Source organism: Chondromyces apiculatus DSM 436, assembly GCF_000601485.1.
In the GTDB taxonomy this organism is placed as follows: Bacteria; Myxococcota_A; Polyangia; order Polyangiales; family Polyangiaceae; genus Chondromyces; species Chondromyces apiculatus.
Genome location: NZ_ASRX01000002.1, coordinates 288,357 through 345,731, shown reverse-complemented (window position 1 = coordinate 345,731; position 57,375 = coordinate 288,357). Strand labels below are relative to the sequence as shown.

The 57,375-nt window shown below is 70.8% G+C and carries 48 protein-coding genes and 1 pseudogene (2 of these 49 running past the window's edge); 26 read left to right on the top strand and 23 right to left on the bottom strand.

Features of this window, described 5'->3' with window-relative positions; translation table 11 throughout:
- Together CAP_RS43485 and CAP_RS01685 are read right to left on the bottom strand one after the other, a co-directional pair.
- On the bottom strand, positions 1-1,084 hold the 5' portion of the coding sequence (locus CAP_RS43485; RefSeq protein ID WP_052373945.1) for a DUF2169 family type VI secretion system accessory protein. It extends 692 nt beyond the left edge of the window; 1,084 of the gene's 1,776 nt are visible here — the first part of the coding sequence; it begins with the start codon at positions 1,082-1,084; the stop codon falls past the left edge of the window.
- Positions 1,085-1,217: 133 nt separating this feature from the next.
- Positions 1,218-1,880, bottom strand: coding sequence for a matrixin family metalloprotease (locus CAP_RS01685; protein WP_197040947.1), 663 nt, complete (start codon positions 1,878-1,880; stop codon positions 1,218-1,220).
- Positions 1,881-1,917: 37 nt separating this feature from the next.
- On the opposite strand from CAP_RS01685, the gene CAP_RS01680 reads away from it, so the two are divergent.
- The 5 genes from CAP_RS01680 to CAP_RS01660 all read left to right on the top strand — a co-directional run bounded on the left by CAP_RS01680 (position 1,918) and on the right by CAP_RS01660 (position 5,875).
- Positions 1,918-2,985 (top strand): nucleotidyltransferase domain-containing protein, encoded by a 1,068-nt coding sequence (locus CAP_RS01680; RefSeq protein WP_044235163.1) that lies wholly within the window; start codon positions 1,918-1,920, stop codon positions 2,983-2,985.
- Complete coding sequence (locus CAP_RS01675) at positions 2,985-3,677, top strand: apurinic/apyrimidinic endonuclease family protein (RefSeq protein WP_044235160.1); 693 nt, start codon at positions 2,985-2,987, stop codon at positions 3,675-3,677. The genes CAP_RS01680 and CAP_RS01675 overlap by 1 nt, the downstream gene beginning before the upstream one ends.
- Positions 3,678-3,764: 87 nt before the next feature.
- Positions 3,765-4,712: a tetratricopeptide repeat protein gene (locus CAP_RS01670; RefSeq protein ID WP_081864446.1), complete on the top strand. Its 948-nt coding sequence runs from the start codon at positions 3,765-3,767 to the stop codon at positions 4,710-4,712.
- Positions 4,713-4,867: 155 nt separating this feature from the next.
- Entirely contained in the window at positions 4,868-5,098 is a 231-nt protein-coding gene (locus CAP_RS01665; RefSeq protein ID WP_044235156.1) for a hypothetical protein, read from the top strand.
- A 3-nt stretch (positions 5,099-5,101) separates the two neighbouring features.
- Positions 5,102-5,875 carry an SAM-dependent methyltransferase gene (locus CAP_RS01660; protein ID WP_044235154.1) on the top strand — a complete coding sequence of 258 codons (774 nt, stop codon included), beginning with the start codon at positions 5,102-5,104 and terminating at the stop codon, positions 5,873-5,875.
- Positions 5,876-6,008: 133 nt separating this feature from the next.
- On the opposite strand, the gene CAP_RS01655 is transcribed toward CAP_RS01660, so the two are convergent.
- Positions 6,009-9,455, bottom strand: coding sequence for a protein kinase domain-containing protein (locus CAP_RS01655; RefSeq protein WP_156040392.1), 3,447 nt, complete (start codon positions 9,453-9,455; stop codon positions 6,009-6,011).
- A 323-nt stretch (positions 9,456-9,778) separates the two neighbouring features.
- Between CAP_RS01655 and CAP_RS01650 the strand changes: the two genes are divergently transcribed.
- From CAP_RS01650 to CAP_RS01635, 4 genes are all read left to right on the top strand, one after another.
- Positions 9,779-10,309, top strand: coding sequence for a response regulator (locus tag CAP_RS01650; RefSeq protein WP_052373944.1), 531 nt, complete (start codon positions 9,779-9,781; stop codon positions 10,307-10,309).
- Between the two features lie 19 nt (positions 10,310-10,328).
- Positions 10,329-11,921 (top strand): FAD-binding oxidoreductase, encoded by a 1,593-nt coding sequence (locus CAP_RS01645; protein ID WP_044235150.1) that lies wholly within the window; start codon positions 10,329-10,331, stop codon positions 11,919-11,921.
- 436 nt (positions 11,922-12,357) lie between these two features.
- Complete coding sequence (locus CAP_RS01640) at positions 12,358-17,127, top strand: copper oxidase (protein WP_052373943.1); 4,770 nt, start codon at positions 12,358-12,360, stop codon at positions 17,125-17,127.
- Positions 17,124-19,466, top strand: coding sequence for a hypothetical protein (locus tag CAP_RS01635; RefSeq protein WP_081864444.1), 2,343 nt, complete (start codon positions 17,124-17,126; stop codon positions 19,464-19,466). Before CAP_RS01640 ends, CAP_RS01635 begins: the two co-directional genes overlap by 4 nt.
- An 8-nt stretch (positions 19,467-19,474) precedes the next feature.
- Here the strand turns inward: CAP_RS01635 and CAP_RS01630 are convergent, their stop codons facing one another.
- Entirely contained in the window at positions 19,475-20,215 is a 741-nt protein-coding gene (locus tag CAP_RS01630; protein ID WP_044235148.1) for a hypothetical protein, read from the bottom strand.
- Positions 20,216-20,415: 200 nt separating this feature from the next.
- Here CAP_RS01630 and CAP_RS01625 point away from each other — a divergent pair, with 200 nt between their 5' ends.
- Positions 20,416-21,591, top strand: coding sequence for a hypothetical protein (locus CAP_RS01625; RefSeq protein WP_052373942.1), 1,176 nt, complete (start codon positions 20,416-20,418; stop codon positions 21,589-21,591).
- Here the strand turns inward: CAP_RS01625 and CAP_RS49660 are convergent.
- Together CAP_RS49660 and CAP_RS01620 are read right to left on the bottom strand one after the other, a co-directional pair.
- The gene (locus CAP_RS49660; RefSeq protein WP_156040391.1) at positions 21,588-21,758 is read right to left on the bottom strand and encodes a hypothetical protein; all 171 of its coding nucleotides are present in this window, start codon (positions 21,756-21,758) and stop codon (positions 21,588-21,590) included. The two genes, CAP_RS01625 and CAP_RS49660, sit on opposite strands and share 4 nt — an antisense overlap.
- Positions 21,759-21,812: 54 nt before the next feature.
- Positions 21,813-22,883 carry a hypothetical protein gene (locus CAP_RS01620; RefSeq protein WP_156040390.1) on the bottom strand — a complete coding sequence of 357 codons (1,071 nt, stop codon included), beginning with the start codon at positions 22,881-22,883 and terminating at the stop codon, positions 21,813-21,815.
- Between the two features lie 232 nt (positions 22,884-23,115).
- Between CAP_RS01620 and CAP_RS01615 the strand changes: the two genes are divergently transcribed.
- A complete protein-coding gene (locus tag CAP_RS01615; RefSeq protein WP_044235144.1) occupies positions 23,116-24,177 on the top strand; it encodes a glycoside hydrolase family protein in 1,062 nt (353 codons plus the stop codon).
- A gap of 13 nt (positions 24,178-24,190) precedes the next feature.
- Here CAP_RS01615 and CAP_RS01610 read toward each other — a convergent pair whose 3' ends face one another.
- Positions 24,191-24,916, bottom strand: coding sequence for a putative DNA-mimic protein (locus CAP_RS01610; RefSeq protein ID WP_044235142.1), 726 nt, complete (start codon positions 24,914-24,916; stop codon positions 24,191-24,193).
- Between the two features lie 83 nt (positions 24,917-24,999).
- On the opposite strand from CAP_RS01610, the gene CAP_RS01605 reads away from it, so the two are divergent.
- Positions 25,000-25,209: a hypothetical protein gene (locus CAP_RS01605; RefSeq protein ID WP_044235140.1), complete on the top strand. Its 210-nt coding sequence runs from the start codon at positions 25,000-25,002 to the stop codon at positions 25,207-25,209.
- A 333-nt stretch (positions 25,210-25,542) separates the two neighbouring features.
- On the opposite strand, the pseudogene CAP_RS56025 reads toward CAP_RS01605, so the two are convergent.
- Positions 25,543-25,776 (bottom strand): annotated as a pseudogene (locus CAP_RS56025) (IS1 family transposase); the annotation flags it as partial.
- A gap of 184 nt (positions 25,777-25,960) precedes the next feature.
- Between CAP_RS56025 and CAP_RS01595 the strand changes: the two are divergent.
- Entirely contained in the window at positions 25,961-26,509 is a 549-nt protein-coding gene (locus tag CAP_RS01595) for a dihydrofolate reductase family protein (RefSeq protein WP_044235136.1), read from the top strand.
- A 220-nt stretch (positions 26,510-26,729) separates the two neighbouring features.
- Positions 26,730-27,128: a hypothetical protein gene (locus CAP_RS01590; RefSeq protein ID WP_052373941.1), complete on the top strand. Its 399-nt coding sequence runs from the start codon at positions 26,730-26,732 to the stop codon at positions 27,126-27,128.
- A gap of 176 nt (positions 27,129-27,304) precedes the next feature.
- On the opposite strand, the gene CAP_RS01585 is transcribed toward CAP_RS01590, so the two are convergent.
- On the bottom strand, positions 27,305-27,970 hold the full coding sequence (locus tag CAP_RS01585) for a hypothetical protein (protein ID WP_197040946.1): 666 nt from the start codon (positions 27,968-27,970) through the stop codon (positions 27,305-27,307).
- A gap of 84 nt (positions 27,971-28,054) precedes the next feature.
- On the opposite strand from CAP_RS01585, the gene CAP_RS51820 reads away from it, so the two are divergent.
- The 4 genes from CAP_RS51820 (at position 28,055) to CAP_RS01570 (ending at position 32,503) form a co-directional block, all read left to right on the top strand.
- Positions 28,055-28,249: a hypothetical protein gene (locus CAP_RS51820; RefSeq protein ID WP_197040945.1), complete on the top strand. Its 195-nt coding sequence runs from the start codon at positions 28,055-28,057 to the stop codon at positions 28,247-28,249.
- A gap of 168 nt (positions 28,250-28,417) precedes the next feature.
- On the top strand, positions 28,418-30,289 hold the full coding sequence (locus CAP_RS43480; protein ID WP_197040944.1) for a DUF2169 family type VI secretion system accessory protein: 1,872 nt from the start codon (positions 28,418-28,420) through the stop codon (positions 30,287-30,289).
- Between the two features lie 74 nt (positions 30,290-30,363).
- Complete coding sequence (locus CAP_RS01575; RefSeq protein WP_044235133.1) at positions 30,364-31,815, top strand: type VI secretion system Vgr family protein; 1,452 nt, start codon at positions 30,364-30,366, stop codon at positions 31,813-31,815.
- A gap of 19 nt (positions 31,816-31,834) precedes the next feature.
- Positions 31,835-32,503, top strand: coding sequence for a COMM domain-containing protein (locus tag CAP_RS01570; RefSeq protein ID WP_044235131.1), 669 nt, complete (start codon positions 31,835-31,837; stop codon positions 32,501-32,503).
- Here CAP_RS01570 and CAP_RS01565 read toward each other — a convergent pair.
- The 7 genes from CAP_RS01565 to CAP_RS01535 all read right to left on the bottom strand — a co-directional run bounded on the left by CAP_RS01565 (position 32,498) and on the right by CAP_RS01535 (position 43,373).
- Entirely contained in the window at positions 32,498-33,634 is a 1,137-nt protein-coding gene (locus tag CAP_RS01565; RefSeq protein WP_081864443.1) for a S41 family peptidase, read from the bottom strand. The genes CAP_RS01570 and CAP_RS01565 overlap by 6 nt on opposite strands.
- Positions 33,635-33,645: 11 nt before the next feature.
- Positions 33,646-34,194 (bottom strand): DUF3540 domain-containing protein, encoded by a 549-nt coding sequence (locus CAP_RS01560; RefSeq protein WP_044235126.1) that lies wholly within the window; start codon positions 34,192-34,194, stop codon positions 33,646-33,648.
- 17 nt (positions 34,195-34,211) lie between these two features.
- The gene (locus CAP_RS01555; protein WP_044235124.1) at positions 34,212-36,017 is read right to left on the bottom strand and encodes a pentapeptide repeat-containing protein; all 1,806 of its coding nucleotides are present in this window, start codon (positions 36,015-36,017) and stop codon (positions 34,212-34,214) included.
- Positions 36,014-38,410, bottom strand: a complete 2,397-nt coding sequence (locus tag CAP_RS01550; RefSeq protein WP_044235122.1) for a DUF2169 family type VI secretion system accessory protein — start codon at positions 38,408-38,410, stop codon at positions 36,014-36,016. The genes CAP_RS01555 and CAP_RS01550 overlap by 4 nt, the downstream gene beginning before the upstream one ends.
- 82 nt (positions 38,411-38,492) lie before the next feature.
- Entirely contained in the window at positions 38,493-40,112 is a 1,620-nt protein-coding gene (locus CAP_RS01545; protein WP_044235120.1) for a hypothetical protein, read from the bottom strand.
- A gap of 208 nt (positions 40,113-40,320) precedes the next feature.
- Complete coding sequence (locus tag CAP_RS01540; protein WP_081864442.1) at positions 40,321-41,691, bottom strand: MBL fold metallo-hydrolase; 1,371 nt, start codon at positions 41,689-41,691, stop codon at positions 40,321-40,323.
- A gap of 215 nt (positions 41,692-41,906) precedes the next feature.
- Positions 41,907-43,373 (bottom strand): serine/threonine-protein kinase, encoded by a 1,467-nt coding sequence (locus CAP_RS01535; RefSeq protein ID WP_052373939.1) that lies wholly within the window; start codon positions 43,371-43,373, stop codon positions 41,907-41,909.
- 344 nt (positions 43,374-43,717) lie between these two features.
- Here CAP_RS01535 and amaB point away from each other — a divergent pair, with 344 nt between their 5' ends.
- Positions 43,718-45,244: an L-piperidine-6-carboxylate dehydrogenase gene (amaB, locus tag CAP_RS01530; RefSeq protein WP_044235118.1), complete on the top strand. Its 1,527-nt coding sequence runs from the start codon at positions 43,718-43,720 to the stop codon at positions 45,242-45,244.
- Between the two features lie 27 nt (positions 45,245-45,271).
- On the opposite strand, the gene CAP_RS01525 is transcribed toward amaB, so the two are convergent.
- Positions 45,272-46,108: an OmpA/MotB family protein gene (locus CAP_RS01525; RefSeq protein WP_231511023.1), complete on the bottom strand. Its 837-nt coding sequence runs from the start codon at positions 46,106-46,108 to the stop codon at positions 45,272-45,274.
- A 67-nt stretch (positions 46,109-46,175) separates the two neighbouring features.
- On the opposite strand from CAP_RS01525, the gene CAP_RS01520 reads away from it, so the two are divergent.
- Genes CAP_RS01520 through CAP_RS01510 form a run of 3 tightly spaced genes read left to right on the top strand, consistent with a single transcriptional unit; the run spans position 46,176 to position 48,782 of the window.
- A complete protein-coding gene (locus CAP_RS01520) occupies positions 46,176-46,994 on the top strand; it encodes a hypothetical protein (RefSeq protein ID WP_044235114.1) in 819 nt (272 codons plus the stop codon).
- A 28-nt stretch (positions 46,995-47,022) separates the two neighbouring features.
- Positions 47,023-48,285, top strand: coding sequence for an MFS transporter (locus tag CAP_RS01515; protein WP_044235112.1), 1,263 nt, complete (start codon positions 47,023-47,025; stop codon positions 48,283-48,285).
- A 32-nt stretch (positions 48,286-48,317) separates the two neighbouring features.
- Positions 48,318-48,782: a PaaI family thioesterase gene (locus CAP_RS01510; RefSeq protein WP_044235317.1), complete on the top strand. Its 465-nt coding sequence runs from the start codon at positions 48,318-48,320 to the stop codon at positions 48,780-48,782.
- Here CAP_RS01510 and CAP_RS01505 read toward each other — a convergent pair.
- From CAP_RS01505 to CAP_RS43475, 5 genes are all read right to left on the bottom strand, one after another.
- Complete coding sequence (locus tag CAP_RS01505) at positions 48,766-49,428, bottom strand: hypothetical protein (RefSeq protein WP_052373938.1); 663 nt, start codon at positions 49,426-49,428, stop codon at positions 48,766-48,768. The genes CAP_RS01510 and CAP_RS01505 overlap by 17 nt on opposite strands.
- A 14-nt stretch (positions 49,429-49,442) precedes the next feature.
- Positions 49,443-50,366 (bottom strand): branched-chain amino acid transaminase, encoded by a 924-nt coding sequence (locus tag CAP_RS01500; RefSeq protein ID WP_044235110.1) that lies wholly within the window; start codon positions 50,364-50,366, stop codon positions 49,443-49,445.
- A 155-nt stretch (positions 50,367-50,521) separates the two neighbouring features.
- A complete protein-coding gene (locus CAP_RS01495; RefSeq protein ID WP_197040943.1) occupies positions 50,522-51,349 on the bottom strand; it encodes a Smr/MutS family protein in 828 nt (275 codons plus the stop codon).
- Positions 51,350-51,451: 102 nt separating this feature from the next.
- A complete protein-coding gene (locus CAP_RS01490) occupies positions 51,452-51,937 on the bottom strand; it encodes an NUDIX hydrolase (protein WP_231511021.1) in 486 nt (161 codons plus the stop codon).
- A 172-nt stretch (positions 51,938-52,109) separates the two neighbouring features.
- On the bottom strand, positions 52,110-53,321 hold the full coding sequence (locus CAP_RS43475; protein ID WP_052373936.1) for a YcbK family protein: 1,212 nt from the start codon (positions 53,319-53,321) through the stop codon (positions 52,110-52,112).
- Positions 53,322-53,813: 492 nt separating this feature from the next.
- On the opposite strand from CAP_RS43475, the gene CAP_RS01480 reads away from it, so the two are divergent.
- The 4 genes from CAP_RS01480 to CAP_RS01465 are packed head-to-tail and all read left to right on the top strand — an operon-like array spanning position 53,814 to position 56,379.
- A complete protein-coding gene (locus CAP_RS01480) occupies positions 53,814-54,518 on the top strand; it encodes a hypothetical protein (protein ID WP_197040942.1) in 705 nt (234 codons plus the stop codon).
- Positions 54,515-54,931, top strand: a complete 417-nt coding sequence (locus CAP_RS01475) for a hypothetical protein (protein WP_044235107.1) — start codon at positions 54,515-54,517, stop codon at positions 54,929-54,931. Before CAP_RS01480 ends, CAP_RS01475 begins: the two co-directional genes overlap by 4 nt.
- Positions 54,931-55,380 (top strand): D-aminoacyl-tRNA deacylase, encoded by a 450-nt coding sequence (gene dtd / locus CAP_RS01470; protein ID WP_044235104.1) that lies wholly within the window; start codon positions 54,931-54,933, stop codon positions 55,378-55,380. The genes CAP_RS01475 and dtd overlap by 1 nt, the downstream gene beginning before the upstream one ends.
- Positions 55,381-55,425: 45 nt before the next feature.
- Positions 55,426-56,379 (top strand): ketopantoate reductase family protein, encoded by a 954-nt coding sequence (locus tag CAP_RS01465; RefSeq protein ID WP_044235102.1) that lies wholly within the window; start codon positions 55,426-55,428, stop codon positions 56,377-56,379.
- A gap of 18 nt (positions 56,380-56,397) precedes the next feature.
- On the opposite strand, the gene pdxA is transcribed toward CAP_RS01465, so the two are convergent.
- Positions 56,398-57,375, bottom strand: partial view of a 4-hydroxythreonine-4-phosphate dehydrogenase PdxA gene (gene pdxA / locus CAP_RS01460; protein WP_044235100.1) — the 3' portion only. It continues 33 nt past the right edge of the window; the window shows 978 of its 1,011 coding nt (coding positions 34-1,011); the start codon falls outside the window, past its right edge; it ends in the stop codon at positions 56,398-56,400.

The following is a 57,375-nucleotide window of genomic DNA, read 5'->3' as shown; positions in this document are numbered from 1 at the left end:
CGACCACCGACATCCCCTCCGCGGGGGGCGGGACGGAGAAGCCAGCCTCGGAGGGAGCATTGAAGGAGCGGGGTCCCCCGCCGGCTTCACCCGGGAACACGATGGGATGCCCGACGAGCTCCACACCGACCCGGATCCGCGCCGTCTTCAGGGCGCCCTCGTCGCTCACGGCGAAGTTTCCCCGCCACACCAGCGAGCAGGTCTGGCGGTCGGTGTCGATGTGCAGCGTATCGGCCCAGAGAGGCAGCCGCTCACCCTCTCGATCCCGATCGGGGTAGACACAGGCAAGGGCCCGGAGCCCAGGCAGACGGCTACGCACCATCGGCAGCGTGGGATGCATTCCCCCGAGCAAGATGCCCTCGGTTCCCTGGAGGAAGTCGAGGCGCTGGTCGGCAGGAGCGACCTGGTAGTACTCCCACGCGAAGCCCTCGGGGAACTCCAGCCGTGCGCCCTCGAACTGCCTCGGCTCCATGGAACCGAGCAGGCGCCGACGCACGGGCCAGTGGCGCGCCACGGGACCGAAGCACGCTGGCACCGAGGGATCCGTGACGTGGAGCAGGTTGGGAGCCCCCTGGCGTGGATCGACGCCGATGGGGTTCAGCTCCGGATGTCGCATCGCCCGCTCGTAGATCAGCGGGATGCGCTGGAAGGGCGCCGGCTCGGAGGGACGGCCGTCCCGATCCAGCGAGCGATCTCCATGCACGGAGATCGTCTTCGACAGCAGGACCTGCCCGTCCCGGTGCACGACCACCCGCGCTCCCGCGACGGAGGTGTGCATCCCGGGGGGAGCGTAGGCGTGCCCTGTGACGAGCAGCTCGGCTTGCCCGAGGTAGGGTGCCAGGTCGCTCCCCGCGCGCAGGCTGCAGTGCGAGTCCGCGTGGTAGTGCACCTCCTGCGACGCGAGGCCATCCGCGTCTCGCGGGGTCATCTCTCCCTCGGGGACGATGGCCAACGTGGCCTTGACGATCACCGACACGCGGATCTCGTCCGCACCGCGCACCCGCCAGACCACCGTCGCGTGCGACGTGGCGACATCCCCCACCTCGCCGATGCGCACTGGCCAGGAATCGCCACCGCCGATCATGGCGGCCGGATTACCACGCGCGCTCGGCTGCATCCAGTCTCCAGCACCGGTCGCGGACCGCCAATGTCAGATCGCGCAGTCGCGCAGTCGCTCGGGCGTGCTGCGGCGGGCATCTCCCCCGGAGCCCTGCACCTCACGCCGGATCGGCTGGGGGCGGCGTGTCCGGCACGGGCGCCAGCAGCTTCGTGGAGACGTAGAGGCGCGCCATGGACAGGATCCTGGCTTCCTGGGCTCCGTCGAGGAACACCTGCCCTGCCGTCCGTGAGTAGCTCATCAGGTTGTTCACCACGTCGCTGTGCCCGAGGCCGAAGTAGTGGCCCAGCTCGTGCGCGAGGACGCTCGGCATCGCGCTCGCCGCGACGATGACGTAGTGCCTGGAGGGCGTCTTCCGGTTCCGCCAGTGCACGCCCATCCGGTGCAGGCTCGGGTCGTCCACGTCACGCAGCGAGGCCACGATCATGACGTTGATCTGCTTCGGCGTGAGCGCGGCCACGAGCGCGTCCCGATCGCTCCGCGTCTCGAGACGCGCGTGGCCAGGCGCGAGGGTCCGGGTCGACACCGTGCGCAGGCGGATCCCGAGCGGCTCGAAGAGACGCTTGGCCTCGGCCATCTGGGCCTCGATCCAGGCCGTGTCCTGTACCGGTCGGCCCTGATCTTCCGCGACGGCGATGGATACCGGGAGCGGCGGGATGACTGCCGGCGCCGGGGATGGCTTGGCGGCGAGACCGCGTCGCGGTGACAGAATAAGTCCGGAAGCCAGCGCCAGAGCGCTGAGAAAGGTGCGGCGAGCGTTCATTGAAACCTCACCCATGCTACGCTCAGCAGCCTCCCCGATGCGAGAAGCGAGCTCCACCCTCGAACAGCTTCAGACGAAAACCGGCCGGGAATGGCCTCATCTCGCCCGGGCGCGCGAGCGCTCCCTGGAGACCCGCCGCAAGCTCGCGGAGCTGCTGCGCGCCCAGGATCCGAGCGACACCAGCATCGTGGTCTTCGGATCGCTGGCGCGGGGCGAGTACACCTCGGGCAGCGATCTCGACTGGACGCTCCTGATCGATGGTCAGGCCGACGAGGCCCACCACACCCAGGTTCGGGAGATCTCGCGGATCCTGAGCGCCGAGAAGTACCAGGAGCCAGGACCCACGGGCGTGTTCGGCAACTTCGCCTTCAGCCACCCCATCCTCCACCAGATCGGCGGACAGGACGACTCCAACAAGAACACGACCCAGAGGATCCTGCTCCTCCTCGAATCGATGGCCATCGGCAAGCAGGACGCGCACGAGCGGGTGCTCCGGCTGGTGCTCTCCCGTTATATCGAGGACGACCGCGGCATCCGGTTCTCCCGGAACAAGCCATTCCTCGTCCCCCAGGTGCTGCTCAACGATATCGTCCGGTACTGGCGGACCGTCACCGTCGATTTCGTCTCCAAGCAGCGTGAAGGCCGGGATGGGTGGGCGCTCCGCAACGCGAAGCTCCGCATGTCGCGCAAGCTCATCTTCGTGAGCGGGCTCCTCACCTGTTTCAGCTTCGTCCTCTTCGGCCAGCACGTGCAGCTCACGGACACCACCGGCAAGCCGCTGCTGCCGGCGCTGATGCGCGTGCTCCGCGAGCGGCTGGAGCGAACTCCGCTCGAGAACCTGGCCGAGGCGCTGCTCCGGCCCGCGGTGACGCCCGAGACCGGGCGGATCCTCTTCGACGCCTACGATGCCTTCCTCGGCGTCCTCGAAGACAAGGAGAAACGCAGCCAGTTGAAGGAGCTGCCCCTCAACGACGACATGGGCAAGAACCCTGTCTTCCGCGAGGTGATGGCCCTCGGGCGTGACTTCCAGAAAGGCCTCGATCGGCTCTTCTTCGGCGAGGACGACATCCTCTTCCAGCTCATCAAAACGCACGGGGTCTTCTGATGCGCGCGAGCGGCTTCTCCACCGGCGCCCTGGCCAAGGGGGACGTCCCCCACGCCCTGTCGCTCCTCGCGGACAGCGCGACCCGGGTCGTCGAGCTCTCCGCGCTCCGCCTCCACGAGGTCGCGTCGCTCCGCGCCGCCGCGCCCACGCTGGACCTCGGCCCTTACGATTACGTCTCGGTGCACGCCCCGAGCCGCTACGAGCGCAAGGACGAGCCCCTCGTCGTCGACGCGATGCTCGACCTCTCCCGGCGAGGCTGGCCGATCATCCTCCACCCGGACACCATTCACGACTTCGCCCCCTGGCGGCAGCTCGGCTCCCTGCTCGTCATCGAGAACATGGACAAGCGAAAGCCCATCGGGCGGACCGTCGACGAGCTTCATGCGGTGTTCGAGAAGCTCCCCGAGGCCTCCTTCTGCTTCGATCTGGGCCACGCCCGGCAGGTCGACTGCACCATGACCGAGGCCTACGCGCTCGCCTGCGCGTTCCGCCCCCGCCTCCGCCAGCTCCACGTCAGCGAAGTCAGCACCCAGAGCCGGCACGACCTGCTGAGCTGGGGCTCGGTGCGCGCCTTCCAGAAGGTCGCACCCTGGATCCCCAAGGAGACGCCGATGATCCTGGAAACCCCGGCAGTAGCGTCACAAATCCAGGCCCAGATCCGGATGGCTGCTGAAGCGTTGCCCTGCATTTGATCTTGCCAAGGTCAGGAGCCTCCCTATTCTCGTAAGCCATCAGGGTACGCGCACGCAGGACGGTGCGTCGCTCCTGACGAGGGAGAGGTGGCTATCGTGGAGTTCGGCGGTCTGGGCCCCCGCGACGTTCGCTATGCCGCATCACGCGCCTTGCGCGCGCTCTGGCGGCCAGCGCTGGCATTGACGCTCGCAGTCACTTCGGCGGCGTGCGCCTCCCGCGCAGTCGACCCTGCGACCACGGCCGAAGCAGAAGCCGCCTACCGCGACACGCTCGCGCGGTCGGCACGCCTCTGGAAGCGCGCCGAGACCCTTCGTGCCCAGGACCAGGCTGCGGCCATCCAGCTCTACGTGCTCGACGAGGCCGAGGCCACCGGCTCCCCTCCCCCTCTCCTCAAGAAGCGCCGCCGCGCCCTTCAGGTGGAGGCCGCCGCCCGCCGCGCGGAAGCCATCGTCGCCTACCGCGCGCTCGTCGACGCGCCGGACCTCCGGAGCGCCCCCGAGCGATCCCGCGCGCTGTTCGCGCTCGCGCTCTCGCTGCAGGATGCCGGCAAGGCCGAGGAGGCCAAGAAGCGCTACCGCCAGCTCCTCGAAGAGCACCCCGAGGCGCCGGCCACGCCCGAGGCCTACCTCGCCCTCGCGAACCTCGCCTTCGCCGACGGCGATCTCGACGAGGCCGTGTGGCGCTGCGACGGCAGCCTGCGCCGCAGCTCCGGCGCGGGGCTGCGCAAGAGGGCCCTCTACCTCAAGGCGTGGAGCCTGCGCGGCCTCGGGCGAAGCCACAACCGCGCTGCCATGGAGGCCCTGCGCGACATCGTGCGGATGCGCCGCTCCGATCCCCGCTCGCTGGAGGCGCAGATCGAGGACGCCGCCGCGCAGGAGCTCGTCAACCTGTACACGGACCACGGCGACCCCGACCAGGCCGAGGCCTTCTTCGCTGCCGCTGGCCCTCGCGGGGCCAAGCTCCTCGCCCTGGCGCGCTCGCGCGGCCTCGGGACGGGCCGCCGCCTCGAGCGGCTCGATCGCAAGATCTACTGAACACGGCGCCTCGCGCTTGCGGGTCGGGAAGCGACACCGCTACCGTACCGGCGGCGATCGGGCCTTCCCGGCCTGCTCGCTGGCCGCTCTTCGCTTCCGGCTCCCTGCTGGCGGCGCCGCGGCCCTCCTGACCGGATTGCACCCGAGGAAACGCCATGGCCACTCATCCCAAGCTCGTCGACTTCTTCCTGTCGCTCGGTGACAACGACCGCCTGAAGAAATTCCAGGCCGACCCCGACGCGGCCATGGACGAAGCAGGCCTGTCGGACGAGGAGAAGAGCCTCGTGCTCAGCGGCGACGAGGACCGGATCCGCAAGCTCATCGGCGACACGCCCCGCACGGCGGGCCTGCGCTTCGTCATGTCGGCCATGCCCAAGAAGCGCTGAGCGATGCCGTCGGGTGCGCTCACGGTGGTGGGGACCGGCATCCGCCTGATCACCCAGATCACCCTGGAGGCGCGCGCGGCCATCCAGGACGCCGAGAAGGTCTTCTACACCGCCGACGGCCCGGTGCAGCGGCGGTGGCTGGAGCAGCTCAACCCCACCGCGGAGAGCCTCGAGCACCTCTACCAGCTCGGCCGCGATCGGCTGAGCACCTACGACGAGATGGTCGAGCGCGCGCTCTCCGAGGCGCGGAGCGGCGTGCGGGTCTGCCTCGTGATGTACGGCCACCCCGGCGTGCTCGTGACCCCGGCCCACGAAGCGATCCGCAGAGCGCGGGCCGAGGGCATCCGCGCCACCATGCTCCCTGGCGTCTCCGCCGAGGACTGTCTCTTCGCCGACCTCGGGCTCGACCCGGGCGCCCGCGGTTGCCAGACCTTCGAGGCCACCGACTTCCTCGTCCAGCGTCGCCGCTTCGATCCCCGCAGCGCCCTCGTGCTCTACCAGATCGCCGCCATCGGCATCCGCGCCCACACCCTCGCGCTCCCCAACATCCACGGCCTCCGGGCCCTCACCGCTGCCCTGGTCGCCCACTACCCGTCCGAGCACGAGGCCATCGTCTACACCGCCGCCGAGTACCCCGGCTGCCCTCCGCTCCTCACCCCCACCACGCTCGATGCGCTCCCGGAGGCGACCGTCCTCCCCACGTCCACCCTCTACGTCCCGCCTCTCGACGAAGCTCCCGCCGATCCTGACGCCTACCTCGCGCTCGTCTCCCCCTAGAGGGTACGCAGTACCAGTACTCCGTTTCCCAAGTTCGTGTCGGGTCCTCGACTCGGCGTTCGAGCGAAGTCACGAGGGTAGCGACCAGCGGGAGCGTAGGGACCGAAGGTCCCTGATCCAGGGTACGCAGTACCTAGGTGGCCAGGTAGGCCATGGCTGCGCGCATCCCCGCTTCCAGCGGGACCGAGAGCCCTTCCTCGTAGAGGCCCTCGCCCTCCTTGCCGAGGGAAGCACGCAGCGCCTCCAGGATGCGCTCGAACCTGAGCCGCGAGGCCGGGTGGAGACCGATGGAGTAGGCCCGCTCCAGCGCCTGCTCCACGCCGAAAAAGCGCATCGCATCGGTCGACCGCCCCTCGCGCCAGGACAGCTCGGCGAGCCCCAGCAGCCCCCACGCGAGCTGCTCTTTTCGCGCGATCCCTTCCCAGCGCGCCAGACCCTCGCGCAGATCCATCCGCGCCGCGGCGAGATCCCCTTGCAGCAGCGCGTTGTCCGCCAGGTTCAACCACGCGCGCGCCGCCAGCTCCTCGTTGCCGAGCGCGCGCGCGAGGCTCAGCGTCTCCTCGTAGCAAGCCGCCGCCTGCGCGTGACGGCCCAGGAACTGCAGCGCGCCCCCCAGCGTGCTCAGCGTCTCTGCGACGCTCACCTGGGAGCCCAGCATCCGCTGCAACGACAGACCTTCCTGCAGGAGCCCCGCGGCCGCCTCGTACTCTCCCTGGAAGCACCAGGTCAGCCCCAGCGCGTGCAGCAGGACCCCGATCAGCCACCGGTCCCCGGTGCGTCGCGCCAGCGTCAGCCCTTCCCGCAGCGGCGTCACCGCCTGCTCGAACTCCAGCCGCGACCGGTGGTAGCGCCCCCGCTCGCTGCAGAGACGCGCCTGGATCCAGGGCTCCCCCGCCGCCCGGGCGCACGCGCTCCCCTCGTCGATCGCGGCGAGGGCTGCCGCGTGGTTCCCGCGCAGCAATTCCTGCTCTGCCACACCGGCCAGCGCGAAGGCGAGCCACCAGGGTTCCCCGCCGGCGCGGCAGGCCTCCAGCGCTCCCCCCGGTGAGAGCCAGTCCTTCTCGGGCCATGGCAGCAGCGCCGTCAACACCACCACGGCGCGCGCCCGCAGCGCAGGAGGGGTCGACGGCACCCGCGCGAGCAAGCGCGCCATCCTCGCGCTCCCCTCCGCCTGGTGACCGCGCAGGAACCAGTATCGCCCGAGCGCCGTCGCGAGCCGCAGGGCGAGCGTGGGATCGAGCAACCCCTCCCCTTCCCGCTCCGTCGCCGCTCGTCCTTCAGGTACGTCCGAAGGCGCGTCCGCAGGCCCGTCCACCGCGGTGTCTGCGAGCTCTTCCTCGGTCACGTCCACCACGGCGTCCAGCGCGGCCCGCACGTTGTCGTGCTCCGCGTCGAGGCGCCGGAGCTGGTCGAGCTGCGCCTCCTTCAGCAGCGAAGGCTCCAGCGCCTCGGCGAGCTTCAGGAAGTACGAAAGGTGCCGCGCGCGCGTCGCCAGCGCTTCGCCTGACTCGTCGAGCTTCTCCTTCGCGTAGTGCCGGATCGTCTCCAGCATCCGGTACCGGCCAGCGCCGGCGCGGTTCACCGCCACCACCAGCGACTTGCCCACGAGCTGCGCGACGATCTCGGTCACCGCGCCTGGCCGCAGGTCGAGCGGATCGCCCTCGAACGCGCACACCGCCTCGGCGGCCTCGGGCACCCACCCGCCCTGGAACACTGCGAGCCGGCGCAGCACGGCCCGCTCCGGCTCCGTGAGCAGCTCGTAGCTCCAGTCGATCAGCGAGCGCAGCGTGCGCTGGCGCCGCGACGCCGTGCGCCTCACGCTGTCGAGCAGCCCGAAACGGTCCTCGATGCGCGAGGCGATCTGCACCGCCGTCATCCCCCGCAGCCGCGCCGCCGCCAGCTCGATCGCGAGCGGGATCCCGTCGAGCGTCCGGCAGATGTGCACCACCGACGCGGCCACGTCGGAGGTCAGCGCGAAGTCGGCCTGCGCGGCGCGGCCTCGCTCCACGAAGAGCTGCACTGCCTCGCTCTTCTCCGCCCCCCCGATCTCCTCGTCTGCGGCGGGCACCGGCAGCGGCGACAGCTCCAGGATCGCCTCTCCCTCGATCGACAGCGCTTCCCGGCTCGTGGCGAGGACCCGCAGGCCTGGACAGCCGACGAGCATCGCCTCGGTCAGCTCTGCACAGGCGCCCACCAGGTGCTCGCAGTTGTCCAGCACGAGGAGCATCCGCCGCGGCCGGAGCTGGCGCAGCAGCGTCGACGAAAGGCTCTGCCCTGGCTCCTCCCGCACCCCCACCGCCCCGGCGATGGCCGCCGGGATCGAGGCCGCGTCGGGGACCGACGAGAGATCCACGAACGCCGCCCCGTCCTCGAAGGCGCCGACAAGCTCCCCCGCCACCCGGATGGCCAGCCGCGTCTTGCCGGTCCCCCCGGGGCCGAGCACGCTGAGGAGCCTTCCTTGCTGGAGCACCCGCCGCGCCTCGGCGATCTCGGCCTCGCGCCCGATGAAGCTCGTGAGCGGCGCCGGCAGCCCGAAGCTCACCGCGCCCGGCGCCTGCGACGTTTGCGGCGCCTGCGACTGCGCGCGCACCTCCAGCGTCGACCCATCGGACCTCGGCACCTCGCCGTCCACCTGCGAGGCCACGAGCACCGTCGGCGCGGCGGGGTGCGCGCGCGAGCTGGTCGCGCTCCCGTCCATGGACACCAGCATCGACCGGTGAATGGACGGGTCGTCCGGCAGCAGCGACAGGAGCGCCGCCAGCATCTCCTCCGCACGCTGGAACCGCGCCGCAGGGTTGATCTCCAGGGCCCGGCTCACCACTGCCGAGACGCCTGGCGGCACCCACGGCGCCACCTGCTCCAGCGCAGGCGCCGGGTCCGTGCAGATCGACACCACGGTCTCCCCCACCGCGTCTCGCTGGTGCGGCGCCTTGCCGGCGAGCGCCTCGTAGAGCACCACCCCGAGCGACCACAGGTCCGTCCGCTGGTCCAGCGTCTGCTGCCCCTTCACCTGCTCCGGTGACATGTACAGCGGCGTCCCCAGCATGCTCCCCGGCCTGGTCAGTGTCGCGGCGTCCTTCGAGGCCCACGGCGCGGCCCTCAGCTTCGCGATCCCGAAGTCCAGGATCTTCAGCGACAGCTCGCCGTCGTCCCGCTCGGCGAGGAACAGGTTCGCCGGCTTGATGTCCCGGTGCACCACGCCGGCCGCGTGGGCCCGCGCGAGCCCGCGGCAGGCCTGGACGGCGATGCGCAGGCAGACCATCGGCGGCAGCGACCCCAGCCTGCACAGGATCAGCGACAGGTCCTCGCCGACGAGCAGCTCCATGGCGATGTATGCCGCCCTGGCCGCCTCGTCGATCCCCACGTCGAGCACCTGAGCGATGTGCTGCGACTCGATCGCCCCCGCTGCCCGGGCCTCGATCTCCAGCCGCCCCACCGCGCTCGTGTCGGTCGTGGAGATGACCTTCACCGCCACCCGACGGCCGGTGCCGATGTGTCGCGCCTCGTACACGCGGCCCATCCCGCCCTGACCGATCTGGCGGACCAGTTGATAACGCCCGCCCAGACTCGTGCCGATCACGTGACCGCGGATCGTAGGCGAGCGCCCGGGCCGTCGGCAAGCAGCCCGATGGTCTCGACGTACTTCGCCACCTTTCGCCTGCTGGCAGGACGCGCCAGCGCCACGGCCGAGCCGGCCCCCACGTATCTGCCACGTTCACACGCATCTCGCGTGCCGACCTGCCCACGCATCGCGCGTGCCGGAAGTTTTTGTTATGCCCGCGGCACGGCGCCCACGTCGGCCCCCCTACGCCTCGGTCCACGTCGACGATCCGGGATCCCCTTGCTACCTTGAAGGATCGCTTTCGGGCGATGCAACGTCTGCTCGGGGGATGGAGGAAGCTGATGCGCGCGCCCTTCCCTGCCAGCAACTCGACCTCTCGTGCTGCACGGCGTGAGATCCAGCCTGGATCCATCCACCTGCCGCTCGTCCCGGCCGGGAGCGAGCGCGCCCTCACGCACGACGAAGGGTCGCGCCCTGCGCCAGATGCTCCCTTGACGGGCCACCGCATCCTCGTCGTCGACGACGATGTCGACGCCGCCGACAGCCTCGGCATGCTCCTCGAGCTGCTGGGCAACCAGACCCACATCGCCTACGACGGCATGAGCGCCATCGACGCCACCCGCACGTTCAGGCCCGAAGTGATCCTCCTCGACATCGGCATGCCGGGCATGGACGGCCACGACACCTGCCGCCACATCCGTCAGTCTCCCTGGGGGCAGGACGTCACCATCATCGCCCTCACCGGGTGGAGCCAGGAGCAGGCCCGCCGTCAGAGCCGCGAGGCCGGCTTCGACCTGCACTTCGTGAAACCCGTGGACCCGGACCACATCCTGGAGATCCTCGCGAAGCGAGGGATGCCGACAGCCCCTTGAGCCCACGTATGCTGCCCTCATGTCAGAGCAGCGTGCGCACAACTTCTGGGGATGGGGCTACGCCGATCGCTTCCCGGACCTCGACACCCGCCGCGGCCTCGGCGAGCAGGTAGGCGCCCTGCTCGGCGCCGGTCCTCTCGTGCCTCGCGACCCCCCCGCGCGCGACGCCATCACCCTCCCTGCTCCCCGCATCGCGCCCCCCTCCCCCCTCGCGCATCTCGGCTCTGCCGCTCCGCACGACCGGATCACCCACACCCACGGCCGCGGCTACCGCGACATCCTCCGCGGCTTCCGCGGCGACTTCGCCAGCGCACCCGACTGGGTCGCCTACCCCGCCACCGAACAGGACATCGAAGCGCTCCTCGCCTGGTGCAGCCAGGCCCGCATCACCGTCGTCCCCTTCGGCGGCGGCACCAGCGTCGTCGGCGGCGTGGAGCCCCGGCGCGGCCCTTCCTCCGAGGGCGTCATCTCCCTCGACCTCCGCCGCCTCGACCGCGTCCTCGACGTCGACCCCCTCTCCCGCGCCGCGCGCATCCAGGCGGGCGCCCGCGGACCTGCCATCGAGGCCCAGCTCGCGCCGCACGGCCTCACCCTCCGCCACTACCCCCAGAGCTTCGAGTTCTCCACGCTGGGCGGCTGGATCGCCACCCGCGCTGGCGGCCACTTCGCCACCCTGCACACCCACATCGACGACTTCGTGTCCTCGATCCGCATGCTCACGCCCGCCGGCGTCTACGCCACCCCCAGGCTCCCTGCCTCGGGCGCCGGACCGAGCCCCGACCGCCTCGCCCTCGGCTCCGAGGGCATCCTCGGCGTCATCACCGAGGCCTGGCTCCGCGTCCAGGCGAGGCCTCGCTACCGCGCCTCCGCGAGCGTCTCCTTCCCTGCCTTCGCCGAGGGGGCCGCCGCCGCGCGCGCCATCGCCCAGGCGGGCCTCTATCCCGCCAACTGCCGCCTCATCGACCGCACCGAGATGCTCCTCAACGGCGTCCCCTCCGACGGCGACGCCGTACTCCTCCTCGGCTTCGAGTCTTCCGACCACCCCCTCGGCCCCTGGATCGATCGTGCCCTCGCCCTCGCCGCGGAGCATGGCGGCCGCTGCCCCGAGGGTCCCCGGCTCCGTGACGACGGCGCCCGCGGTGCTGCCGCCGCCGCGTCCACCTACCGCGAGTCCTTCTTCCAGGCCCCTTACCTCCAGACCGCGCTGGTCAGCCTCGGCGTCATCGCCGACACCTTCGAGACAGCCTGCACCTGGGATCGCTTCGAGGCCCTCCACGCCGCTGTCCAGGCGGCAGCCCGCGAGGCCGGCGCGGGCGCCCTCGCCTGCCGCTTCACCCACGTCTACCCCGACGGTCCCGCCCCCTATTACACCTTCCTCGCCGCCGCCCCTCCCGGCGAGGAGATCGAGCGCTGGACTGCCATCCGCAACGCCGCCACGGACGCCCTCGCCGCCGCGGGCGGCACCATCACCCACCACCACGCCGTCGGCCGCCTCCACCGCCCCTGGTACGATCGCGAGCGCCCCGATCCCTTCGCCCTCGCCCTGCGCGCCGCCAAGCGCGCCCTCGACCCCCAGGGCATTCTCAACCCCGGCGTCCTCATCGATGTTTGAGTCTCCACGACGGGACCCGCGTCCCCTCGCCCCGCCGGGAGTGAATCCTGACGGGGCCCCACTCCCCCCGATCCACCTGAGGATTCCATCGCGCACTGCCGCTTCGGGCCTGACGCCCGTCGCCTCGGGAAGCGGACGATGTCCCCGGCCGCATGGGTGAGCCGGGAGCCTGACCCGACCCCTCGGCGCCTGCGCTCCCGACACACCCGCGCCGCCCGCGCGCGACGGAGCCGACGATTGCGTCTGCAAAGCACGCCTTGCAATCGTCTGCGGCCATTCTTGATCGATTGACAACCCGACCCCCGGGGTTAGAAACCAAGCCACGCTCCCCGCCTGCTTGCTGGCTGCCCACAATGCAGCCGCCCGCGGTGGCGCGTCGATGCCTGGGACATGCACGGCGTCCCGAGGCGGTGCACCACACCATTGCGGAGATCACGTGCTCAACGCCAGACTGTTCGGGCTGTTCCAGGTCTTCGGCCTCGTGGCATGGTCGGGCTGCAGCGCACCGCTGCAAGGAGAAGACGCAGAGGGAACCGCGGAGGAAATCGCCAAGGAAATCGCGGAGAAAACTGCGGAGAAAACTGCGGAGAAGACCGCCGCCCTCGCGGGCACGCCCCCGGACACACAGGCGGACGTCGTCGCCCAGGTGGTCGCCATCGACCAGGTCATCGTCTTCAATCGCTTCGGGGCCTTCAACCCCTCGGGGATGCTCTATGCCCTGAAGCGCGACGTCGTCGCCGCGGATCCCTCCTTACCCATCGGCCCTGGCAATGCCACGCTCCGTGACGGAAAGCGCCCCCGGCCCCTCGTCCTGCGCGTCAACGTCGGCGAGACCCTCCGCATCTCCTTCACCAACTGGCTCACCCCCGCGACCGAACCCCTCCCCACCGGCTCCTCCGCCACGCGGCGCGCCTCGTTGCGCGTGGACGGCCTCCAGGTCCACGACATCCAGTCCCTCGGCGTCAACGCCGGCGACGACCCGAACGCGCTCGCCGCGCCCGGAGAGACCCGCGAGATCCTGCTCACGGCAGCGCACGAGGGCACCTTCCTCATGCACAGCGGCGCCGCCCTCCTCGGCGGACAGGCCAATGGCGGCCAGACCGTCCACGGCCTCTTCGGCGCGGTCCACGTCGAGCCGCCCGGCGCGGTTGCCCACCGATCCCAGGTCACCCGCGACGAGCTCCTCGCCGCCTCCCTCTGGCCCCCGAACCCCGACGGAACCCCCCGCATCGACTACGACGCCGTGGACGCCGAGGGCCAGCCCATCCTCGCCATCCGCAACGACGCGGGCGAGATCGTGCACGGCGACCTCAACGCCATCATCAGCGGCTTCACCAGCACCACCTCCGGCACCACCGCCTCGCTCGACCAGGGCCGCTTCCGCGAGCTGACCGTCATCTTCCACGACGCCATGAACGGCGTGCAGGCCTTCCCCGAGTTCACCACCCAGCCCTCCCTCCGCACGGTCGGCGACGGCTTCGGCATCAACTACGGCATCTCCGGCCTCGGCTCCGAACTCATCGCCAACAGGAAGAAGCTCGGCCCCGCGAAGGACTGCGTCGAGTGCAAGTTCGAGGAGTTCTTCCTCAGCTCATGGGCCAACGGCGACCCGGCCCTCCTCGTCGATCCCGACGCGGGCGCGGGCCCAGCCGTCCCCTTTTCCGACGACCCTTCCAATGTCCACCACGGCTACGTCGGCGACCCGACGCGCATCCGCAACCTCCACGCCGGCCCGCTCGACACCCACGTCTTCCACCTCCACGCCCAGCAGTGGCTGAAGACGCCCTCCAGCGACGACGCCAGCTACCTCGACTCGCAGGGCATCGCCCCGGGCGAGGCCTTCACCTACGACATCAGCTACGGCGGCGGCGGCAACCGCAACCTCACCCCGGGCGACTCCATCTTCCACTGCCACCTCTACCCCCACTTCGTGCAGGGCATGTGGGGCCTCTGGCGCAGCCACGACGTCTTCGAGGCGGGCACCTCCGACCGCAACCTCCCGGACGGCGACCTACCTGCCGGCACCCCCGTCCCTGCCGTCGTCCCCCTCCCGGGCCTCGGCATGCCGCCCATGCCCACCTACGCGCCCACCACGGTCGCCCTCCCGGGCGGCGGCACCGCGGTCCGCCCCCCCATGCCTGGCTACCCCTTCTACATCGCCGCCGTCGCCGGCCACCGCCCGCCCCAGCCTCCCCTCGACCTCGACCACGACGGCGGCCTCCCGCGCCACCTCGTCACCAGCGCGCCTGTCGTCTCGCGCGCCCGCGGCCAGTTCGACGCCGTGCTCCTCGAAGCGGATCTCAAGCTCCTGCCACACGACGGCACCCCGCCCGAACGCGCGGCGGCCGACTTCCACGCCGGCCTGTTTCCTGCCGCCGCGCCGCACCTCACCCCGTACGGCTTTCCCGCGCGCGCCTACCCCGCCTTCACCCCGGAGGGCCTGCCGTCCCGCTTTGCGGTCAACGGCCTTCCCCCGAGCCCTGGCGCCCCGTATGCCGACCCCTGCCCCCCCGGCGCGCCGGTGCGCACCTACCGCGCCGCGTACCTGCAGATCGACGGCGTGGTCAACGGCTCCGGCTGGCACGACCCCCAGATGCGCCTCGCCGTCCTCGAACAGGACGTCGACGCCACCCTCGACGGCACCCGCCCTCCCGAGCCGCTCTTCTTCCGCGCCAGCTCCGGCGAATGCGTGGTCTTCAAGGCCACGAACCTCATGCCCGACGTCCTCCAGCAGGACGACTTCCAGATCTTCACCCCCACCGATGTCGTCGGTCAGCATATCCACCTCGTCAAATTCGACGTCACGTCCTCCGACGGCGCTGCCAATGGCTTCAATTACGAAGACGGCACCTTCGCCGCCGAGGAGGTCGTCGCCCGCATCGACGCCGCCAACGCCCGCGGCGGCGCCTTCCCGGCAGACGGCTCCCTCCTCCCCCAGGGCACGCGCATCCCCCTCGCCGCGACCCCGCACCCCACCCTCTCTGCCGCACCCCTCGGCGCCCAGACCACGGTCCAGCGCTGGTGGGCCGATCCCCTCACCAGCAGCAAAGGCAAGGACCGCACGATCCGCACGGCCTTCTCGCACGACCACTTCAGCGCCTCATCGCACCAGCACCACGGCCTCTACGCCGGCCTGGTCGTCGAGCCGACCGGCTCCGTGTGGCGCGACCCGGTGAACGGCCAGCTCTTCGGCGGACGCGCCGACGGAGGCCCCACCAGCTACCGCGCGGACATCTACCTCCCCGGCTCCTCGAACGGCAAGACGCCTCCCTTCCGCGAGTTCAACCTGAGCCTCGCCGACTTCGCCATCGTGTACGACGAGTGCGGCGACCCGGTGCACCCCCCCACCTCCGGAGAGGTCGCGCTCCCGCTGGCCATCGACCATTCCGATGCCGTCTCTCCCCAGCTCATCGCGGCCGCGGATCCGGGCACGCAGCTCATCAACTACCGCAACGCCCCCATTCCCATGCGCATCGCCACCCGCGATTGCGCGACCGGCGCCGTCACCCCCCGCCCCGGCGCCCCGGGCGCCATGCACAACGTCTTCCGCACCGCCATCCACGGCGACCCCGAGACCCCGCTCCTCGAAGCCCACGAAGGCGACCGCATCCAGGTCCGCCTCCTCCAGGGCGCCCAGCACAAGCAGCACACCTTCACCATGCACGGCCTCAAGTGGCTCCGCGAGCCCGACGACCGGGACAGCGGCTACAGCAATGGCCAGCCCATCGGCATCTCCGAGCATTTCGAGCTGGAATCGGCGAGCCCCGCCATCCCTGCGGACAGCGCCACCGGCGTCGCCGACCACCTCTATCAGGGCGCCACCACCGACGACCTCTGGAATGGCGCCTGGGGCATCGTCCGCACCCTGCGCAAGGGCACCCCGGGCCTCCTCCCCCTCCCTGGCAATGCCCCCGTCCCCCCGCCGAACCTCCCCATCTGCCCGGCCACCGCCCCCCTCCGCCAGTACCGCGTCCACGCCCTCCGCGCCCGGGGCAACCTCCCCGGCGACCGCCTCGTGTACAACGCCGAGGCCGGCCTCTACGACCCCGACGCCATCCTCTTCGCCCGCCAGGAAGACCTCCCCGGCCTCCGCAGCGGCGCCCGCGCCCCCGAGCCGCTCATCCTCCGCGCCGCCGCGGGCGAGTGCATCCGGGTCACCCTCATCAACGAGCTACCTCCCCAGTTCACCCACGCCCCCGGCTGGAACTACAACGCCCCCATCGTTGACGGCTTCAACGTCAACCAGGTCGCCCCCTCCAGCCGCGTCTCCCTGCACCCCCAGCTCGTCCACCACGACGTCACCACCGACGACGGCGCCGACGTCGGCCTCAATCCCGTCCAGTCGATCGGCCCTGGCGAATCGCGCACGTACACCTGGTACGCCGGCGAGGTCGTCCTCGACGAAGCCACCGGGAACACCTGGATCCACAAGCCCGTCGAGTTCGGCGCCATCAACCTCAAGGACATGACCGACGTGGTGACCCACGGCATGCACGGCGCCGTCGGCGCCCTCATCGTCGAGCCCCGCTGGGCGAGCTGGATCGACGACGCTGGCCAGCACGCCCAGAGCACCGTCACCTACGCCAACGTCCACGGCTACACCGAGAGCTTCCGCGAGCTGGTCCTCGTCCACCAGGACGAACTCGCGCTCTCCTCCGACGACCCTGCCTTCCAGTGCGCCAGCGCCGCGCTGAACTGCGGCAAGGCCCTCCGCAACGCCTCGAACCTCGGCGACGTCGGCCACAAGGCCTTCAACTACCGCACCGAGCCTGTGTGGGCCCGCCTCGGCCTCCGCCCCGAGACCTCCACCGCGCAGTACAACGCCATGGACCTCGGAGACCTCTTCAGCAGCGCGGTCCACGGCCCTCCCGCGACGCCCCTCTTCACCGCCACCGCCTGGCAGAAGCTCCGCGTTCGCCTCGCCTACCCCTCCGGCCATCTCCGCCGCCACGCCTTCTCCCTCTGGGGCAGCGCCTGGGCCCACAACCCCTGGGCCGAGGGCGCCGCCTCCCGCGCCATGGGCCCCAACCCGCGCGCCTTCGCCATCGCCACCCAGGGAGGCATCGGCCCCATGACCGCCTGGAACGTGGTCCCCTACGACGACGCGGGCGGCCTGCACCACGTCGCCGGCGACCGCCTCTACCTCAACCACCCCACCTCCAAGCTCGCTTCCGGCCTCTGGGGCCTCCTCCGGGTGACCCCGTGAGCGCCCCCTCCCGCAACACCTCTGCCCCCCCTCCGCGCGCCACCTCTGCCCCCCCTCCGCGCGCCGCCTCTGCCCCCCCTCCGCGCGCCACCTCTGTCCCCCCTCCGCGCGCCACCTCGCTCCTCACCCTGGCGTTGCTCGCCGCGCTCACCGCGCCCGCCGTGCCCGTCGCGCTCGGGTCCCTCTCCTGCACCCAGCGCAGCGCCTCCTCCATCGCGCCCCCCGAGGGCACCACCGCCTCCCTCGCCCCGGTCGCCCCTCCTGGCCCATCTGGCTCACCCGGCCGCGCCAGCGGCGAGCTTGCCACCGCCCCTCCCATCGAGCGCGACGGCCTCTCCATCGCCTTCGCGCTCCGCCCCCTTCTCCTCCAGCGCAGCGGCGAACGCGGCGCCGCGCGACCCGAGGCCCACGCCGACAGCACGGCGGTCTTCACCATCACCGACACCCGCACCGGCGCGCCCGTGCGCGGCCTCGCTCCCCTCGCCTGGATGTCCCGTCGCGTGGGCGAAGCGGCGGGCGAAGCGCCGGACGACGCCGCCTGCCGCGACAAGATCAAGAGCTACCGCGCCGGCCTGCTCTCCGTCGCTCCCGACGTCGACATGAACGCCCACCTCCTCTGGACCCTCAACGACGACAGCACCCTCTCGGTCCTCAACCCCCAGGTCGCCTTCAACCGCACCAAGCTCCAGCGCGTCGTCAGCCTCGCCGGGCGCGGCACCGCCTTCGCCATGCACCCCGACGGCGACACCCTGTACGTCACCCTCCAGGGCGACCGCGGCGTCGCCCTCGTCGACACCCGCCGCGGCATGGTCACCGGAAGCGCCCCCGCCGGCCTCTCCCCCACCCGCGTCCTCGTCTCCCCCGACGGCCACACCGTCTGGATCGGCAACGACGGCGACGACACCGTGAGCGTCCTCGACGCCCGCTCCGGCGCCTTGCGGAGAACCCTCCACGTCGGCCGCGGCCACCACGAGATCACCTTCGCCAACCGCAAGCGCGACGCCTGGATCGTCAGCCGCGACGCCGACCGCGCCGTCGTCGTCGACGCCACCGATCTCGAGATCCTCGACGAGGTGGAGATCGGCCCCGGCGCCACCGCCATCGCCGCGAGCGACACCGCCGGCGCCCTCTACGTCGCCAGCCAGGCGCGCGGCGAGGTCCTCATCCTCGACGCCGAGCGCCGCACCCTCGCTGGCCGCCTCGCCCTGGAGCCTGGCGTCGCCGCCGTCCAGTTCGAGCCCCGCGGCAGGTTCGTCTTCGCCCTGAACCCCTCCACGAGCACCCTCACCATCCTCGACGCCGCCACCGGCCGCATCCGCCACACCCTGCGCGACCTCGCCGCCCCCGACGTCGTGGCCTTCACCGACACCTTCGCCTACGTGCGCAGCCTCGACGCGAACCGCATCTCCCTCGTCGACCTCGCCTCCCTCGATCGCCCCGGCACCCCTGCCGCCGTGGAGATCCAGGTCGGCCAGAAGCCCCCTCGCCAGGCCCGCGACGCCGCCTCCGGCGCCCCCATCGTGCCCCTCCCCGAGGGCGCTGGCGCCGTGATCGGCAGCCCCGCCGACAAGGCCCTCTACTACTACGTGGAGGGCATGATGGCCCCCATCGGCACCCTCCTCAACCACGGCCGCGCCCCCCGCTCCGTGCTGATGGAGGACCGCTCCCTCCGCGAGGTCGCGCCGGGCGAGTACGCCACCGCCGTGCACCTCGGCAGCGAGGGCCTCCACGACGTCGCCCTCCTCCTCGACGATCGCCGCGACCGCCGCATCGCCGCCTGCCTGGAGGTCACCGTCCCCACGGGTGACGCCGCGCGCACCGCCGCGATCGTCGCTGCCGACGCCCTCCCCGGCGTGACCGTCGAGCCCCTCTTCGCCGACGACGCCTCCATCCCCGTCGGCAACCCCGTGACGCTCCGCTTCCGCGTCACTCCCCGAACCGCGCCGACCGCGCCGACCGCGCCGACCGCGCCGATCGCGCCGATCGCGCCGACCGCGCCGACGCCGCTGACACCTGCAGCGCCGCCGGTCGACATCGTCGCGTCCCACCGCACCACGCCTCCTCCGCGCAGCGGCAGCGCACCCCCGGACAGTGCCTCCGCTCCCCTCGCCGCGGCGGCGGCTCCCATTCTGGAAGCGGATGCCGTGAGTGCGCTCGTCTTCCGGTTCCCCTCCGGCTTCCGGTGGAGCGGCCTCCCGCGCGCCGAGGGCGACGGCATCTACGCGGTCACGTTCACGCCCCGGCAGCCTGGCGAGTACCGCGTGCTCTTCGGCGCCGAGCGACTGGGCGCCCCCCTCGGCTCCTTGCCCGGGGCCCGCGTGCACGCCCGCGAGCCCTGACTGCGCCGCTACGTGGAGTCTGGACTCCTGTCTGCACTCCGGTCGTCGTCCAGCGGTCCGCCGGGTGGCATGGGTCTGTCACCGACCGCCCGCTGCGCCTTGGCAGCGGCCCGAAGCACGCTCTCCCTCAGCGCGCGAGCCTCCGCCTCTTCCCGCTCACGGGCCGCCTTCTCCGCCAGGTCGCGGTTCTGACGCGCCCGGGCGCGGCTGGTCACCTCCCAGGGATCCTGCTGCGAGGGCTGAGGGTCGAAGTGCCATGCTCCTGCGGTATCACCGAGGATCCGGGAGAGATCCGCCACGAGCTCTGGCCAGAAAGCGTGGAAGGCTTTCGCGATCACCTGCGCATCGCGCGGCTTCGCCGTGTTCGCATTGATCGCCAGCACCATCTCCCGCGTTTGCGGCTTGTCGGCCCTCTTCCTTGGCAACCCGGCGATGGCCCCGCCCAGCACGGTCGGGTCGGTGCCGAGGAGGTAGAGGCACACCGCCCTCTCGCTGAAGTGTCTCGGCAGCGCCTCGGCCCAGGCATCGATCCCCGGAGAGGTCCGATGGTCACGCGTGACACAGAGGATGTAGAAGGTGCCCCCCTTCAGCGCCTGCTCCACGTCGACGGTCCAGCCCTCGCTTCCCTCGGCGGGTGCCTCCAGCAAACAGGGCTCGGCGGCCTGCACGACACCCGGTAGCCAGGTGCACAGCGCACGCGCGACCGCCCTGCCTTGCTCACCCGACCCGCTCACGAAGACCCGTACCATGTGACATCCCCGCCAGGTTCATCGCCGCCGATCGGGCGGCACATGCCGATACCGCAGGAGCAGACGAAAGGGAACGCCAGCCAGGTGTGCGCGCAGACCGCCAAGGCTCGGTCCACCCCAGCGTGCGACACGGCTCTGCCGCCATCGTCGTCTCTGGTTTCTCACCCGGCCCGCCGCGAGGTGCGCTCTCATGAAGCGCGATGGAACCTCACGTCCGGCAGATCGTGAGCGTGGGACACCTCAGCCCCGGCCTGTCGTTCCTCTTCGTGGACGTCATGGCCACCGCGGGCTTGCTCCTCGTGGCCGCCGTCGCGCTCTGGCTCTCGCGCCGCCAGCGCCGCGCCGCCGCGCAGGCCGAGGCCTCCTTCAGCCCTGACGCCCCCCTCGTCCCTGGCGACGCCGTCATCATGGGCACCGTCGAGCGCGCGCACGGGGCGACCGTGGCGGTGCGCGTCGAGATCGCGCAGGACGGGACCGAGTCCGAGAACTCTGGCGTCTGGAGCCACACCTGGACCGAGAAGAGCCGCACGATCCAGGTCGAGCCCTTCTACCTCCGCCATGCCTCCGGCGCGGGCATCCGGGTGGAGCCGGGAAAGGATCTGCTGCTCGTCGACACCCTGGATGGCCTGATCCGGGTCGATCTCACCCGGCGGGTGCGCAGCGCCGAGCTGCTCCCCGGCGAGAAGGTCTTCGCCGTCGGCGAGCTCCGCCGCGTCCACGACCCCGAAGCGCCCCCTCAGGGCTACCGCGGCGGCACCCAGGGATACCTCCTCGGGCCCCCGCGCGGGCGCCCCATGCTCCTCTCCTCGGAGCCGCTCGGCCAGCGGTTCGCGCAGCGCGCGGCCTTCCACAGGCGATGGGCCCGCTATGCGGTCGTCGCCACCCTCGCCTTCAACGCGGTGTTCGCGCCCTTTCACGCGCGCCGCTGGCTGGGCACCACGACAGATGCCCGGGTGACGCACCTGCGCACCTATGTGACCCAGGACGACGACGGCGACGATCGCCATCACTTCGCGGTCACGACGAAGACCCCCGACGGCGCCCTCCTCGTGGACGAGGTGGCCAGAGCCGACTTCGAGAAGCTGAAGGAAGGCGACGTGGTCCAGATCCGCCACGTCCCCTCGTGGCGCTGGGCTTCCGTAATCGGCCCCGGCGTGACGGCCCTGGACGACAGCCTCTTCGCCGTCCCGCTCCTCGGCATCTTCGCCCTCGCCTACCGCCTCCGCACGCGCGCCTCACGCTCCTGGTACGAGCGTGACCTGGTCGATGAGGGCCAAGGCCGCATCGCCGAGAGCACGCCCCTCCCCGGGGACGGCAAGGACAGGAAGGTCCGCGCGATCGGCAAGCCCGCCAAAGGCACCGGACATGGTCCCTAGAGGGAGTCGACGCGCTCGACGTACATCGAGCAGGGTAGCCGGTCCTCGCCGTTGTTGCCGTGGCAGTGGAGGTTCCCGCTCACCTTCACCCGATCGCCGGCCACCAGCACCTTGCCGCCCATGGCCGTACATGCAGGAGGGCACGACGTCCAGACAATGCCGGGCACCCCGGAGCGCTCCCTCCGGGATGAGCCGAGGGGGAGCGCGGATGGCCCCTGCGCTCAGGGGATCGTGGCTCCGCACTCGTACCAGCCCACCGTGTACAGGTTGTACTCCGGCCACACCGGCTCGAACGAGAAGCCCTGCCCGTAGTTCGCGCGCGACCAGCCCTGGCTGCCGACGGGGTTCTCGTACCAGCTCTCTTCGGCCGAGGTCGCGCAGTCCGTGCAGCCGCCGCTCGTGATGTCGTCCTCGTCGGGGATGGTGAACCCGGCGTTGACCAGCTCGCAGTGGTCCTGCCCGTGCCCGGCGTAATCGCCGATCTCGTGGAACACCCCGTCCTCCGTCTCCCCGAGCAGCAGCTTGTACCGCGTCGGCGAGCAGAGGATGGCCCCCACGTACAGCCCGTACTCCTCGTCGAAGCGCACATAGCGGTCCCCGCCGCAGGGCGTGGCGACCCCTCCCACCTGGAAGTTCCCCGGGCTCCACCCGAACCCGCCCGGGTCCGGCGACGTCCCGCCGCACGTCCCGCCGCCGACCGGGAAGCTCACCCCGCAGGACAGCCAGTCCACCGTGTACAGGTTGTACTCCGGCCACACCGGCTCGAACGTGAACCCTTCCCCGAACACCCCGCGCGAGTACCCCTGCGTCCCCACGGGGTTCGCGTACCAGCTCGCGTCCGCCGACGTCGCGCAGTCCTGACACCCCCCGCTGGTGATGTCGTCCTCGTTGGGGATCGAGAACGCCGGATTGACCAGCTCGCAGTGGTCCTGCCCGTGACCGGCGTAATCCCCGATCTGGTAGAAGACCCCCTCCTCGGACTCGCCGAGGTAGAGCTTGTAGCGGTCCGCGGCGCACAGGATCACGCCCACGTACTTCTGGTACGTCTCGTTGAACGACACGTACTTCGCCCCGTCGCACGACGGCTCGTCGAAGGTCTCGAAGCAGCCGTACGACCAGCCCTCGGGCAACGGCTGGCCAGGGTCGCCGGGCTCCACGGGCGTGTCGTCATCCCCGGTCTCCTCGCCCCCGCCGCCCCCGCTCACGATGGGCCCGCAGGCGGCGAGCAGCGCACATGCCGCGAGGGAGAGCACCCAGGCTCCACCCCGTCCACTCCGAGTCTTTCTGGCCATCCTTCGTCTCCTAAAGCGCGTGTCGCGATCCTAACCACGCGTGCCGCGACGCCCGAACCTATGCGCTCCCATGACCGCAGGCCAGCGGTTTCAGGCCGGGATCCCCGCGCCTCCGCATTGGTGCGCCGCGGCATCCGGCGGCGTGCTGCGAGGAGCAAAAGTTTCAGGAACGCGCTGCAGCTCCTCCTCACCCGCCGATGCAGCACTCCCCCCCTTCTCTCCCCCCGCCACCTTGCCGCTGGTGCGACGCGAGCTGCGGCGTACCGGCACGGCCACCACCGCGAACGGCACCAACCTGCACCCTGACGACATCGTCGCCGACCCCTTCGTCGTCTTCGAGGACGGCCGCTACCGCATGTGGCTCACCACCGTGGACTGGAGCGAGGGCACCGTGTTCGACGCGACCGACCGGCGCATGGGCACCGGCTACGCCGAGAGCCCTGACGGCCTCACCTGGGACGACCGCCACCTGCGCAGCGCGCGGCCGGGGCACCGCGCCGAGCTGGTGCTCGCCCCTGGCGCCTGGGACGCCGAGGGCGTCGAGACCGTCTCGCTCGCGCGCGACGCCGGGGGCTCCTGGTCCCTGTTCTACACGGGCGACTACCCGGACGGCGCGCACGCCATCGGCTTCGCCCGCGGCGCCGACGACGGCCTCCACTGGGAGCGCGAGGAGGCGCCGGTCTTCGTGCCCGAGAGCCCCTGGGAGCAGCCGGTGTGCACCGATCCTCCCGGCTGCACCGCGAAGATTGGCGGCGTCCTCGAACCGAGCTTCCTCGTCGACCCCGACACCGGCACCCAGCACCTCTGGTACGCCGCCGTCCACGTCCCGACCGCGGACTTCACCATGAGCATCGGCCACGCCTCCCGCCAGGGCGAAGCCCCCTGGGTCCGCGCGCCCGGGCCGGTCTTCGACGCCGGCCCCGTCGGCGCCTGGGACGAGGTCCTGGTCAGCCACACCCACGTCATCGCCGACCCGGGCGGCGGCTATCACCTCTTCTACCAGGGCCTCTCGGCGGCCCAGAACGCACAGTGCAAGCAGGAGGGCTCGTGCCCCTTCTACACCCCCGGCTCCATCGGCCACGCCTTCAGCGACGACGGCCTCACCTGGATCCGCGACCCCGAGCCCCTCCTCGTCCCCGACGAGGCCGCAGGCGAAGGCTTCTTCGTGGGCGGCCCGAGCGCCCTCGTGCGCGGCGACAAACTCGAACTGTTCTACTTCGGCATCGCCTCCCGCGACGACGCCACCTTCCTCCGCGCCCACATCGGCAAGGCCGTCGCCGACTGCGCCCCCTGAGCCGACCCTCCGCTCAGCAGGTCACCGCGACGCCGCCGATCCGCATCGCATCAGCCGCCACCCGCATCAGCCGCCAGCACAGGTCTGCCTCGCTGGCCCACGCCTGGATCACACCCTCGTCGTCCTCGACGCGCGCCCCGAGTCCTCCCCAGGCGGGATCGCCCCCGGGCACCCCGAGCATCCAGTTGTAGTCGCGGCTCTTCTCGCCGAAGTAGCGCAGCACGTTCGCGAGCAGCACGGCCTCTTCACGGAGGCGCGGCGCCGAGGCGAGCGCGTGCACCTCTGGCTCTCCAGGCCGGTGCTCGACCGCGATCACGCCCGGCAGGCGACGCGGCAAGAGGACGGTGTACAGCCGCAGCATGGCGAGGAGGTGATCGAACGCCAGCGCCCGATCGGGTATCGCGTCGTAGCGCTCCGAAAGCCCCACCTGGTCCTGGAGACGCTCCACCGGCGGGACGACGCCGAGCACCGCGACGTGCTGCGCCAGCAGGCCGAGGCGCTCGTACTTGTCATCGCCGTAGAACCCCAGCCGCTGCCCGAGGTCCACCGCGCGCGCCGGGCTGGAGAGCGGAGGCTGGATCTCCGCGACGGCCCTGGGCTCCCGGTGAAGAGGCATCCCGCGCCGTGCCAGCTCCTCGTTCACGCGCGCGAGTAGTTCCTCATGGTGCTCCAGGAACACGGGGGTGTGCTCCAGCTCAGGGTCGCGGAGCAGCACGCCGACATGCGCATCGAAGGCCACCTGGGCAGGATAGCCCCGCCGCCGCCAGCATCGCTGGTCTCGGCCGTCGCGCCGCGGCCTCACCCCTGGCGGAGGGGCGTGACGTGACGGGTCGCGACGTGATGGGTCCCACCGCCCTGTTCGTCATCCTGGTGAACTACCTCACTGTCCAGCCCCGTCTGGCAGCTCTTGCCCTCTTGAAGTCGCACCTTTTTTCAGAGGCGACGACCCCAGACCCCGTAGATGTCGACACTATTTTCATCGACGTCGACACTATTTTCATCGTCGATGACACCCTCGCCCCTGGTCGATGACACCCTCGCCCCTGGTCGATAACACCCGCACCCGTAGCCGACGACACCCTCACCCTAGTCGATGACACCCTCGCCCCTGGTCGATAACACCCTCGCCCCTGGTCGATAACACCTGCATCCGTAGCCGACGACACCCTCACCCATAGTCGACAACACCCTCGCCCCTGGTCGATAACACCCGCACCCGTAGCCGATGACACCCTCACCCCTCATCGACAACACCTGCACCCATAGCCGACGACACCCTCGCCCGTAGTCGACGACACCCTCGCTCCTTTCGATGTGCGACGTCGAGATGCGCGACACATCCGGCGTGCCCATCCTCGGGATGCGCGTGACCCGCGCCTGCTTCTTCTGCACGTACGACCCGATCTCGTCGGCCTGCATGTCGCGCACGTCGATGTCGCGTACGAGACGATCGTGGAGGCGTGAGCAGCCCTCGCCCATGCGAAGGAGCAGCGACAGGATGGCCGGCTTGCTGACGCCCGTCAGCCTCGATGTCGCGCGGATGCTCGCGCCCTCGACCAGATGGGCGACCACCTCCACGCGCTTCTCCAGCGGGAGCACGTGAGCCGCAGGGACCCTTGCCTTCCTCCGGCGGCGGGCCCAAAGTGCGCGTTGCGAGGGGCGTTGTGACGGGCCACCATCCAGCGTTCCGCAGCCCCGCTCCCGAGGACCAGTCGGGGACGGGACGCTTTCATTAGGATTCTGACGCACCCGACCATGCGCTACACCGGTACAGGAGCACGTAATGCAAGCTCTTCGATATTCCATCAACATCACATTGGACGGGTGCTGCGACCATCTTGCAATCGACCCGAACGAAGAGATACACCGTCACGCAACCGCGAACATCGAGCAGGCCGATGCCCTCCTCTTTGGCCGGGTGACTTACGGCATGATGGAGGCAGGGTGGCGGTCACCGGTGCCTGCGGGAACGAGGCCGGATTGGATGGAGCCCTTCGCCAGGACGATTGACGCGAAAAAGAAGTACGTCGTGTCGAGTGCCTTGGACGGGGTCGATTGGAACGCGGAGCTCGTGCGCGGGGACCTGGGAAAGGCCGTTCAGCAGCTCAAGCAGCAGTCGGGCAACGGACTCTTGACGGGTGGCGTAATGCTCCCGATGGCGCTGGCGGAACTGGGATTGATCGATGAGTACGAATTCGTCGTGCAGCCCCGGATCGCGGGCCATGGGCCGACGTTGTTCGCGGGGCTATCGAAGTACGTCGACTTGAAGCTCGTGAGTCGGATGGAGTTCCGCTCGGGGGCCGTGGTGATGCGGTATGAGCCGAAAAGGTAGCCAAGCCTGACCACGCGTTTGACGCGCCAAAGTCCTGACCCGTCATTCAAGCCGACAAGCCTTGCGCGGCCCGATTTTCAGAATGAAAGTCTTGTTTCAATGGGCCGCGCAAGGCATGCGGCTTAACTTTGCGTTGGGCAGAGGGAATGCGGCAGAGCCGCATGACCACCTCACTCCGCGGTTGGTCAATTTTGACCACTACCCGATGGAGGGTGATCCGATGCTCAAGAGAACGTTCATGCTGGTCGGGCTGATCCTCGGTGGCTCCGCGCTCGGTGTCGGGTGTAGCGCCGAGACGCTGGATGCGGGCGATGCCGAGGAGAGCGCCGTCGAGGCCGAGGCCACCGTCGAGGCCAAGGGCGCGCTGGAGGCCTGTGGAGGCATCACCGGCAAGCCCTGCCAGGGCACCGAGACGTGCGTCGATGATCCGGACGACGACTGTGATCCCCGCACGGATGCGGACTGCGGCGGCGTCTGCATCGGCGAGCAATGTGGCGGCTTCGCGGGGTTCGGTTGCCCGGAGGATCACGAGTGCCGGGACGACCCGCGCGACGACTGCGACCCCGAGACCAGCGCCGACTGCGCCGGGATGTGCATCTACGTCGGCGACGAGAGCTGAGCGGCAACGCGCAAGGGCCGGACGTGGAAGTGCTCCCCGAGGGCCTCTTCGCTGCCAGCGTCGGTTGCCATCGAGCTGGATCTGTCGGCGCCGTGGTCGGGTCTGGAAGACGAGGAGCCAGACCCGAAGCCTTGACACAGGTCCTCATTCACAAGCGCAGGCGTCGCCATCGCCGTTCACGTCAACGAGCTGGACGCCACGCGCTCCGGCACGGGCGACATGGCGAGCGCGGGCGAGATGGCGAGCGCGCGCGGAGAGCGGGACGAGGCAGGGCAGGTGCCGACGGAGGTCGCCCACAACGCGTACGCGAGCAGCTCGTCGAACATGCCCTGGAAGAGCGTGTACACCTGATCCACCGCCGCCGTGGCCGTCGTCAGGTCGTCCTCGGACAGGGTGTGCTCGGACATCATGGCCTCGACGGCGGCGCTGGTGATGGTGTGGTTCGCTTCCATGGTGTCGTGCGTCTTGCCGAAATAATGCAGCCTCTTGCCCGCCTGCACCTCGAACTCGGCGGCTGCCTTGCAGAAGGCGTCGAAGGCGACGTCGGCGGTGCCCTCCACGGCCTCGACGATGAGGAAGCGCATGCGGGGGTCCGGGTGGCGCGTGAGCAGGGCGGTCAGCTCGTAGGCGAGCATCCGCGTCCGCTGACACTGCTGGCCCCACAGCATCCTCAGCACGCTGGCCAGATCCATGGGCGCGTCGAGGCTCAGGGTGCGGAGATCCTGCACGTACATCCGCCAGTGCTCGTCCTCCTCGCGGCTGTGCAGGTTGATCATCTGCTGCACGGGGTCCGACGAGACGTCGTCCCTGAGGACGTACTTGTTGAGGTCCATGAACGCCATCGCGAAAGGTGCCAGGCAAGGCACGAAGGCGAAGCGGGCGCGCGGGTCGATCGCCCCGTTCTCGATGAATGCGAGGAAGGAGGAATGGGCAAGCGCTTGCTTCTGGTGCTCAATGTGGTCGAGGACGCGTTTCATGGGTTCGTGGGCTCCATCGGCGAGGGTGCGACGTTGACGATACCGTCTGCGGATGCGCCGTGCAGCGCGGCGCGGCGCGAGCATGTGTCGGCGCGCGATGTCGAGGCGAACGACCTCTCCGCCGGTCATGACGGACCGAGGTGACGCACGCGCCTGACGGTAAGGAAAAGGCGGACAGCTCCTGGGGTGTGAAGGTGCGGTGACGGTGCGCGAGGGCTGCACGTGCGCTGCAGCCTGGTGCGGGGACGGGGACGCGAGGCCGTGCGGGTGAGGATCGAAGCTGCGGCGCGTTCGGCTAGGATGGCCCGCAACATGGCTCTCAAGGACCCGCCGTTCCTTCCCCTCACGCTCGCTGGACCTGTCTCGGGAGGAACGAGCGTCTGGCGGCTGGGGGGCAAGCTGCACCTGACCGTGGCGGTCAAGGTCACGTTCGCGCTGGTGCCGGGGGGCGCGATGACGATGCTGCCGCCGGAGGACGTGTTCCGGGGGGAGCTGCACCACCGCGACAACCCGACGCGGAGCATCCGGGCGACGAGCGATCTGGTGCCGTACCTGCCGCGGGTGGACGTGGTGTTCACGGGGCATGCGCACGCGCCGCAAGGGCGGCCGGTGACGATGCTGACCGTGAAGCTCGGGCTGCACCACGGGCGCCCGCTGTTCGAGAAGTCGCTGTACGTGTACGGGGACCGGAAGGGGCAGGAGCTGACGCCCTTCGAGACGATGCCGATCGTGTACGAGAAGGCACTCGGGGGGATCGGCTTCGCGCAGAACCCCTTCGGGACCGGGGTGAAGCCGGGGTCCGCGCCGCCGAACCTGATCCACCCTGCGGACGCGGGGACGGTGGCCGGGTTCGGGCCGCTCTCGCGGGCGCTGATCCAGCGCAAGACGCTGCTCGGGAAGCTGCCCGCGAACGTGCTGGATCAAGCGATACCGGAGCTGCCGGCGGAGATCGACTGGAGCTACTTCCAGGCGGCGCCCCCGGATCAGCGGGTGGATGCGCTGGTGGGGAACGAGTGGGTGCTGCTGGAAGGGCTGAGCCCGGGGCACCCGCGGATGATGTCGCGCCTGCCCACGGTGCGGGGGGTGGCGAGCGTCTACGGGATGGCGCCGAACGCGCCCGACGCGGCGCAGGTGATGGCGCTCCGGCCAGACATCCTCCGCATCGACGGAGACGCGGGGCGGTGCTCGGTGGTGCTGCGCGGCGTGGTGCCGCTGGAGGACGAGCACGCACTCGACACGATCCGGATCGTGGCCGGCGTGGAGACGGAGGCGCAGAAGCTCGCCTGGCCAGAGGCGCCGCCCGCGCGCCGGGAGCCAGGGGGCGCGGCGCAGGCAGCGCAGGCAGCGCAGGCAGCGCAGGGAGCCGCGTGGAACCAGGAGACCGGGGCGCTCGCCATGACGCTGGGCGACGAGGATCTGAGCACCTCCGACGAGGTGACGCTGCGCCGGGAGGACGCGCCGGCGCCGCCGCGGGCCATGCCGCACCTGTCAGCGAGCGGAGCGGGTGGGGGCGCGGTGGCGATCAGCAGGGTGCCCGAGAACCCCTTCGAGGGGACCGTATCGCTCGAAGGGGGAGATGCGTCGCTGCCGCCGAAGCAGGCGGTGATGCCGTTCGGGCTCGGGGCGCGTCCGTCGACGCCGGCCTCGGGAGCGTCGTCAGGCGCGTCGTCGAGCGCAGCCCCGCTGCCGCTCCCGGGCGCGCCATGGTCGCAGGGATCGGCCCCGCAGGCGCCCCTGCCAGCGCCGATGCCGGGGGGCACGGAGCACACCCGGGCAGTGCAGTTCGGGCTGGGGATCGCGGTGATGGACCTGGACCTCGACACCCAGGAGGCGCCGCCGCCGCCGTCCGAGAAGTTCTCGCCGCCGCCGCCGACCCCGGCGCTACCGTCGGTGGTGATCACGGAGCCGCCTGCGTCCACGCGCTCTCCGAAGGCCGCGATACCTCCGACGCCTGCGGTGCCTCCCATGCCCGCGGCGCCTCCGAAGCCCGCCGAGAAGCTCACCGCCGCTCCGGCGCCGGAAGCTGCGGCCGCGCCTCCAGCGAAGCCCACGTGGTCCTGGGCGACGCCGCCGTCAGAGCCCAAGGCCGAGGAGGCGCCGCCGCCGAAGAGCGCCCCGAAGGCGCCGGTGAAGCCCGCGGTGAGCAAGTCGCTCTACGGATTCTTCTCGCCCAAGAAAAAGTGATCCCGGCGCGCGGCGATGGCGGCGCGCCGGGGCAGCCTTGACGCTGAGGGGTCCGTTTGGTGTCCTCTCCATTCATGGCGAGAGAAGCAGTGCGGGTACGCCTCGAGTCCGAGCAGTTCTCCTGCGACGAGGTGGAGATCCACACGCTCTCCGGGCGTGAGGCCATCTCCCGGCCGTTCCGGTTCGATCTGGGCATCGTCTGCCTGAACCCCGACGCCCTCACGGCGGCGGACATGGAGGGCGCGGAGGCCACGCTGGTCTTCGAGTCGGAGGGGGAAGAGCTGCGCCGCGTGCACGGGATGATCGCGGAGATCGACGATCTCCTGTCCACCGAGGTGGAGACGCGCTCGTTCCAGGTGGTGTTCGTGCCGCGCGTGCACCGGATGACGCTGGTGGAGACGCAGGAGATCTACATGGATCTCAACCTCCCGGGCATCCTCCGGCAGAAGCTGGAGCTCGTGGGGCTCGGGAGCGAGGACGTGGAGATGCGCCTCGCCGCGGAGTACCCGCCGCTCGAGTTCGTGGTGCAGTACAAGGAGACGGACCTCACGTTCATCTCGCGGCTGACGGAGCACTGCGGGGTAAGCTTCTTCTTCGAGCACGTGGACGGGCGCGACAAGATCGTGTTCACCGATCACCGGGGCGGCTTCCACCCGGCGTCGCCCGAGAAGGCGCAGTTCCGGCGGCGGGGCGAGGACCGGGGCGTGTTCCACGTGGAGGCGAAGACGCGCCTCGTCCCGAAGTCGTACATCCTGCAGGACTACAATTACCGCACGCCGCAGACCGACCTGACGTCGAGCGCAGAGACGCCCTCGGGGCTCGCGGGAGGCGTGGTGGAGCAGGGGGCGCACTTCAAGACGCCCGACGAGGGGAAGGCGCTGGCGCAGATCCGGGCCGAGGAGCTGGAGGCGACCCACGTCGTGTACCGCGGCCAGAGCGAGCTGTGTCACTTCGCCGCGGGGGGGCGCATCACGCTGGAGGAGCACCCGCGCATCGGCGACGGGGTGGCGCCGCTCCTGCTCGTGGAGGTGGAGCACCACGTGACGCAGGCCGTGGCCATCCACGGGGGGAAGGAGGGCAAGCCTTACACGAACTCGTTCCGCGCCATCGACGCGGGGCTCACCTACCGGCCGCCGCGGGTGACGCCGAGGCCGCGCATCCACGGGGTGACCACGGGGATCATCGAGCAGAACCTGGGCTCGACGCAGGAGGAGTTCGCGGAGATCGACCAGCAGGGGCGCTACCTGGTGCGGTTCCTCTTCGACACCGCGCCGCCAGGCCAGCGCAAGGCGTCGCGGCCGGTGCGCATGGCGCAGCCGCACGCGGGGCCGAACTACGGGATGCACTTCCCGCTCAAGCCCGGCATCGAGGTGCTGCTGATCTTCATCGACGGGGACCCGGACCGGCCGCTCATCGTGGGGTCCGTGCCGAACCCGGTCACGCAGTCGCCCGTGGTGGATCGCAACGCACTCCTGAACCGGATCAAGACGGCCTCGGGGATCATCTTCGAGATGAAGGACTGCTGAGGAGCCACCGAAAGAGCGCATGAGCGATCCGACACGCGATCCGACGCGCGATTCGACGTCGAAGAGAGCCCCCGGGGTGCGGCTGCACGCGCTCGGCGGGGAGATGGCACCGCCCCAGATCATGGCCGACCTCCGGGTGGTGCTGGAGCTGCCGGCGAGGGCGAAGGAGCACTTCTGGGAGGCGCTGGGGCCCTGCTTGAGGGACCCGCTGCCGCCGGAGATGGAGGCGCACCTGACCCGCTTCTGCGAGGCGTTCGGGGTGCCGGACGCGGACCTCGGGAACGCGATCCGGGCGTGCCGGTTCCTCCTGCGGGAGGCGAGCCTGCGGGACCTGTCGCGGGGGGCCTTCGCCGACGACGTGGCGCGGCTCTCGGCCGGGGCGGCCGGGGCGGCCGGGGCGGAGGAACTGTCCGGGCTGCTCCTGGCGGGGTTCGAGGCGGCGAAGAAGGTGGTGCGCGGCGAGGTGCTGGCGGCGACGCTCGCCGATCACGGCAAGCTCGTGGAGAGCATCGAGTGGCGGACGGACATGGTGTCGTCGTCGAGCCGGGGGGACAAGATCCAGATCCCCGTGGTGTGGTTGACGCTGGGCTACCGCGAGGGGGAGCGGAGGGACCGGATCTCGCTGCAGCTCACGCCCGAGGCGGTGCAGAGCCTCAAGCGGGTGTGCGAGCGGCTCGGGTCGTCATGAGGCGAGCAGCGCGACGGCGCAGTCATGCGCGGCGTCGAGCTGGGCATCGGCGCGGGGGTCTTCGCGGGAGATCACCAGATCGGGCGTGAGGCCATCGTCCTGGATCTCCTCGCCGCCCGGGAGGAGGACGGTGGCGACGGTGGCGTAGACGGCGCCAGGCCCGGCGAGGGACGGGAGCAGACGCTGGGCGCAGCTCTTGCCGTGGGTGCTCTCGCCGACGACGAGGACGCGGGTGTGGGCCTTGAGGCACCCGGCGAAGATCTCGGCAGCAGACGCGGTGTCGCGGTTCACGAGGAGCACCACGGGGAACAGGTAGGGGGCGCCAGGGCGGGCCCGGAGGATCGTCTCGTCGCCATCCGCGTCGCGGACGTGGACGAGCAAGGTGCCTTCGGGGAGGAAGTCGCCGGCGAGGCGCGCGGCCGCGTCGAGGTCGCCGCCAGGGTTGTCGCGGAGGTCGAGGACGAGGGCGCGCATGCCGGCGGCTTCGAGCCGGCAGACCTCGTTGAAGACGAGGGTCGGCAGATCGGCCGTGAAGCGGTCGACGCAGAGGTGGGCGACGCCGGAGCCGAGGAGCACGCCGGGGCGCAGGGGAGGGACGGCGAACAGCGAGGCTTCGAGCGCGGCGAGAGCGTCAGCGCCGAGGTCGACGCCGGAGCCGACGGTCGGCACGCCGGACACGCCGGGCACGCTTGCCGACGACGCGTCGTCTGCGCGCGGGTCCACGGAGGCTCCCGCGGGCGCTGTCCGGTAGGTGTAGAGCACGTTGACCGCGCTCGGGACGAGGACCGCGCCGACCGGGTTGTTCATGTTGTTGCCGGTGGTCGGGCAGGTGAGGTTGATGGCCGGGAGCCGGTCGATGTGCACGATGGGGTTGCCCATGGTGTAGGCGCCCATGCCCTTGACGGTGGGGTGCGCGGTGCCCGCCTCGTCGCCCGAGGTCATGGGGATCTTGGAGCCCATGTTGAGGGCGTTGACCATGGACACCTTGACCACAGGGGAGAAGGGGGCCGCCTGCGCGTTCATGGCGATGTTGGGGTAAGGGATGGGGACGGTCGCGGGGCCGACGATGGTGTTGCACACGTCGGGAAACCCGAGGTTCATCCCGGCGCCGCGGTTCGCTGCAGGAAGCATGGTCTTCGCTCCTAGCCGAGGTGGATCTCTTTGCCGTTGATGAGGACCTTCTCCTGCGTCTGCAGGGTGGCGCTCTTCGACTGCGAGAAGGACGCGCCGTCGACGACAGAGTGGGACTGGCCGGCGTGGACGCTGAGGAGGTCGGTGACGCGCTGGCGGAGGGAGGTGAACTTCTGCATGACCGTGTCGGCAACGAGGCGCAGCTTGCCGGTGTGCAGCTCGACCTCGGGGGCGGCAATGCGCACCCCCTTGTCGGCAGAGAGGTTCAGCGAGCCGCTCACAGCGCGGAGGTCGACGTCGCCGTGCAGTTCGAGGACGGTGCGGCCCTGGCCGCTGAGGACGCCGATCACGTAGCAGCCGTCGGGGTTGCCGATGGCGAGCACGACGTCGCCGGGCACGGCTTCGTAGGGGAAGGCGAGGGCGAGGCGGGCGCGCGCCTCGACGCCGCTCGGCATGCGGATGTCGAGCGCGTGGGGGTGCGCCGCGACGACGTCGGCTGGGCCCAGGTACTCCCAGCGTTTCTCGACGCGCTCGGTTCGCAGTACGGCGATGTTCGACATGGGTGCGGTCCTCGTGCTCAGGCGTTTCGGGGAAGCGGGGGAGGTTGCCAGGCCTCGGCTTCGAGGCGATCGACGTCGGTGCCCCTGGCGGTGGCGACGCCCGCGGCGGGCCAGAGGGTGCCGCTGTCGCGCACGTTGTGGAGGTTCGCGCGGTGGAGGTCGGCAGCGGTGAAGTCGGCGCGGGTGAGGTCGGCGTGGGAGAAGTCGGCGTAGTGGAGGCGGGCGCCGGTGAAGAGGGTGTTCTCGGCGCGGACCTCGACCATCATGGTCTCGCGGAGATCGCTGCCGGTGAAGTTCGCGAAGGAGAGGTTGGCCTTGCTGAAGGTGGCGTAGCGGAGGGAGGCTCTCTGGAGCCTGGCGCCGCGGAGGTCGGCCTCGCCGAAGAAGGCGCCCTTGGCGCTGGCGCCCGCGAGGTTCGCGACGTCGAGGCGGGCTTCCCTGAAGTTCGCGCGCTTCAAGGTGGCGTCGTGGAAGTCGGTCTTGCGGAGATCGGCGCGGGTGAAGTCGGAGTCGGTGAAGTCGCAGCCCGACAGGTCCATGCCGCCCAGGTTCGCTTCGAGGAAGGAGCAGCGGTTCAGGGAGAGCCCCTTGAGGGAGATGCGGGTGAGGTCGACGCCGCCGAAGTCGACGCTGCGGAAGACGGTCTTGTCGAGCCGCACGGTGTCGAGGGAGGCCTGCCTGACCTCGGTGCCATGAAGGAAGGCGCGGCTGAAGTCGACGCCAGCGAGGGTGGCGGCACGGAGGGAGGTGAGCACCAGCTTGGCGCCGACGAAGCGGGCGTCGGTGAGGTCGGCCTCCTCGAACAGGGCCATCTCCAGGTCGTGCCCGCTCAGGTCGACGCCACGCAAGGTGGCCCTGGAGAAGGCGCAACGCCGGAGGTCGGCGCCGGTGAAATCGGCGCCGGTGAGGTCGCAGTCGGAGAGGTCGGAGAGCTCCAGCCTGGCGCGGCGGAGGTTGGCGCCCCGGAGGTTGACGCCGCTGAGCGAGGAGAAGCTGAGGTCGCAGCCCTCGAAGTCGAGGGCGTGGACGCCGGGCGCGTCGGGCGCGTCGGGCGCGGCAGGCGCGGCAGGCGCGTCAGGCGCGGCAGGCGCGTCGGGCGGCGCGTCGGCGCGGCGTGGATCGTCCGGGGGGAGGTCCCGGCTGGAGAAGATGGCGTCCGCGAAGGTGGTCTTCGTGAGGCGCCTCGGGAGGTGGGCGCCCCGGAGGTCGGCCTTGACGAAGGCCGCGGCGTCGATGGTGGCGTCGCGGAGGTCGGCGCGCAGGAGCTTCGCCTCGATGAAGGCAGCCTCCGAGATGGACGCGCCGCGCAGGCTGGCCCCGGTGAGATCGGCGCGGACCAGGCTGACCCCGGAGAGCTTCGCGCCGTCGAGGTTCGCGGCGTCGAGCTGGGCCTGGTCGAGGCGGGCCCCGGTGAGGTCGGCCCCGGTGAGCTTCGCGCCGCCGAGGCGTGCGCGGACCAGCACGGTGCCGCGGAGATCCATGCCGGCGAGGTCGACGCCCGGAAGGGTGACGCCGATCAGCTTGGTGCCGGCGATCCTGGCCCGGCGCAGCTCGACGCCGGTGAGGTCGACCCCGAGCATGGCCGCGTCGGTGAGGTCGCAGCCTTCCAGGTCCGCGCCCTTGAGCGAACAGGCCATGAGCTGGGCGCCCCGGAGATCGCAGCCGCGCAGGCGCGCGCCGGTGAGGTCGACCTGGGCGAGCCGCGCGCCCGCGAGCTTCGCGCCGCTGAGGTCGCGGCCGCGCAGGTCCATGCCGTGAAGCCTGGCCCCCTCCATGGAACGGTCCGCGCGGATCTGGGCGATGAAGTCGTCTTCGGCCGTCATGACCGCTCCAGCGTCGAGCGCTTGAGGTTGGCGTCGGTGAAGTCGCACCCGGCGCCACTCGCCTGGAGGAACTTCGCGTCGTAGAGGCTCGATCCGGTGAACCGCGCGCCGTCGAGCTTCGCCTTGCACAGGTCGGCGGAGAAGAGGTTGGCGCGGACGATCTCGGCGCGCTCCAGGGTGGCGCGGTAGAAGCGGCACTCCCTGAGGTTCGCGCCGTAGAAGCGGGCAGAGACCGCGGAGCACTCGGTGAAGTGGGCGGCGAGGAGGACCGCGTGGCCGAAATCGGCGCCGTCGAGGAGGGCCTTGGTCCAGAAGCTCCGGTCGCCGCGCGCCTGGTTGAACCGGCCGCCCCGGAGGTCGGCGCCAGCGAAGTTCGCCCCGTTGAGCAGCGCTCCCGAGAGGTTGACCCGCGCGGCGCGGCAGGCGGTGAAGAGGCAGAGCGCGAGGGAGGCCGACGAGAAGTCCGCCTGCTGGAGGGAGGCCTCGGAGAAATCCGAGTGGTCCAGGCGGGCGCGGTGCGCCTTGACCTCGGTGAGGTCGGCGCCCCCGAAGGCCACGTACTCGCCCTTCACCTCGGTCAGGGTGGCGAACGTCAGGTTCGCCCCCTGAAAGAACGCCTGTTCGAGGGTGGCTCCCCGGAAGCTCGCGCCGATGGCGTGCACCGCGCCGCAGTTGGCGAGGGTGAGGTCGGCGTCGGTGAGATAGGCGTCGGTGAGGTCGGCCTTGTAGAGGACGGCGTTCCTCAGGATGGCGCCCGTGAGCTTGGTCCCGCGCAGCTTGGCGCCGGTGAGGTTCGTGCCCTCCATGGTGGCGCCGCGCAGGTCGAGCCCGCTCAGATCACGACCGGAGAGGTCCTGCTCGGAGAGGTTCCGGTAGGGGCCTGGCTCGTCGGTGGAGATCGGTCCTGGCGGGGTGTAGCTCGGGTCGAGCTGCTTCAGGCGCGGATCGTGGGGGAGCGCCTCCAGCTCGGCGATGTTCTTGACCTCACGGTTCGACGCGGCGGCGGCTTTCTTGAGTTCTGCCACCTTGGCCATGACGCCGCGCATGGTGTCGCGGAGCCCGAGGTTCCCCAGGGAGCCGGGCTTGAGGGAGAGGAAGGCCGGGGCGCGGTTCGCGTCGTCGTTCGCCGCCTTGGCGAGCGCCGCCTTCATGTCGAGCCGGGAAGCGACCTCCGGCCTCTTCAGGACGTCGGCGGCCTGGCCGAGCGGAGATTGCTCGGCGGTGAGGGTCTTGCCGAACTTCTGCTCGATGGTGGCGGTGAGCGGATCGACGCCTGGCGGCGGAGCCTGGCCCGCCTGGCCTGCGCCCGCGGCTGCCGCGATGAAATCCGGCGGCATGCTGGCGAGGAGGCCGGTGGGGTCCTTCTCGAAGGCGTCGAGGATCTGCCGGTAGTGCGCCTCGGGCAACGGGTGGTCGGCGAGCGGCTCGGAGGCGATGAGCACCGTCTTGACGTCCGTGAGGTCGTCCTCCCGTACCTTGTCGAGGCCGCGCCAGGTCAGGTAGACGACGCCCTTGTCGGCGTCGACGGTCAGGGTGTCGAGGCTCAGGGCGACCTCGCGGAACGCGCCGACGACGTCGTTGACGAAGGCGCGCACGCGCAGGCCCGGCAAGCGCGCGACGATCACCGGCGCGTGGGGGTGCACGTTGTGCACGGAGAGTTCCTCGTCGCCGCGGAGGTAGCCCTTGAGCTGCTGATCGAGGGGCGCCGCGCTGAAGTAGGTCCAGTCGAAGTCCTCGGCGTAGAAGGGCGCACGCTTCTCCTGGTACGACTTGCCGTACTCCTTGCCCATCTTGCTGGCGCGCTGCGGCCAGAGCGGGTTCAGGGGCCCGAACCCCGCCGGCTCGGGGCGGTCGTTCCGGCTGCGGATGGGCTGCGCGGGGTGCTCGACGTTCGGAAGCTCGCGGCCGTCGTGCCCCTTGCCCGAGGGGTTCCACGCGAAGGTGGGGCCCCCGTACGCATGGGCGTGGTCGAGGGGCATGCGGGTGAAGGGCAAGGGCTCCGACATCACCGCGCCCGAGAGGTTGTCGGACCACACACGCGGGCCGACGACGCGCAGGATCTTGGACCACGACCCCACGGCGAAGCGCACCGGGCACTCCACGACCTGCCGCTGGCCAGGGGCGTGACACGTGCCGAGGAGGAGCACCTCGGCGTTGAGCTTGTAGTCGGCGAAGTCGTTCGGATAGAGGCACTCTCCGAGCCGCTCGTCGTCGTCGTCGCGGAAGACGTCTCCGGTGAGGAAGCCCTGGTCGAGCCCCTCCACGGCCTGCATGGGCGCGCCGTGGGCGAGGGTGAAGGTCCCCCGGACGACCATGGTCATCTCGCGCTGCGGGGGCTTGCGGGAGGTGACCTTCACGCCGAACAGGAAGGGAGTCAGGTTCTTCGTCAGCATGCGGGGCCCTGCCGTGCGTCCCCGGGGCGGAGACGCATCTGCGAGGTGGAGGTGCGAAGCGCGCGGGTCGTCATCGGCCGCTTCAGACGCCGATGAGGACCTGGAGCGCCCAGAGCGACTTGTTGAGAGCCCGCTCCGTGGACATGAGCGACTGCTCGTGCTTCGTCGCCGTCCGCTTCAGGCTCGCGAGCGCCGTCTTCTCCTCGGCCGTCAGGTACTTCTTGTGCGGGCCGATGGTCACCTCGTAGGCGGCCGAGATGTCGATCTCCAGCTTGGCGCCGAGGAACAGGTCGAACACGGCGCCGATCTCGATGCTGGCGTGCGCGAGCGCGCCATGGAACTCCACGTGCGCAGCGGTCACCGTCTCCTCGAAGATGGTGCCGGCGTGGGTCGCCGAGACCATGGTGGCGCCGACGTTGGTCACCTCGGCCATGGCGCCGCCGACGTTGGTCAGCGTGCTGATGGCGCCGCCGATGTTGGTCATCTCGGCGACGCCCCCGGAGACGTTGGTGTGCGAATCCATGGCCTCGGCCGACGTCCGCTCCTTGATGGTGCCGCCCACCGTGGTCTCCGAGGAGGTGTCCCCCGAGACGTCGACGACCTCGCTGGTCGTCTCCGCCCACGTCTCCTCGTGCATCTCGGGGATGCGCCACTTCTTCGAGCCGGTGTACGCCTCCATCTTGATGGCCCAGGTCTTCTCGATGATGTGCGGGTTGCCGCGGGGCAGGCCCACGCCCGGGACCACCGGCATGGGCACGTTGGTCTCCTTCTTCCAGTTCGCGCCCGGGGGAAGCTTGGGCGTGGTGTGCTCCGTCGGGTGCCCCTCGGTGCCGTCCGTGAGCTTCGTGCTGATGCGCGTCGGGTTCTCCGAGCCGACGTAGGTCTCCCAGAGGTCGCCCCAGTTCTCTTCCTTGAAATTGCCGGCGTTGCGGCTGTACTGCCAGACGTTCTCCGTCGAGTTCTGGAGGAGCCACGCCCCCCCCGGGAACTCCTCGCCGGGCTTGAACACGTCGCTCGCCGCCGGGTTGTAGGCCGTGGCGATCCACTCGACCGTGACCGAGGCGCCCGGCATGGTGGCGCCCGCGTAGTCCTGCACGTTGTTGCCCGAGGCTTCCCAGCCCATGGCCTGTCCGGGGTCCCACTGGCGCCCCATGACAATCATCTTGTAATTGCCCCAGACCACCTCGACCTTGTCGCCGTACGTGGTGGTGATGCGATTGCCGTCGCAATGGTCACGCCAGCCGCACCGGGCGTGGAGGTCGGCGCTGACCGCCGCCCGCCCTGCGGGATCCAGCCCATGGCCCGGAGGCCCTACCGGGCTCACGTTCCCCGTGCCGCGGCGACGATTGTCGTCGATGAACGGGAGATTGACCTCTTCAATGGGGCCGTCGATGGCCTCCGCAATGGCTTTCACGGCTTCGTCCGTGCCGCTCTTCGACTCGAAGAGCTCGACGACGTCGAAGGACTGGCCATTCGGGTGCTTCGCGCTGAGCGCCTCCAGGCCCTCGCGACCGGCAGCCCCTGCCAGGTAGCTCATGAGGGCGAGGGTGGCGCCTCCCTCGTTCTGCCAATTGGTGTTGGTCTTGCCGAGCCGGATATAGCTCGTGCGATTGTCTTCGGGGTCGTTGGGATCGAAATCGGGGACTTCGAGGAGGAGGTACTTACCCTGCACCTTTACGTCGTCGTTACCGCCGCCGCTCATACCGTCCTCCTCGCGTGCGTCGCGTGCGTCGCGTGCGTCGCGTGCGTCGCACCCGTCGCACCCGTCGCAAACTGCGACGCTATCAGGTGCCAGGGATTGACGTCCACGAGGAACCCGGTCGGCCGATCGCCGCGATCAGGGTGTGTCGCACCGAGGTGCGAGGGCGCGCCGGGCACATGGACAGGGGCGCGACGCCCTGCCGCGTGACTCAGGTGCTCGGCTTGAGGGCGGCGGAGGAGGCGGCGGAGAAGGCGGAGGAGAGGGCGCGGGTGGCGAGCCAGGCGATGCCGATCGAGGCGCCGAGCGCGGTGGCGGTCATCAAGGAGGCGCGGAGGAGGGCCGTGCGCTCCTTGCTCGGGTCGTGATCCGGGAGGTAAGGGCGGGTGGCGCGCGACAGGAGCCAGTTGTCGCTGCCGGGGCCCTCCCCGCCGAGGGCGCGGACAGCGCGGGCCAGCTTGCTGCGGGGCTTCATGCGGAGCTGCGTGAAGAAGATGTAGCGGCGGAGGTCGACGTGACCAGAGGCTTGCCGCTCCATCCAGAAGAGGGTGCGGCGGAGCTGCGCGGCGGTGGCGAGGGCGCTGCCATCGCCCTGGAGGCGCTGCCACTCGCCGTGGCCAGGCAGGACCCACGAGAAGCGGAGGTGACCCGACTCCGCCAGGGCGACGAGGCGGCGCACGGAGCGGGTCTGGCGACCCCAGTCCTCCCAGCACTGGAGCCGGTGGGCCAGCATGTGGCCGAGGCGGCGTGAGTAGGCGAGGTGATCGCCGGTGAAGAGGAAGCGGCCCCGGTGGAGCAGGCAGAGCGAGCCCGGGGTGTGGCCAGGCTGGGGGATCACCGCGAACTCCGCATCGGGGAGGGCTTGCAGGGGGATGGGCGCGCCCTCCAGCGTGAGCGGGTCGGGGCTGTCGCCGAGCTTGATCTCCACGTCACCGGTGGCCGCGCGGTACTCGTTCCCGGTGAGGTTCACGTCGGCGGCGCCGAGGATGCGGCGGCTGCCCGGGAAGCGGGCCGCGAACTCGGCGTGGTGCTCGGTGTGGTCCCGGTGGGTGAGGAAGATCCAGCGGACGCCGCCATGCTCGGCGAGGAAGCGGAAGATCTCTTCGCTCGGCTTGGGGAGGTCGACGAGGACGCCGCCGGAAGGGTGCTCGATGAAGTAGGCGGTGGCGCCGATGTTGTTCTGTGAGGGGTGGCCGAGGGCCCAGACGTCGCCGTCGATGCGCCGCGGCCACGCGCGCCAGGGAGAGCCCATGCCACCCATGCGCTTGCGGTCCTTCGGGGCGGTGAGGCGCAGGGCGTGGAAGGGGCAAGCTGCGACCGCCGTGCGCGCCGCTTCGAGGTCCTCCTTGCTGCGGGGCTGACGCAGGACACCCGTGAACGCGCCCTCCTCGTAGGTGCCTGGCAGCACGTTGAGGCGGTGCTTCTTGACGTCTCCGTCCATCGCGTCCCAGTGCGCCGGTGCCACCTCGCCCAGAAGCTCGGGCGCGAAGTTCCTGCACGTGGCGGCGCCACAGCACGCGCGCGTGACGAAGAGCTTCCCCCAGTCCTCCTCGTCCTCACGCTCTCTCGGTTGCTGATCCATGGAACCCTTTCCCTCCCACACGCGAGCTGGAGCGCGCCGCGGCGAATCCGCAGCGCATTCCCGCGCCCACGGTACCGCGTGCCAGCCGCAACGACCATCGGCGCGGGCGCGGGCCGTCCCGGGATGTACCCATCGCTCACCCGTGACCGACGCGCTCGGGGCCACCAGGGAGAATCGCCCGGGTCTGATCCCGCAGGACGCGCGGCGCGGTGCCGTCAGCGCTCGGGAGGACGGTCTGGCGCGCGGAGAGCGGCGAGGAGCGCCTTGACCTTCGCGGCGACCCCGGGCTCGGCAGCGGCAGGCGAAGGCGCGACGACGGGCTCGGGGATCTCGGCGCCGAGCGAGCTCGCGGCGGCGAGGAGGCTCGCGCTCGCCACGAGGGCGCGTGCATGCCGGACCCCACCCTGGCGCGCCGCGGACGACGACGAGGGAGGCACCGAATCCCACAGGGTCGGGTTGAACCGGGGGACCGGCGGCGGAAGGGAGAAGGGAGGGGGGACGGTGGAATAGCAGGAGCAGCCTGCAGGCACCGAGGAGAACCGGGGCGCGTGCGCGGGGGGGCTCGTGGAGTGGGTGGCGCCCGGCGGCACGAGGGAGTGGCGGGGCAGGCCCGGGGGGAAGAACGAGTGGCGGGACGCGCCCACGGGAGGAACCGAGTGGCGTGGCAAGCCGGCCGGGGGGATCGAGGAGAGCGCGGCCCCGAGAGGCGCGATGGAGTGACGCGAGGCGCCGAGGGGCGCGATGGACAGGCGCGGCGGGATGGTGGAGGCAGAAGGGCGCACGGTGCGCCGGGGGCGGGTGAGGGTCTGCACCGCGTCGGGGGAGGCGAACGACACGAGGGCCAGGGCGAGCTCCGCGGCGCTCCCGAAGCGGCGGTCGCGGTTCTTTTCGAGGCAGCGCATGACAATGGCAGCGAGCGCCGTGGGGATGCTCGGCATGAGCTGCGAGGGAGGGATGGGCTCGGACTTGAGGATGGAGGTGAGGAGCGAGGCGATGCCCACGCGGCCCGCTGGCCGGAACGGGAGCTGGCTGGTGAGCATGCGGTAGAGCAGAACGCCCACGGACCAGAGGTCGCTGCGGCCGTCGATCTCCTCGCCGCGGATCTGCTCCGGCGACATGAAGCACGGGGAGCCGATGAGGGAGGCCCGGGGGGTGGCCGAGCCCGCGGGGAAGGCGACCGCCTCCACCTTGGCGAGGCCGAAGTCGAGCACCTTGACCCCGGTGGTCCCGTCGGGGCGGCGGGCGAGGAAGACGTTCTCCGGCTTGATGTCGCGGTGCACGACCCCGAGCGCGTGGGCCTCGGTCAACGCCTCGCAGATCTGGAGGACGTACTGCGCGGAGTCGCGGGCAGGGAGCACCTTGCGCTCGGCGAGGACGGCGCCGAGGTCGCGCCCTTCGAGCAGCTCCATGGCCATGAACGGCAGCGCGTGGTGCTCGCCGACGTCGAGCACCCGCACCACGTACTCGCTCTGGAGGGTGCACGCGGACCAGGACTCGCTGATGAAGCTCTTCACGGCGCGGGGGTGACGCGCGGCCTCGGGGAGCATCACCTTGACGGCGCGGGCAATCCCGGTGGGCACGTGGGTCGCCTCGTAGACGACGCCCATGCCGCCACGGCCGATGACCCCCTCGACGCGGTACACACCCGCGATGAGATCTCCCACCGAGATCGGTTCGTTCACGGCATCCTCCAGGGCGTTCTGGCCGCGCTCGAGCCATGAGGAGGGGGATCCGAAGCAGGACGGCGGTAGCGCAAGTTTCCAGCCGTCATGCGTTGCTCCATCGTCTCACAAGGTTACCGCTCTCACCACGACTTACACAAGTTGTCGACCCTCACGGGGTACGGATCGGACCGCGTGTTCCTGACATGAACTGCGCGGTGGTCGCGTCGCAGCGTAGGAGTCGAGGCTGGGCCGATGGTATCGATGCATGGTGGAGCCCGGTCAGGCGTCGCCGCTGGACGTGCGTGCGTTCTCAAGGCCGGAATTCCACCTGGGTACGTGCTGCTCCCCCCCCTGGAGGTGTGATGACCGTGGACGTGAACAGGCTGCTCGAAGAGCTCGGCGTTTCGTCGGAGGGGATGTCGGGCGTATGTGCTTCCGGGTTTCGAGAGGCCTCGGGAGCGGAGCTGGAAACGCTGAACCCGTCCACGGGTGAAGTGCTCGGACGAGTGCGGACGGCGGCGCGCGCCGACTACGACGCGGTGGTGGATCACGCCCGCGAGCGCTTCGCGGCGTGGCGCATGCGGCCCGCGCCGCGGCGGGGCGAGGTGGTGCGGCGGCTCGGAGAACTCCTGCGGCAGCACAAGGAGGCGCTCGGCGCGCTGGTGTCGCTGGAGATGGGGAAGATCCTGTCCGAAGGGCTCGGCGAGGTGCAGGAGATGATCGACATCTGCGACTTCGCGGTGGGGCTGAGCCGGCAGCTCCACGGGCTGACCATGGCCAGCGAGCGCCCGAGGCACCGGATGATGGAGCAGTGGCACCCGCTCGGTACGGTGGGGGTGATCACGGCGTTCAACTTCCCGGTGGCGGTGTGGGCGTGGAACGTGGCGATCGCGGCCATCTGCGGCGATGCATGCGTGTGGAAGCCGTCGCCGGTGACGCCGCTGTGCAGCGTCGCGGTGCAGCGGCTGGTCGAGCAGGCGTTCGCGGAGCACGAGGCAGACGGGGTGCTGTGCCTCGCGGTGGGCGGCGCGGAGGCCGGCGAGTGGATGGCCGACGACGTGCGCCTGCCGCTCGTGTCCTTCACCGGCTCGATTCCCGTGGGTCGCCAGGTGGCGACGCGGATCGGGTCGCGGCTCGGGCGGAGCTTGCTGGAACTCGGCGGCAACAACGCGGTGGTGGTGCTCGACGACGCCGACCTGGAGCTGGCCGTGCGGGCGATCACCTTCGGGGCGGTGGGGACGGCCGGGCAGCGCTGCACGTCGACGCGGCGGGTGTTCGCGCAGCGGGGGATCTCGGGGCAGCTCACGGAGCGGCTCATCGCGGCGTACGAGACGGTGCGCATCGGCGATCCGCTGGAGGAAGGGACGCTGATGGGGCCGCTCTCCACGCGGGAGGCGGTGCTGCGGTACGAGGCGGCGCTGCGCTCCGCCGGCGAGGAAGGAGGCGAGGTGCTGTGGGGCGGGAAGGCGCTCGACAGGCCCGGGTTCTTCGTGGAGCCGGCGCTGGTGTGGGCGCCCCGGCAGCACGAGTTCTCCATCGCGTGGAAGGAGACGTTCGCGCCGATCCTCTATCTGTTCGACGTGGGTGATCTCGACGAGGCGATCGCGGCGCAGAACGCGGTGACGCAGGGGCTGTCGAGCGCGATCTTCACGGACAGCATGCGCGCGGCGGAGCAGTTCCTGTCGGCGATGGGCTCCGACTGCGGGATCGCCAACGTGAACATCGGCACGAGCGGGGCCGAGATCGGGGGGGCGTTCGGGGGCGAGAAGGAGACCGGCGGCGGCCGGGAGGCCGGGTCGGACGCCTGGAAGGCGTACATGCGGCGGCAGACGTGCACCATCAACTGGGGCAGCGAGCTGCCGCTCGCGCAGGGTGTGCGGTTCCTCTGAAGGGTGCGGCGGGCGCGGCGGGCGCGGCTACTGCGCGATCGCCTTGAGGTCGAGCATCTCCTCGACGCTCGGGACGACGATGATGTCGCAGCGACGGTTCTTCTGGCGGCCGTCGTCGCTGTCGTTGTTGGCCACCGGGTCGGTGTCGCCGTAGCCCGAGGCGCTCCAGTGGACGATGGGGAGCTTGCCCTTGTCGCTCACGAGGTACAGGAGCACCTCGCGGGCGCGCATCAGGGACAGGCCCCAGTTGTCGCGGAAGATGCCGCCAGCGAGGGGCTTGTTGTCGGTGTGGCCAGCGACCTGGAAGTCGCGCTGCACGAGCGAGGCGTCGGCGCGGATGACCGTGGCGACCTTCTCGAGGATCTCCTTGCCCTCCTTCTTGAGGGTCTCGCGGCCGGAGTCGAAGAGGACGTCGCCGGGGAGGGAGACGACCATGCGGTTCCTGCGGATGTTGACCGCGAGGCCGAGCTTGGTGAGTTCGTCGAGCTTCTTGCGCAGGGTGTCGAAGCGCGCCTTGATCTGCTCGAGCTGCTTGGCGCGGGCCTTGTACTCCGCGAGGGCGCGCTCGCGCTCCTCGAGGCTGGCGCTGAGCTGGGAGACCTGCGAGGCCGTGTTCTGCAGGTTCTCGTTGAGCTTGGTGATGTCGAAGCCCGCAGCTTCGAGCTTCTTGGTCAGCTCAGAGACCCGGGTCTGCTCTGCTTTCAGGTCTGCCTGGGTCTTGGCGAGGCGAGCCTCGGTGTTCTGGTGCTCGCCCTGGAGGCGGTTGTACTTGTCGAGCTGCGCTTGCCACTCCTCCTCGGAGTAGCCGCAGCCGAGCGCGAACGAGGCGACCATGGCCGGCAAGACAAAGTTTCGGAGGTGCATGGGCGCACACTAGCGATCTCCGGGGCGGTGGGAAAGCCCCCCCTCGCCCGCTCGGGGTCGAGGTGTCATGCTTGGCGGGGCGACCATGTGGGCGTGGGTGCTGGAGTGGTGCGCGAGGAGTCTCGGGGCGACGCGACGTCCAGGGGGTGGTGCCTTCTACGTGCTCGCCCTCCTGCTGAGCGCCGCCGCGGTATTCCTCCACGTACGCTACGGGCTGCTGGCCGGAGCGCTGCTGCCTTGCATCGCCTTCGTGGTGGTCGGCGTGCTCGCGGCGAAGGCCACCACCGATGCGCGCGCGGCCCTGTGGCGCGCCGTGTGCCTGGGGATCACCGACCCGCGGCAACGCCCCCTGCAGAAGGCAGATCCGCTCCTGATGGCCCCCTCGGCGATCACCCTCTTCAAGCTCGCCTCGACGCTCGATGCCGTGCGGCGGGGAGACACCGCGCGCGCGGCCGAGGAGGTGACGGGCGTGAACCGATCGCTGCTGCGCGCCGAGGAAGAGCGCCTGCTGAACGCCGCGCGCGCGCTGATCGCGCTGGACCTCGGTGACCGGATGCTGGCGGCCCAGCTCGCGGCGCCGGTGCTGCCCACGGGCAGCGGAGAGTTCGACGCGCGGCTCGGGCGGGTGGTGGTGGCCGAGGCTTGGCGGAGCCAGTCGCGGCTCTCCGCGGTGGATGATGCCTTCCGGGGTCGCGGGCTCGGGGTGGACCTGGGGACGCCGCTGAACAGGCTGGCCGCGCTGGTGCGGGTGCGGGTCGCGCCCGAGGCCGGGGACGATCTGCCAGCATCCGACGTGCGCGCGCTCGGCGACGAGGCGCGCGCGCTCGGCGAGGACGCCTTCGCAGCCGAGCTGGAGACGCGGACCCGCGCGACCATGTACCGCTGAGGGCGTCGCGCTGTAGCATGCCGCCCCAATGAATGCCGAGGGCGCGACGGCGGCGAAGCTCAGCACCTACCAGCGCTGGCTGTTCTTCTTCCTCGGCGTGGCGGGGTTCTTCGAGGGCTACGACATGTTCGCGCTGTCGCAGCTCCTGCCCACGATCCGCGGCGAGATGGGCCTCGCCGCCGCTTCGGAGGGGATGCTGATCGGCTTCATCAACCTCGGGGGGATCCTCGCGTACGGCCTGGTGCGGCGCGCGGATCTCTGGGGGCGGCGGCGGGTGCTGACCGTGACCATCCTGGGGTACACGCTCTGCTCCTTGATCACCGGGCTCGCGCCGGACATCTGGGTGTTCGCGGGGGCGCAGCTCATGGCGCGGCTCTTCCTGCTGGCCGAGTGGGCGATCGGGATCGTGTACGCGGCCGAGGAGTTCCCGGCCGAGCGGCGGGGGATGGTGATCGGCGTGCTGAACGGGCTGAGCGGCCTCGGCGCGGTGGTCTGCGCCGGCATCGCGGCCCCCGTGGTGGCGTCCCCCCTCGGCTGGCGCGGGGTCTACGTGATCGGGACGGTGCCGCTGCTCCTGATGGTCATCGCCCGGCGCTCGCTGCGCGAGACGCAGCGTTTCTCGGACCGGTTGGCGCAGGCGCAGCTCACGAAGGAGCCGCTCCTGCCCGGCTCGGTGACGCAGCTCCTCAGGCCGCCGTGGCGCAACCGCACCCTGTTCCTGGGGCTGATCTGGTGGCTCACCTACGCCTGCGTGGCCAACGCGATCACCTTCTGGAAGGAGCACGCCATCCAGGAGCGTGGCTACAAGGATGGGGAGGTGGGTCTCTACATCTCCATCGCGGCGGTGGCGGCGATCCCGTTGACGCTCGCCTCGGGCAAGCTGCTGGACCGGATGGGGAGGCGAGGCGGCGCGGTGGTCATCTTCGGCTCGCTCGTGGTGGGCGTGCTGGGCTGCTACACGATCGAGCCGCGCGCACTGGTGCTGGTCTGCCTGGTCTTCGGGATCACCGGGGTGACCGCCGTGGGCACGGTGCTCTCCGCTTACAACGCCGAGCTGTTCCCCACCGATCTGCGCGGCGATGCGTTCGGGCTGTCGAACAACCTGATCGGCCGCACCGCGATGGTCGTCTCTCCCTTCGTCGCGGGCCACATGGCGGAGCGCATCGGGTGGGGCAAGACGGTCGCTGCGACCACGGTGCTGCCGCTCGTGGCGATGGTCCTGCTGCTCCTGGCGATGCCCGAGACGCGCGGGCGGGAGCTGGAGGAGACGTCGGCGCAGCCGGTGTCGTGAAGCGCACCGCGGGCCGTGCTACCACGGGCGGCATGAGTGATCAGGAAGCTCAGGACGCCTCGGAGCTGCTGAATCAGAGCCCCGACGGGTGGGCCAAGGCCAACGGCCTGCGCATCGTCAGCGCCACGCGCGACGAGGTGGTCGCCGAGCTGACGCTCGCGCCGAAGCACCTGCAGGCCTACGGCATCGTGCACGGCGGGATGCACTGCGCGATCATCGAGACGGTGGCGTCGATCGGCGCCGCGCTCGACGCGATCGCGTACGGCAAGAACGTGGTGGGGCTGGAGAACCACACCTCGTTCCTGCGCGCGGTCCGGGAGGGGACGCTGCGGGCAGTGGCCCGACCGCTCACCCGAGGGCGACGCACCCAGGTGTGGGAGGCCAACGTGCACGACGACGCGGGGCGGGTGGTCGCGAGCGGGCGCGTGCGCCTGCTGGTGCTCGATCCGGAGGCGCCGCTCGGGGAGAAAGCGCCCGCGGTCAAGGCCGAGGGCTGAAGCGCGGGGGACCGCTGACGGAAGGAGCGAGCTCGCTTTCGAGGCGGATGCCGGCGAGGGAGAGCTCGACCATGGCCGCGAGACGGGTGGCAACGAGGGCCGGGCCAGTGTCGCCCTGCGCGCGCGTCGTGGCGATGTAGGCGAAGCAGCGGCGGGACCAGCCCCCGAAGGCGACGGCGAACCCCTCCACGAGGGCTGGGTGCTCGGGGGTCGAGGTCACGCCGATGGCCACCTCGGTGTCGAAGCCGGTGGGCACATCGACGCGGTGCTGGTCGATGATCCCCCGGCCATCGCCGCCAGGGAGGTCGCGCCAGAGGCGGGCCTGGGCTTCGCACGCGGGGCGGGTCCCGCGATCGTCGGGGCGCCAGGTGCGCAGGAGCAAGGTGGTCGCCGAGGCCGCATGGGTGGCCACGAGCCAGAGGGTCGTGGCGTCGTCCACCCGCCAGCCAGCACCGTCGGGGAGCGGCAGGACGAGGTCGAAGCGCGCCGAGTGGTGCTCCCCGAGAGGGCCGTTGAGCTCTGTCGGGGGTGGGGGTGGCGAGGGTCGGGAGGCGGAGGAAGGGGTGGGGGTGGGCTCGGTGGGAGGCGGAGGCGCGCCGCAGGCCGTGGCGAGGAGCAGGGCAGCCCGGAAGAGCACACGGCGCATGCGGCAGGAAGCGTTCAGCGCAGGAACGTCAGCCACTCCGGGTGCGCGTCGTCGCTGCCCTTCACGGCGTCGAAGTAACGCTGCTGGAGCCGCTTGGTGATGGGGCCGATCTTGCCCTCGCCGATGGCGCGGTTGTCCACCTCCCGGATGGGCGTCACCTCGGCGGCGGTGCCCGTGAAGAAGGCCTCGTCGGCGAGGTAGAGCTGGTCCCGGATGATGGACTCCTCCGAGACGGGGATGCCCTCCTCGCGCGCCAGGGTGATGATGGTGTCGCGGGTGACGCCCGCGAGGATCGAGAGGCTGAGGGGTGGCGTGTACAGCCGCCCGTTCTTGACGATGAAGATGTTCTCGCCCGAGCCCTCGCAGACCTGACCCGACGTGTCGAGGAGGATGGCCTCGTCGTAGCCGGCCATGCGCGCTTCACGCTTGGCGAGGGTGCTGTTCGTGTACTGGCCCATCATCTTGGCCCGCGGCAACCCCACGTGGAGGTGGTGGCGGGACCAGGAGGAGATCTTGGTGCGGATCCCTTGCTCCAGCGCGTCCTTGCCGAGGTAGGTGCCCCAGCGCCAGGCGACGATCATGGTGCGGATGGGGTTGTCGGGAGCGTAGACGCCCATGGCGCCGTCGCCCACGTAGACGAGGGGACGCAGGTAGGCCTCGTCCATGCCGTTCTCGCGGACGACCAGGGAGCAGGCATCCATGATCTGCGCGCGCGTGAAGCGCGGCATGGTGAACACGAGCTTGCAGGTGTCGAGGAGCCTATCGATGTGCTCGCGCAGCCGGAAGATGGCCGTGCGCCCGTCGCTGCGTCGGTAGGCACGGATACCCTCGAAGGCGCCGAGACCATAGTGCAGCGAATGGGTCAGCACGTGCACCCTTGCTTCGTCCCAGTCGACGAGCTCGCCTTCCAACCAGATCTTCTTCACCTTGTCGACCATGAGGGCTCCTTCTCCGTGGATCGGGCGCTCGCCGAGGCGGCGCTGGGCTGTGCGACGCTCTGCCATCTGCAGAGGGCCGCAAGGTGCTGCCCACGAGGGACAGCGAGGGGGTTGCCAGGATCGATTACTCCGTCCCCGGAGCCGTGCCAACCGATCTAACGTGCTAGGAGGACCAACAAAGTGCCATTGCCGCCATCGTCCGTGGGCGCGGTCGCGAACGCGGCGACGTGCCGCGCTGCGGCACCCTGGCTGAGCCACGCAGCAATCTCTCCCCGGAGGACTCCTCGGCCGCCGGGTGAGTGGTTTCCTTTTCCATGGATCAAGGCGACCACCCGATCCCCCTCCCCCTGGCGGCGGCGGATGAAGCCCTCCACGGCGGTGCGCGCCTCGTCGGCGCGGTGGCCATGGAGGTCGAGCGTGCCGTCGATCGCGAAACGGCCACGCCGCAGGAGGCGGAGCGCGCGCGGGTCCACGTCGAGGCGTCGTCCTTCGAGGTGCTCCCCGTCATCGCTGATCTCGAAGCGAATGCCCTCGATGACGAGAGAACGCATCCGGTCGCGCGCTTCGGCGTCGAGGTCCTGCACCGGCACGGAGCCGGGTGTGGCCCGCTCCACCCGGCTGGCGGTGGTCGGGATGCGCTCGACACCGCGATGATCGAGGACGCGGACACCGGCCATGTAGATGGCGAAGGTGTCCGGATCGACCATCTTCGGCGGCTCGTCTGCGTCAGCATCCAGGGCGCGAGGTCGGGGGAGAGGTGCCGTGCCCGAGGAGCCGGTCGCGACTGACGAGCCAGGGGTCGGGTGAGCAGGGGTGTGGGCAGAGCGGCTGGCGGCCTGTGCTGCTGCGGCGCGCGCGTCTTCCTTCTTCTTCTCCTGCCTCTGCTTCTGCACGGCCCGCTTCAGGCCCGCGAAGGGCTGAAAGAACGGGGTGTCCGCTGCTTTCACCGCTTTCGCCGCCTGGCTCTTGGTCCGCTTCCTCATCTCCCTGAACATCGCTCGACAACCTGCAAAGCGCAAACCGGACTGCCCGGTTTGCAGCGCGTCCCTTTGGTCGGGCTCAACTCGCGGGCTCAACTCGCGGGCTCAACCGCGCGGGTCTCTCAGCAGGGGAAACGCGCGATCGAGGGCCATCACGGCGAGGACATGGGAGATGCGGCCATCACGGGTGGCGGCAGCGGCGTCCTCCAGGGTCATGAGCACGGGCTCGATGCTCTCGTGCTCGTCCCCCGAGGGGTCGCCCACGTGCCGGGCCCCACGCGCCAGGAAGAAGAAGCATCGGTTGCCCTGGATTGCGGGGTTCGGGTGCACCCAGCCGAGGGGCTCCACAGAGTCGGCGGCATAGCCCGTCTCCTCCCGCAGCTCACGCAGCGCGGCCTCCTCGGGTGTCTCACCAGGATCGATGCAGCCGCCAGCCACCTCGATGGTCACGGCGTCGAGCCCATGGCGGTGCTGGCGAACCAGGAGCACCTCACCCTCGGCCGTGGTCGCCGCGACGGAGACCCAGTCGTCGAGCACCATCGTGAAGGCCGTGTGAGCGATGCCCTCGGTCTCGACATCGTGGCGGTCCACACCGAGTGGACCGAAGCGGCCAGCCGGCTCAGATCGAAGGCGACGGGGGATCTTGATGGGCACAGGGAGGGGGTAGCACGACCTCCCCGCGGTCAGTCGCCTTCTGCAGCGAGGTGAGGCGCCTTCTCTGTGGCGCTTTCCTTGTGCGCGGCGTCCTCGGCCCTCTCGGGTTTCAGCGCTGGCTTCTTCGTGTCTGCCTTCCGGGCGCTCGGCTCCGGGGGCGAGGCGGGCGTCTTCGAGGCAGGCGGCTCCGACGCGGGCTTCGAGGCAAGCGTCTTCGAGGCAGGCGGCTCCGACACGGGCGGCTCCGACACGGGCGACTCCGACGCGGGCGGCTCCGACGCGGGCGGCGCTCCGACGCGGGCGGCTCCGAGGCAGGCGTCTCCGACGCGGGCGGGGGCCAGGCGCTCACGTAGCGAGGCGTCTCTCCCGGGCCTGACGCGTCGATCCACGACACCACACCCGTTCCCGGAGAGCGCACATCGACATGGATGAAGGAGCTGTTCGGGTAGTAGCCGCAGCCCGTGTCCGTCAGCGTGCGGCACGCGGCGACCAGCTCGTGGTTGGGCACACCGGCGATGCGGAGGTCGAGAGCGCGCGCGGTCTGGTGCAAGCTGCCCCGGCTGCGAGGCCTGTAGCCGCTGACCAGGGAGATGGTCCGATCAGGGTAGCGGCGCGCGAGGGCGTCGATGCGCACGAGGAGCCCTGGATCCACGAGCCGGACGCCGGGAGCGATCTCCTCGCCACGCTTCGCCTGCTGTCCCTTGGTGGGCCGGCCCTGGGGTTCAGGCGCCGGCAGCACGCCAGGGTGGGGCGTCCCCCAGGGTCGGGCCAGCACGGAGAGCTGCCTCCGCGCCTCTGCGCGCGGCTTGCCGGCACAGGTGACCAGCGTGATCCGCTCGCCTTCCAGGCCGCCCCGATCGATCTGCACCGCCGTGCCGAGGCAGGGCTTGGGAGCCGGCTTGCTCGCCTTCTTCCCCGAGCGCGTCTCCTCGCGCCGCTTGCTTCCGCCCATGCGGACCGCGACCGTCTTCTTCCCAGGCTTGCTTTTGTCGGCTTCGCTGGCGGCGCGCTTCTCGGCCTTCTCGGCCTTCTTGGACGTCTCGCCGCTGCGGGTCCCGGTGCGGCCGGGGGCAGACTTTTCCGGTGCTGGCCCTTGTGCGCTCGGCTTCTCCAGGTTCGTCGCGCCCTGCTGCCCCTGCTTCTTCTGCGACTTCGCAGGGGAGGCCTTCGACCTCTCCTTCTTCGGCTTCGACTTCCCCTCTGACTTCGGCTTCGACTTCCCCTCTGCAGACGGCTCTGCGCCGCGCGAGGCGGGTGCGCTCGACTGCGCTGCGGACGGGGGAGCAGCGCGTGCGACCGTCCCGGGGACCGACGCGAACACACCTGCGAGGGAGAGGCTCAGGGCCGTGCGAAGGAGCCACCGCGCCGATGCCGACCTCGGCGCGTGCGCCGTCCTTCGATCCCAGCACCAACCCGATGAGCTGCCCATGGACGGGAACGGATGCCATGAAGCATCGGGCGAGCCCAATTTTCTGCGGCTTCGGACGCTGGCTGTGGTAGGAACCGTGTGTCTCGAGACCACGGTCCGGGGCAGGTCGGGCGCAGACCCCGGCCACAGGGGCGAAACAAAGCGACCGAGCTCTGGACGCAGCGCGTTGAATGCGTGTCCTGAGCACGGCGGGGAAACACCCGGAACATCTGCTCGCTTCGTGCGAGCGACTGCGCATCACCACACCACCCATCACTCCACGGAGCCCAGAAGCTCCGCCTCCGTTCCTCCTGAGGGGAGGAGACAGCGTCGGCTCGCGCGCATTCGCGCAGCCCGGCCTGCTCTCCGTGTGCCTCGGAGGTGCGTTACCACAGGGTCCAACGCATGCGGCGAATTCGTAAAGACGCAACCAAGGTCTGGCACAACCCGGAAATTCACGGCTCCTTGCACCGCAGTCAGCCCGGCGGCGTGCTGCCGCGGGTGGCGCCGAGCGGCGAGGATCGCCGCGCAGCAAACCAGCACCGAGCAGCGCTGGAGGCGCTGTTCGCACCCCGCAAAGAACCGGAGCCGGCCGTCGAGAGCGGGCCGCGCGTCAAGACGGGGCGGGAGGCGCCCGGGCGCATCGTGCTCGCGTCTCCTCCTCAGAGCGATCCGGTCGCGGTCGAGCGTCAGAAGCTGCTGGCGCGGGTGCTCGCCGCGACGGGCAGGCCTGCCATCTCGAAGGCGGTCAACGACTTCATGAAAGCGGGACACACCTTCCCGCAGGAGCAGGACGTCTACCTGCAGCTCCTCGAGCACACCGACGAGGAGCGCGTTCAGGACGCGATCCAGGCGCTCACCACCATCCTCGCCGGTGAGCTCCCCAAGCGCCGCGCCGTGCTGGAGTCGCGGCTCCGGCGCATCGAGGAGTTCGCCGAGGAAGGACGCACGCGCGACGCCGCGGCGCACCTGCGGAGGCACCTCGGTGGCTCCCCCTCGGGCCGCCGGAAGGACGAGGCGGTCGACAGCGCCAGCACCGTGGCGGCCCCGCCGGTGAGCGCCACCCGTCCCACGGGCAACGGCGCTCCGGAGGTCCAGGAAGAGCAATGAACCGGGCCGAGTTCGAGGCGGAGCTGCGCCGCCTCATGCACGAGCACGAGGGGCGCACGGCCAACGAGCGCTGCGTGGAGTGCGTCGGATGCGAGCGCTGCGTCGACTGCACGTTCTGCCGGGGGTCGAAGGCGCTCACCCGCTGCCACTACTGTGTCGACTCCCAGCGCTGCGTGGACAGCACCCACTGCCGCGGGTGCCGTGACCTCATCGGGTGCAGCCACTGCGTGGCGTCGGAGCGCTGCTCTCAGTCGTCGTACGTGGTGCGGTCCATCGACTGCTCCAACTGCACGTACTGCTTCGGCTGCGTGGGCCTCTCGCGCAAGGACTTCCACATCCTCAACAAGCCCTACGACCGGAGCGCGTACTTCGCGCTGACGGCGCGCCTCACCCGGGAGCTCGGGCTGGGCTGATGCGCGCGGTCGTGCAGCGCGTCCGCCGGGCGCGCGTCGAGGTCGAGGGGGCCGTGGTGGGCGCGATCGAGCTGGGCCTCGTGGTCTTCGTGGGCGCTGGCCGGGACGACACCGAAGCCGACGCGGACTACGTGGCCAGCAAGGTCGCCGGGCTCCGCGTCTTCCGCGACGACGCGGGCAAGATGTCGCGGGCGCTCTCCGACGTCGGCGGAGCGGTGCTCGCCATCAGCCAGTTCACGGTGTTCGGCGACATGCGCCGAGGGCTGCGGCCGGGCTTCGAGGGAGCCATGGAGCCCGTCCGCGCCGAGGCGCTCTACCAGCGCTTCATCGCCAGCGTGCGCGCGCGCGGACTGACCGTCGAGACTGGCCGTTTCCGCGCCGACATGCAGGTCCACGTGGAGAACGATGGCCCCGTGACGATCCTCGTGGATTCGAAGCGCACTTTTTGAGCGGGGCTCTTCCCCCGCCACGGAGGGCGAGCTACCCCACCCCCCATGCGCATTGCTTTCGTAGGGGCCGGCGCCCTCGGTCGGGTGTACGGCGTCCGGCTCGCCACGGCGGGCGCGGAGATCACCTTCGTGGTGCGCCCCGAGCGGGTGGGCGAGACCTCTCCCTTCGCCGTCGAACAGGTGAACGGCCCGAAGCGCCGCGACGTGCTCGATCATCCGCGCCGCGTGGCCGAGATCCCCGAGGAGGTGGACCTGGTGCTGGTGACGGTGCGCTTCGATCAGCTCACAGGCACCGGCGAGGGCTCCGTCGCCGAGCTGCTCCGGCGCGGTCCCGATCGCCCCACGGTGCTCCTGACACCGCCGCTGCCTGCGCAGCTCCGCTCCCTCGAACAGACCCTCGGGCGCCGCGTGTTCGCGGCCATGCCGGGGGTGTCCGGGTACATCGATGAACGGGACGTGGTGCGCTACTGGCTGATGGGCGTGGCCTCGACGCTCATCGAAGATCCCGAGGGCCCTGCCCACGCCACCCTGGAGGCGCTCGCGAAGCGCCTGACCAACGCCGACGTCCCGACCCGGCTGGAGCGCGACGTCGCGACGTACAACGCCGCGACCACGACGGCATTCTTCCCGCTGATCGCCGCGATCGACGCCGGCGGAGGGATCGAGGGCGTCCTCACCGACAAGGCGCTGCTGGCGACCACCATGGAGGCCGCGAAGGAGAGCGACATCCTCGCGCCGAAGCTCGGCCGGGTGGCGTCGTGGGCACACTTGCTCACGCGGTTCGTCGGCCAGTACACGATCAAGCCCGGCGTCGCGCTGGCGCGGCGGGTGTCACCGGAGGCCGTGCGCTTCGTCGAGGTGCACTTCGGCGCCAAGCTGCACGAGCAGCACCTGGCCATGGGCGCGAGCATCGTCGCCCTCGGCGAGGAGCATGGCGTCCCCATGCCCGCCCTGGAGCGCCTCCTCCGGCAGCTCGCCGGCCGCCCCTCCGTCCACTGAGCGGGGCGCCGGAGCGCATCAGCGGGCGAGGCGCACCGCGAGCGCGATCGCTTCCCGCATGCCTCGGGCATCGGCCCGACCGGTGCCGGCGACGTCGTGAGCCGTCCCGTGGTCGACGCTGGTGCGGACGATCGGCAGGCCCAGGGTCACGTTCACGGCCTCGCCGAACCCGAGCAGCTTGCTCGGGATCGTCGCCTGATCGTGGTACATCGCGACGACGCCGTCGTAGACCCCTTTCGCCGCGAGCCGAAACGCGGTCTCCGCGCCGACGGGTCCGAGGATCTCGGCCGGGACACCTGCCGTCGTGAGCCTCCGCCGCGCGCGCCGGATGCCGGGGGTGAGCTTGTGCTGCTCCTCGTCGCCGAGCAGGCCCCCCTCACCTGCATGAGGGTTCAACGCTGCCACGGCGATCTTCGGCGAGGCTCGGCCGAGATCGTGGAGGAGCCGCCCCAGCCAGAACGTCGCGCGCGCCACCTCCTTCGGGGTCACCGCCTCCGGGACCGCAGAGAGGGGCAGGTGTGTGGTCACGAGCGCGGTGACGAGATCGTCGGACGCGAAGGCCATGGTGACCTCGCGGGCGCCGAGCCGTCGCGCGAGGTGCTCCGTGTGGCCCAGGAACGCCTCCGATCCAGGAGCCCCGCTGGTGGCGATGGCGAGCTTCGAGACGGGCCCCGTCACCAGCGCCTGAGCGTACCCCTGGCGAACCAGGTCGGTGGCCTGATCGATCCACGCGAGCTGCGCGGCGCCGTCGGCCTTGCCGGGCTCTCCGTACGCGCTGGGACGTGGAAGGGCAGCGCTCTCCGCCAAGATGCCCACGGTCCCCGGGGCGAGGCGGGAGAGCCCCGCGCGATCGACACGCTCGATGCGCTTCTGCGCCACCCGCCGCAGGGCTGCCGCGCGCCGGATCACCGCTTCATCGCCGACGAGCAGGCAGCGCGCCCCGGTGGATCGCGCCGCTGCCACGACGGCCACCTCGGGCCCCACCCCGCTCGGGCA

Bases quoted from the DNA above. Each gene is read 5' to 3' on its own strand.
- CAP_RS01555 (WP_044235124.1), bottom strand. From the start codon at position 36,017: ATGACGGCCGAAGACGACTTCATCGCCCAGATCCGCGCGGACCGTTCC.
- CAP_RS01630 (WP_044235148.1), bottom strand. From the start codon at position 20,215: ATGGTACGGGTCTTCGTGAGCGGGTCGGGTGAGCAAGGCAGGGCGGTC.
- CAP_RS01505 (WP_052373938.1), bottom strand. From the start codon at position 49,428: ATGCGCCGTGTGCTCTTCCGGGCTGCCCTGCTCCTCGCCACGGCCTGC.
- CAP_RS01545 (WP_044235120.1), bottom strand. From the start codon at position 40,112: ATGAGCGGCGGCGGTAACGACGACGTAAAGGTGCAGGGTAAGTACCTC.
- CAP_RS01620 (WP_156040390.1), bottom strand. From the start codon at position 22,883: ATGGCCAGAAAGACTCGGAGTGGACGGGGTGGAGCCTGGGTGCTCTCC.
- CAP_RS01495 (WP_197040943.1), bottom strand. From the start codon at position 51,349: ATGAGGAAGCGGACCAAGAGCCAGGCGGCGAAAGCGGTGAAAGCAGCG.
- CAP_RS43480 (WP_197040944.1), top strand. From the start codon at position 28,418: ATGGCTCTCAAGGACCCGCCGTTCCTTCCCCTCACGCTCGCTGGACCT.
- CAP_RS01525 (WP_231511023.1), bottom strand. From the start codon at position 46,108: ATGCACCTCCGAAACTTTGTCTTGCCGGCCATGGTCGCCTCGTTCGCG.
- CAP_RS01585 (WP_197040946.1), bottom strand. From the start codon at position 27,970: ATGGCGTTCATGGACCTCAACAAGTACGTCCTCAGGGACGACGTCTCG.
- CAP_RS01560 (WP_044235126.1), bottom strand. From the start codon at position 34,194: ATGTCGAACATCGCCGTACTGCGAACCGAGCGCGTCGAGAAACGCTGG.
- CAP_RS01645 (WP_044235150.1), top strand. From the start codon at position 10,329: ATGTCAGAGCAGCGTGCGCACAACTTCTGGGGATGGGGCTACGCCGAT.
- CAP_RS01515 (WP_044235112.1), top strand. From the start codon at position 47,023: ATGAATGCCGAGGGCGCGACGGCGGCGAAGCTCAGCACCTACCAGCGC.
- CAP_RS01590 (WP_052373941.1), top strand. From the start codon at position 26,730: ATGCTCAAGAGAACGTTCATGCTGGTCGGGCTGATCCTCGGTGGCTCC.
- CAP_RS01480 (WP_197040942.1), top strand. From the start codon at position 53,814: ATGCGGCGAATTCGTAAAGACGCAACCAAGGTCTGGCACAACCCGGAA.
- CAP_RS01465 (WP_044235102.1), top strand. From the start codon at position 55,426: ATGCGCATTGCTTTCGTAGGGGCCGGCGCCCTCGGTCGGGTGTACGGC.
- CAP_RS01675 (WP_044235160.1), top strand. From the start codon at position 2,985: ATGCGCGCGAGCGGCTTCTCCACCGGCGCCCTGGCCAAGGGGGACGTC.
- CAP_RS01680 (WP_044235163.1), top strand. From the start codon at position 1,918: ATGCGAGAAGCGAGCTCCACCCTCGAACAGCTTCAGACGAAAACCGGC.
- CAP_RS01625 (WP_052373942.1), top strand. From the start codon at position 20,416: ATGGAACCTCACGTCCGGCAGATCGTGAGCGTGGGACACCTCAGCCCC.
- CAP_RS01665 (WP_044235156.1), top strand. From the start codon at position 4,868: ATGGCCACTCATCCCAAGCTCGTCGACTTCTTCCTGTCGCTCGGTGAC.
- CAP_RS01550 (WP_044235122.1), bottom strand. From the start codon at position 38,410: ATGCTGACGAAGAACCTGACTCCCTTCCTGTTCGGCGTGAAGGTCACC.
- CAP_RS01565 (WP_081864443.1), bottom strand. From the start codon at position 33,634: ATGCTTCCTGCAGCGAACCGCGGCGCCGGGATGAACCTCGGGTTTCCC.
- CAP_RS01575 (WP_044235133.1), top strand. From the start codon at position 30,364: ATGGCGAGAGAAGCAGTGCGGGTACGCCTCGAGTCCGAGCAGTTCTCC.
- CAP_RS01570 (WP_044235131.1), top strand. From the start codon at position 31,835: ATGAGCGATCCGACACGCGATCCGACGCGCGATTCGACGTCGAAGAGA.
- CAP_RS01650 (WP_052373944.1), top strand. From the start codon at position 9,779: ATGCGCGCGCCCTTCCCTGCCAGCAACTCGACCTCTCGTGCTGCACGG.
- CAP_RS01520 (WP_044235114.1), top strand. From the start codon at position 46,176: ATGCTTGGCGGGGCGACCATGTGGGCGTGGGTGCTGGAGTGGTGCGCG.
- CAP_RS01685 (WP_197040947.1), bottom strand. From the start codon at position 1,880: ATGAACGCTCGCCGCACCTTTCTCAGCGCTCTGGCGCTGGCTTCCGGA.
- CAP_RS51820 (WP_197040945.1), top strand. From the start codon at position 28,055: ATGGGCAAGCGCTTGCTTCTGGTGCTCAATGTGGTCGAGGACGCGTTT.
- CAP_RS01475 (WP_044235107.1), top strand. From the start codon at position 54,515: ATGAACCGGGCCGAGTTCGAGGCGGAGCTGCGCCGCCTCATGCACGAG.
- CAP_RS01595 (WP_044235136.1), top strand. From the start codon at position 25,961: ATGCAAGCTCTTCGATATTCCATCAACATCACATTGGACGGGTGCTGC.
- CAP_RS01510 (WP_044235317.1), top strand. From the start codon at position 48,318: ATGAGTGATCAGGAAGCTCAGGACGCCTCGGAGCTGCTGAATCAGAGC.
- CAP_RS01540 (WP_081864442.1), bottom strand. From the start codon at position 41,691: ATGGATCAGCAACCGAGAGAGCGTGAGGACGAGGAGGACTGGGGGAAG.
- amaB (WP_044235118.1), top strand. From the start codon at position 43,718: ATGACCGTGGACGTGAACAGGCTGCTCGAAGAGCTCGGCGTTTCGTCG.
- CAP_RS01500 (WP_044235110.1), bottom strand. From the start codon at position 50,366: ATGGTCGACAAGGTGAAGAAGATCTGGTTGGAAGGCGAGCTCGTCGAC.
- dtd (WP_044235104.1), top strand. From the start codon at position 54,931: ATGCGCGCGGTCGTGCAGCGCGTCCGCCGGGCGCGCGTCGAGGTCGAG.
- CAP_RS01660 (WP_044235154.1), top strand. From the start codon at position 5,102: ATGCCGTCGGGTGCGCTCACGGTGGTGGGGACCGGCATCCGCCTGATC.